52 protein-coding genes and 1 pseudogene (2 of these 53 running past the window's edge) are annotated in these 57671 nt (G+C 56.9%); 28 read left to right on the forward strand and 25 right to left on the reverse strand.

What is annotated here, in order from left to right; translation table 11 throughout:
- The 4 genes and pseudogenes from L0664_RS04480 to L0664_RS04495 all read right to left on the reverse strand — a co-directional run.
- On the reverse strand, positions 1–738 hold the 5' portion of the coding sequence (locus tag L0664_RS04480; RefSeq protein ID WP_235224419.1) for a phage terminase large subunit family protein. Its footprint begins 1023 nt before the window's first position; 738 of the gene's 1761 nt are visible here — the first part of the coding sequence; it begins with the start codon at positions 736–738; its stop codon lies off the left edge, out of view.
- Positions 731–1267, reverse strand: a complete 537-nt coding sequence (locus L0664_RS04485; protein WP_235224420.1) for a terminase small subunit, Nu1 — start codon at positions 1265–1267, stop codon at positions 731–733. The genes L0664_RS04480 and L0664_RS04485 overlap by 8 nt, the downstream gene beginning before the upstream one ends.
- Positions 1268–1591: 324 nt before the next feature.
- Positions 1592–3655: an AAA family ATPase gene (locus L0664_RS04490; RefSeq protein ID WP_235224421.1), complete on the reverse strand. Its 2064-nt coding sequence runs from the start codon at positions 3653–3655 to the stop codon at positions 1592–1594.
- 360 nt (positions 3656–4015) lie between these two features.
- Positions 4016–4481: pseudogene (locus L0664_RS04495) on the reverse strand (aldehyde dehydrogenase family protein); the annotation flags it as partial.
- Between the two features lie 231 nt (positions 4482–4712).
- Here L0664_RS04495 and L0664_RS04500 point away from each other — a divergent pair.
- Positions 4713–6869, forward strand: a complete 2157-nt coding sequence (locus L0664_RS04500; RefSeq protein WP_235224422.1) for a metallophosphoesterase — start codon at positions 4713–4715, stop codon at positions 6867–6869.
- A gap of 66 nt (positions 6870–6935) precedes the next feature.
- Here L0664_RS04500 and L0664_RS04505 read toward each other — a convergent pair whose 3' ends face one another.
- Positions 6936–7235 (reverse strand): hypothetical protein, encoded by a 300-nt coding sequence (locus L0664_RS04505; RefSeq protein ID WP_336247090.1) that lies wholly within the window; start codon positions 7233–7235, stop codon positions 6936–6938.
- A gap of 84 nt (positions 7236–7319) precedes the next feature.
- Between L0664_RS04505 and L0664_RS04510 the strand changes: the two genes are divergently transcribed.
- From L0664_RS04510 to L0664_RS04535, 6 genes are all read left to right on the forward strand, one after another.
- Positions 7320–7700, forward strand: coding sequence for a carboxymuconolactone decarboxylase family protein (locus tag L0664_RS04510; RefSeq protein WP_235224424.1), 381 nt, complete (start codon positions 7320–7322; stop codon positions 7698–7700).
- A gap of 155 nt (positions 7701–7855) precedes the next feature.
- Positions 7856–9577 carry a sensor histidine kinase gene (locus tag L0664_RS04515; RefSeq protein WP_235224425.1) on the forward strand — a complete coding sequence of 574 codons (1722 nt, stop codon included), beginning with the start codon at positions 7856–7858 and terminating at the stop codon, positions 9575–9577.
- A complete protein-coding gene (locus tag L0664_RS04520; RefSeq protein WP_235224426.1) occupies positions 9570–10862 on the forward strand; it encodes a sigma-54-dependent transcriptional regulator in 1293 nt (430 codons plus the stop codon). The genes L0664_RS04515 and L0664_RS04520 overlap by 8 nt, the downstream gene beginning before the upstream one ends.
- 111 nt (positions 10863–10973) lie before the next feature.
- Positions 10974–11984, forward strand: a complete 1011-nt coding sequence (gene dctP / locus L0664_RS04525; RefSeq protein WP_235224427.1) for a TRAP transporter substrate-binding protein DctP — start codon at positions 10974–10976, stop codon at positions 11982–11984.
- 74 nt (positions 11985–12058) lie between these two features.
- On the forward strand, positions 12059–12682 hold the full coding sequence (locus L0664_RS04530) for a TRAP transporter small permease subunit (protein WP_235224428.1): 624 nt from the start codon (positions 12059–12061) through the stop codon (positions 12680–12682).
- Positions 12682–14082 carry a TRAP transporter large permease gene (locus tag L0664_RS04535; protein WP_235224429.1) on the forward strand — a complete coding sequence of 467 codons (1401 nt, stop codon included), beginning with the start codon at positions 12682–12684 and terminating at the stop codon, positions 14080–14082. Before L0664_RS04530 ends, L0664_RS04535 begins: the two co-directional genes overlap by 1 nt.
- Positions 14083–14263: 181 nt before the next feature.
- Here L0664_RS04535 and L0664_RS04540 read toward each other — a convergent pair whose 3' ends face one another.
- From L0664_RS04540 to L0664_RS04550, 3 genes are read right to left on the reverse strand one after another with little or no spacing between them, the layout of a single operon-like run.
- Positions 14264–14416 (reverse strand): hypothetical protein, encoded by a 153-nt coding sequence (locus L0664_RS04540; protein WP_235224430.1) that lies wholly within the window; start codon positions 14414–14416, stop codon positions 14264–14266.
- Positions 14417–14426: 10 nt separating this feature from the next.
- Positions 14427–14699 (reverse strand): DUF6525 family protein, encoded by a 273-nt coding sequence (locus tag L0664_RS04545; protein WP_235224431.1) that lies wholly within the window; start codon positions 14697–14699, stop codon positions 14427–14429.
- Positions 14696–14824, reverse strand: a complete 129-nt coding sequence (locus tag L0664_RS04550; RefSeq protein WP_418888010.1) for a GTP-binding protein — start codon at positions 14822–14824, stop codon at positions 14696–14698. Before L0664_RS04550 ends, L0664_RS04545 begins: the two co-directional genes overlap by 4 nt.
- Before the next feature lie 103 nt (positions 14825–14927).
- Between L0664_RS04550 and L0664_RS04555 the strand changes: the two genes are divergently transcribed.
- Both L0664_RS04555 and L0664_RS04560 read left to right on the forward strand, forming a co-directional pair.
- On the forward strand, positions 14928–15326 hold the full coding sequence (locus tag L0664_RS04555) for an RrF2 family transcriptional regulator (protein WP_235224432.1): 399 nt from the start codon (positions 14928–14930) through the stop codon (positions 15324–15326).
- A gap of 386 nt (positions 15327–15712) precedes the next feature.
- The gene (locus L0664_RS04560; protein ID WP_235224433.1) at positions 15713–16750 is read left to right on the forward strand and encodes a calcium-binding protein; all 1038 of its coding nucleotides are present in this window, start codon (positions 15713–15715) and stop codon (positions 16748–16750) included.
- Between the two features lie 47 nt (positions 16751–16797).
- Here L0664_RS04560 and L0664_RS04565 read toward each other — a convergent pair whose 3' ends face one another.
- The 11 genes from L0664_RS04565 to L0664_RS04615 all read right to left on the reverse strand — a co-directional run bounded on the left by L0664_RS04565 (position 16798) and on the right by L0664_RS04615 (position 30846).
- Positions 16798–18129, reverse strand: coding sequence for a sensor histidine kinase (locus L0664_RS04565; RefSeq protein ID WP_235224434.1), 1332 nt, complete (start codon positions 18127–18129; stop codon positions 16798–16800).
- Positions 18126–18785: a response regulator transcription factor gene (locus L0664_RS04570; RefSeq protein ID WP_235224435.1), complete on the reverse strand. Its 660-nt coding sequence runs from the start codon at positions 18783–18785 to the stop codon at positions 18126–18128. Before L0664_RS04570 ends, L0664_RS04565 begins: the two co-directional genes overlap by 4 nt.
- Before the next feature lie 885 nt (positions 18786–19670).
- Positions 19671–20183: a DUF3299 domain-containing protein gene (locus tag L0664_RS04575; protein ID WP_235224436.1), complete on the reverse strand. Its 513-nt coding sequence runs from the start codon at positions 20181–20183 to the stop codon at positions 19671–19673.
- Positions 20177–20677, reverse strand: coding sequence for a DUF3299 domain-containing protein (locus L0664_RS04580; RefSeq protein WP_235224437.1), 501 nt, complete (start codon positions 20675–20677; stop codon positions 20177–20179). The genes L0664_RS04575 and L0664_RS04580 overlap by 7 nt, the downstream gene beginning before the upstream one ends.
- A 22-nt stretch (positions 20678–20699) precedes the next feature.
- Complete coding sequence (locus L0664_RS04585) at positions 20700–21950, reverse strand: ABC transporter permease (protein ID WP_235224438.1); 1251 nt, start codon at positions 21948–21950, stop codon at positions 20700–20702.
- Positions 21947–22642 carry an ABC transporter ATP-binding protein gene (locus L0664_RS04590; protein ID WP_235224439.1) on the reverse strand — a complete coding sequence of 232 codons (696 nt, stop codon included), beginning with the start codon at positions 22640–22642 and terminating at the stop codon, positions 21947–21949. The genes L0664_RS04585 and L0664_RS04590 overlap by 4 nt, the downstream gene beginning before the upstream one ends.
- Positions 22643–22651: 9 nt before the next feature.
- Positions 22652–23308, reverse strand: a complete 657-nt coding sequence (gene zrgA / locus L0664_RS04595; RefSeq protein WP_235224440.1) for a zinc uptake protein ZrgA — start codon at positions 23306–23308, stop codon at positions 22652–22654.
- A 30-nt stretch (positions 23309–23338) separates the two neighbouring features.
- Positions 23339–23725 carry a Fur family transcriptional regulator gene (locus L0664_RS04600; protein WP_268821549.1) on the reverse strand — a complete coding sequence of 129 codons (387 nt, stop codon included), beginning with the start codon at positions 23723–23725 and terminating at the stop codon, positions 23339–23341.
- Positions 23726–23920: 195 nt separating this feature from the next.
- Positions 23921–28087 carry a hypothetical protein gene (locus tag L0664_RS04605; RefSeq protein ID WP_235224441.1) on the reverse strand — a complete coding sequence of 1389 codons (4167 nt, stop codon included), beginning with the start codon at positions 28085–28087 and terminating at the stop codon, positions 23921–23923.
- A 135-nt stretch (positions 28088–28222) separates the two neighbouring features.
- On the reverse strand, positions 28223–29590 hold the full coding sequence (locus L0664_RS04610; protein WP_235224442.1) for a S41 family peptidase: 1368 nt from the start codon (positions 29588–29590) through the stop codon (positions 28223–28225).
- A gap of 98 nt (positions 29591–29688) precedes the next feature.
- Positions 29689–30846 (reverse strand): helix-turn-helix domain-containing protein, encoded by a 1158-nt coding sequence (locus tag L0664_RS04615; protein WP_235224443.1) that lies wholly within the window; start codon positions 30844–30846, stop codon positions 29689–29691.
- Positions 30847–31003: 157 nt separating this feature from the next.
- On the opposite strand from L0664_RS04615, the gene L0664_RS04620 reads away from it, so the two are divergent.
- On the forward strand, positions 31004–31729 hold the full coding sequence (locus L0664_RS04620) for a MipA/OmpV family protein (RefSeq protein WP_235224444.1): 726 nt from the start codon (positions 31004–31006) through the stop codon (positions 31727–31729).
- A 39-nt stretch (positions 31730–31768) separates the two neighbouring features.
- Here L0664_RS04620 and L0664_RS04625 read toward each other — a convergent pair whose 3' ends face one another.
- Complete coding sequence (locus L0664_RS04625) at positions 31769–32656, reverse strand: LysR family transcriptional regulator (protein ID WP_235224445.1); 888 nt, start codon at positions 32654–32656, stop codon at positions 31769–31771.
- 94 nt (positions 32657–32750) lie between these two features.
- Here L0664_RS04625 and L0664_RS04630 point away from each other — a divergent pair, with 94 nt between their 5' ends.
- Complete coding sequence (locus tag L0664_RS04630; RefSeq protein ID WP_235224446.1) at positions 32751–33812, forward strand: sodium-dependent bicarbonate transport family permease; 1062 nt, start codon at positions 32751–32753, stop codon at positions 33810–33812.
- A 334-nt stretch (positions 33813–34146) separates the two neighbouring features.
- A complete protein-coding gene (locus L0664_RS04635) occupies positions 34147–34404 on the forward strand; it encodes a DUF6522 family protein (protein ID WP_235224447.1) in 258 nt (85 codons plus the stop codon).
- Between the two features lie 178 nt (positions 34405–34582).
- Here the strand turns inward: L0664_RS04635 and L0664_RS04640 are convergent, their stop codons facing one another.
- The 3 genes from L0664_RS04640 to L0664_RS04650 form a co-directional block, all read right to left on the reverse strand.
- A complete protein-coding gene (locus L0664_RS04640) occupies positions 34583–35539 on the reverse strand; it encodes a YHYH protein (RefSeq protein ID WP_235224448.1) in 957 nt (318 codons plus the stop codon).
- Between the two features lie 23 nt (positions 35540–35562).
- Entirely contained in the window at positions 35563–36201 is a 639-nt protein-coding gene (locus L0664_RS04645; protein WP_235224449.1) for a PEBP family protein, read from the reverse strand.
- A gap of 138 nt (positions 36202–36339) precedes the next feature.
- The gene (locus tag L0664_RS04650) at positions 36340–37326 is read right to left on the reverse strand and encodes a sterol desaturase family protein (RefSeq protein WP_235224450.1); all 987 of its coding nucleotides are present in this window, start codon (positions 37324–37326) and stop codon (positions 36340–36342) included.
- A gap of 102 nt (positions 37327–37428) precedes the next feature.
- Between L0664_RS04650 and L0664_RS04655 the strand changes: the two genes are divergently transcribed.
- Positions 37429–38352 carry a LysR substrate-binding domain-containing protein gene (locus tag L0664_RS04655; RefSeq protein ID WP_235224451.1) on the forward strand — a complete coding sequence of 308 codons (924 nt, stop codon included), beginning with the start codon at positions 37429–37431 and terminating at the stop codon, positions 38350–38352.
- Positions 38353–38545: 193 nt separating this feature from the next.
- On the forward strand, positions 38546–38881 hold the full coding sequence (locus L0664_RS04660) for a hypothetical protein (RefSeq protein ID WP_235224452.1): 336 nt from the start codon (positions 38546–38548) through the stop codon (positions 38879–38881).
- Positions 38882–38980: 99 nt separating this feature from the next.
- On the opposite strand, the gene L0664_RS04665 is transcribed toward L0664_RS04660, so the two are convergent.
- Both L0664_RS04665 and hemN read right to left on the reverse strand, forming a co-directional pair.
- Positions 38981–41170 carry an NADP-dependent isocitrate dehydrogenase gene (locus tag L0664_RS04665; protein ID WP_235224453.1) on the reverse strand — a complete coding sequence of 730 codons (2190 nt, stop codon included), beginning with the start codon at positions 41168–41170 and terminating at the stop codon, positions 38981–38983.
- A gap of 176 nt (positions 41171–41346) precedes the next feature.
- Positions 41347–42702 (reverse strand): oxygen-independent coproporphyrinogen III oxidase, encoded by a 1356-nt coding sequence (gene hemN, locus L0664_RS04670; protein WP_235224454.1) that lies wholly within the window; start codon positions 42700–42702, stop codon positions 41347–41349.
- Positions 42703–42754: 52 nt separating this feature from the next.
- On the opposite strand from hemN, the gene fnrL reads away from it, so the two are divergent.
- The 14 genes from fnrL to fdhF form a co-directional block, all read left to right on the forward strand.
- Positions 42755–43486, forward strand: coding sequence for a transcriptional regulator FnrL (fnrL, locus tag L0664_RS04675; protein ID WP_235224455.1), 732 nt, complete (start codon positions 42755–42757; stop codon positions 43484–43486).
- A gap of 112 nt (positions 43487–43598) precedes the next feature.
- Positions 43599–45215: a cytochrome-c oxidase, cbb3-type subunit I gene (gene ccoN / locus L0664_RS04680; protein ID WP_235224456.1), complete on the forward strand. Its 1617-nt coding sequence runs from the start codon at positions 43599–43601 to the stop codon at positions 45213–45215.
- 11 nt (positions 45216–45226) lie between these two features.
- Positions 45227–45952 (forward strand): cytochrome-c oxidase, cbb3-type subunit II, encoded by a 726-nt coding sequence (gene ccoO / locus L0664_RS04685; RefSeq protein WP_235224457.1) that lies wholly within the window; start codon positions 45227–45229, stop codon positions 45950–45952.
- 9 nt (positions 45953–45961) lie between these two features.
- A complete protein-coding gene (locus tag L0664_RS04690) occupies positions 45962–46198 on the forward strand; it encodes a cbb3-type cytochrome c oxidase subunit 3 (protein WP_235224458.1) in 237 nt (78 codons plus the stop codon).
- Positions 46191–47054 (forward strand): cytochrome-c oxidase, cbb3-type subunit III, encoded by an 864-nt coding sequence (gene ccoP, locus L0664_RS04695; RefSeq protein WP_235224459.1) that lies wholly within the window; start codon positions 46191–46193, stop codon positions 47052–47054. Before L0664_RS04690 ends, ccoP begins: the two co-directional genes overlap by 8 nt.
- A gap of 146 nt (positions 47055–47200) precedes the next feature.
- Positions 47201–48619 carry a cytochrome c oxidase accessory protein CcoG gene (ccoG, locus tag L0664_RS04700; RefSeq protein ID WP_235224460.1) on the forward strand — a complete coding sequence of 473 codons (1419 nt, stop codon included), beginning with the start codon at positions 47201–47203 and terminating at the stop codon, positions 48617–48619.
- Positions 48616–49068 carry a FixH family protein gene (locus tag L0664_RS04705; protein WP_235224461.1) on the forward strand — a complete coding sequence of 151 codons (453 nt, stop codon included), beginning with the start codon at positions 48616–48618 and terminating at the stop codon, positions 49066–49068. The genes ccoG and L0664_RS04705 overlap by 4 nt, the downstream gene beginning before the upstream one ends.
- The gene (locus L0664_RS04710; protein ID WP_235224462.1) at positions 49065–51182 is read left to right on the forward strand and encodes a heavy metal translocating P-type ATPase; all 2118 of its coding nucleotides are present in this window, start codon (positions 49065–49067) and stop codon (positions 51180–51182) included. The genes L0664_RS04705 and L0664_RS04710 overlap by 4 nt, the downstream gene beginning before the upstream one ends.
- Positions 51179–51319, forward strand: a complete 141-nt coding sequence (ccoS, locus tag L0664_RS04715) for a cbb3-type cytochrome oxidase assembly protein CcoS (protein WP_235224463.1) — start codon at positions 51179–51181, stop codon at positions 51317–51319. Before L0664_RS04710 ends, ccoS begins: the two co-directional genes overlap by 4 nt.
- Positions 51320–51378: 59 nt before the next feature.
- Entirely contained in the window at positions 51379–52980 is a 1602-nt protein-coding gene (locus tag L0664_RS04720) for a sulfatase-like hydrolase/transferase (protein WP_235224464.1), read from the forward strand.
- Positions 52981–53045: 65 nt separating this feature from the next.
- Complete coding sequence (locus tag L0664_RS04725) at positions 53046–53936, forward strand: LysR family transcriptional regulator (RefSeq protein WP_235224465.1); 891 nt, start codon at positions 53046–53048, stop codon at positions 53934–53936.
- A gap of 87 nt (positions 53937–54023) precedes the next feature.
- A complete protein-coding gene (locus L0664_RS04730) occupies positions 54024–54491 on the forward strand; it encodes a formate dehydrogenase subunit gamma (RefSeq protein WP_235224466.1) in 468 nt (155 codons plus the stop codon).
- Entirely contained in the window at positions 54488–56005 is a 1518-nt protein-coding gene (locus L0664_RS04735; RefSeq protein ID WP_235224467.1) for a formate dehydrogenase beta subunit, read from the forward strand. The genes L0664_RS04730 and L0664_RS04735 overlap by 4 nt, the downstream gene beginning before the upstream one ends.
- On the forward strand, positions 56002–57671 hold the 5' portion of the coding sequence (gene fdhF / locus L0664_RS04740) for a formate dehydrogenase subunit alpha (RefSeq protein WP_235224468.1). Its footprint extends 1228 nt past the window's final position; 1670 of the gene's 2898 nt are visible here — the first part of the coding sequence; the start codon lies at positions 56002–56004; its stop codon lies off the right edge, out of view. Before L0664_RS04735 ends, fdhF begins: the two co-directional genes overlap by 4 nt.

A 57671-nucleotide genomic window follows, 5' to 3' on the forward strand; every position in this document is an offset into this window, starting at 1 on the left:
GTCCCATCGGATATCGACCCATTTAATTTCGTGCGGGTCGTCGCAATGCGGACAAGGACACTCGTAAATCCGTTGATCCGATTTTTCATAGGCGCGGCAAACCCGGCTGGTTTCCTCGTCCACGGGGGTAGAACCCAAAACGATTTTACGGTTGCCGTAGGACAAGGTTCGCTTTTCGGCGAGGGCAACGGGGTCGCCTTCGCCGCGTGCGTCCACCTCAAAACCGTCTACCTCGTCCAGAAATAGAATCCGCGCGGTTCGGGCACGCAAATTGCGTGGGGCGTTGGCCGATACGATAGCAAGGCTACCGCCGGGAAAGTAACGACTCAGCATTGTGTCGCGTTCGGTGGTGTCCGCCTTAAGCGCCTGCCGTAGCGCCGGGGATTCCGCAAAGGTTGGTTCAATCGCGCCTGTCATAAGGTGACGGCAGTCAGCCTCCGCAGGCAGTACGCATAAAACAGGGCCAGGGTCGTTGACAGCGTAGTGCCCTAATGCCGCGACCAAAAGTTGGGTGTAGCCAATGCGTGCCGATTTCAAGACGCTGACGCGCTCTACGGCGGGGTCGCCGATGGAGTCCGCGATTGCCCTCTGGTGCGGCCACAGGCGCAGTGCTCCAGGCTGTGCGGCGATGCTAGACGGCAAGCGCACGTTTTCTTCTACCCAATCCGACAAGGGACGTTTGGCAGGGGGGCGCAATGCCTCAAAAGTCTGGCGGCGAATGTCTGTCAGGTTAGTCATTTGCGATGACCTCCAAAGCTGTGCGGACTTCCGCGTCGATTGCGGCGGTGGTGTCGCGGTCCAGACCAAGCTGCCCAGCGACACGTTCGGGGACCGCCAAAAGGGCGGCGCGTAGATCGGTCGTGACTGCAATCCACGCTTTGGCAACGGCCTGTGCCTCCAGTAGGTCGCCCCGGTTTCGCGCGGCCAAGGCTTCCGTCTTGTCAGCCTGGGCTTGCGTCAGTCGCAATTTGGCAGCGGCCAATTCGGGGTCGCTGGTTTTCACCGAACGGCTGCGCAGGTATTCGGTATAAGCACGCACGACGGCTTTCAGCGGGTAGCCCGTTCGGCCATGCGGCCCCGGCATATCGGATCGCGGCAGAACCCCGTCACGCGCAAGCTGACTGACACGGCTGGTCGTCAGGCCGATCCAATCGGCGACCTCGCCAGACGTGACCAAATCATCGGCAGGGTCGGTCGGGCTTTCACGGTGGCTGGGTTCGTCCACGGTCTCAGCATCGAAACCCAAAAAATCGTCAATATCGTTCATAGCTTAGATTCCAATTTTGCTTGAGTTGGGCAGGCCGATTCAATTTTCACTTGAGTCGGACACAAATCGCGCTCCGCGCTCCCCGCGTGCCGTAGATCGTAGGAGGGACCCGCAACCGTTGACCCTTCAACGTCCGCTTGAGTCTTCCCGAAGGTCCGGCTGCCTGGGCTTAGGTCTTCCAATTTGGGGGCATCTTGGCGACACGAAATGGCGACACCCCTAAGGGGGGTGTCGCCTATGTCGCCTGTCGCCTGCACTGATTTGCCCGGCGACACGAGGTTACATAGAGGCGACATGTCTCCAATGTCGCCAGTTGTCCGGTTATCATTCGGCATCATCGAACGCGTCCGCGAATGGATCGGGAATACGATATTGGCCTTCGGAAAACTCGATTTCGTCAGCCGCTAATAGAATCTTGACCTGCCTTCGGAAGGATTGCTGACGCGACTTGAGGATTTCGGAAGCCGATACTTGGCGGTCATCCGTGCAAGCGTCACGCCATTCTTCTTCCGGCACCCACTCGCCTAACCCCAACCCTAGGTCATCCAACGTGGTAAGCGCAGCGGCGGCGGCGGCAGGCAAGGCCTTGATCGGTGTGGATGCGCCGGGGTCGCACGGCTCACAATAGGGTGCGTAGATCGGCTCGCCGTCTATATCAGCGCCGACGTGGTGGGTGCCGATCCGAAACGCGATATCGAGGTCAGGCGGGCCATTGCGGTTCTTACGGACCACGCCACGAATAACGCCGCCTTGATCGGCTGCCTTCACCATTAAGGAAAAATCCAAAGCACCGTTGAATACGGAGTGGCCGCGCGGGGTGCTGCCTTCCGCCTTGGTCCCGTGGTGAATGAAAATGACGGCTGCACCGTAGCGGGCTAACAGCTTACCGATTTGGACCACGCGGTTCATCCCGTTGGCGTCGTTTTCCTCTACCCCTGGCATTGCCATTGCGAGGGTGTCGATAATGACCAGCTTAGGGCGCTGCGATTTGACCGCCTTGCGGATCGACTCCAGGTGCGGGCTGCCTTTGCCCTTTATGGTGCCGGGGCTGAATAGGTCGCTGACACCTTTGACCAGTTGGAAGTCATCGGCGCTGCCGTGTTCGGCGTAGAGCGCAGCCACGCGGCCTGCCATCCCGTCTTCATCCTCACAAGCGATATAGAACGCCGTGCCGGGTTTCGTGCGTAGACCGAAAAACTCGCTGCCTTGCGCTACGGCATAAGCGAGGGCAGGGGCGATAAGGGACTTGCCCGCGCCGGGTTCGCCGAAAATGCAGCCGACTTGACCGGGCGCTACTAGCCGCTTGACCAGATAGTCTCGGGGGGCCTGCGTTGCGCACTGCCCAGGGGTCAGGAACGTAAGACCCTCTGGCGACGGGTCGGGGACGTGGCCGTCCAAAAAGGCGTCGATGTCGTCCAGGTCGTCGGTGTCGTCGTCAAACGTGTCAGCGGCGCTGCCGGGGTCGAAAGGTTCGCGCGCGCCCGCTTGTAGCTGCGCGTTCAGAATCCGTTCAACCTCTGCCATGTCGCCGCCCGCGTGGTCGTCCACGTAGCCGTTCGCGACCATGGCAGGCAGCAAGGCATCGGCGACGTCCTCAGGAGTTAGCAGGGAGTTGGCGATTAGCCCGCCGATCAAGAAAGCCTCGCGGCACAATGCCTCGTTTCGGGCGGTCCCGGTGTCGGTAAGCCGTTGGGCTGCGGCCTTAAGCATGTCCACGGCTTTGCTGACGCGGAAAGGGTCGTCGGATAGATCGGCTGCGATATCAGGTTCGCCCCGATCCGGCGTAGCGCGACCGACTGCGCCCGCGTCCAAGTCGTCGGCCTGGTCCAGGTAGCGGCCCTCTACCAAACGCACGTCGGGCACGTCTTGGCTTTTAACCTGGCCGAAAGCGAACGACTGCGCGGACGTAAAGGACTCCGCGCTCAGGGTGCCGCCTAGCGCGCCGTTGACCCGTGCCAACAAGTCTGTCCGATGTTCGGGTGTCGTGTTGACGCTCAGGGGGCACAGAACGCGCCAGCGATGACCTTTGCCGGATTGAAGGTGCGACGGCGTGGTGTAGATCATTGCGGCCACGTCGGCTGCCTTGAGGGCCGCCGCAGCCTCGTCCACAGTCATCGTGCCCTCGTCATAGTCGCCTTCAATCCCAGACACCTCCAGGTGTGCTGCGTTGTGGCGGTAGGATCGGCGCGGCGTGGTCTCGCCAGAAAACTTGCCTAGTTTGATATGACCCATCGAGTCCTTGGACCGGGCAACAGGATTTTCGGTCGCCAGTTCGCGTAAAGACACTTGGCGGTCGTCCATCTTGAGGGCCTTGCGGTCCGCGAAAAAGGCGACTGTCAAAGGACGGTCGAGCGGGGATTCCGCTTGGGTGATTTTGGTGTGTTTCATAGGGACCTCTCCAGGGCAGGGCGAATCGACCAAAGGGCCAAGAGTCGCCCCCCGCGTTGGAAGGTCGGTTCAAAGTTGATAAACGGGGCGGGGAAACGTGGATCGGCGAGAAATAAATCGCCCGCGCCACGGTCTGTTGTATTCACTGTTGTATCCGGCTTGGTTATGTCCGGTAAGTAATTGATAATTATATGGTTAAAATGCCGTGTGGGGGCACCATTTAACCACCATAAAACCATACATTTTAACTATTTTAGGGGCAGGTCTGATTTTTTTGGCCATCAATTTGGTTACCGTAGCCAATTGCATTGGCAGTTTGGTTTGCGGTCATTTGCGACGCGTTCGCAATACCGATAGCCTCTTACCTCCAAGCTCAAGCGATGTGGATGCGAGGTTTTCAGCCCAATTGCGCACAATCTGACGCGCTGTTTCGGCCCCACCTGTGAAGGCGATGTGTGCCACCTTTGGATGGCGGGTCAGAACAGCACCACGTTCTTTATCGAAGCCTGTGATCACATTCAGAACACCGGGTGGGAAACCTGCCTGATCAAAGATGCGTGCGAATTCCAGCATTGCGGCGGGGCCGTCTTCGGATGTTTTCAACACAACGGTGCACCCCGCGTCGCGCGCTGGACCAATCTTGACTGCGGACAGGAAAAGCTGCGAATTTCAGGGCACGATTGCTGCCACCACACCAAAGGGGTTCGCGTCGCAGCCAAACATCCATGTCAGGCTTGTCGATGGGACGATGTGCGCCTTCGATCTTATCCGCCAAACCAGCGTAGTGGCGGTAATACTCCGTGACATAGGTAATCTGTGTTGGGGTTTTGCGCGTGCTCTTTGTCCTGTGTCGTCTCGTGGCGTTTGATGTGGCTCCCCCAGTTTTAGGGGGTGGAGGTTGAGTCGGGACGGTAATACGCTCATCGTGCCATTGTCAGATATTCAAGTTCGCACCCCAATGCCCCCAGAACAGGCGTATGTCGCATTGTCAGCAGATCGCCTCGGCCGGGGCTGAATACGGCCATCGTAAGTTTGTTTACTGGATAGCGGAGGTCCAATGGCCCACATCAACCAACCACCCCGACTGCAATTGGGAGACGCCCCTCTCACGGGCTACCTTGGGTCAGAGACGGATCAGATCGTAATTCTTTGGCAAACGGTTGGGCTGATCGGTTCTGACGCTTTCACCATTGAATACCGGGAGGTGGGTGCAGCCGATTGGGTTGCGGTGAACACACGGACCACAAATGACCTCAACCTAGATGGCCGCATTGTTCATGAGGTGGAGATCGACGGGCTGTTGTATGGTTCAGATTATGAGTATCAGGTGACCCACTTTGACGCGGACACCGGTGTGACGAACTCATTTTCGGATGTTTTTCAGACGCGATTGGCGCCCGGCGACGATCAATCCTTCTCTTTTGCGGCGTATGGCGATTCCGCATATTACGCCAATTCGCAACCGTTCTTCGACGTGCAGGGCCGCATTACCGAAATGGACCCGGACTTTGCGTTACTGTTGGGCGATAACGCGTACAATGACGGAACCCATAATAACTTTGATATCCGGCTGGATGGGGATGATGCATCGGCCGCGACACTTGATTGGATTGCGGGGCACATCGACTACGTCGCGTTTGGCAATCATGACCTGTCCTCTGGCGGAGACGGCCACCTTGACAGTTACAGCGCCCCGATACCTGTTTCCGGCGTTTCAGCCCCGGTTGATGCACCCAGCTTCAGCGTAGAAGAATTGAATTACTCGTTTGATTACGGGAATTCGCATTTTGTCACCTTTGATTCGAACCAGTTGAAAAATGCAGCGAACCTGACGTCGCTTGTGGACTACGTCGTGGCCGACCTCCAAGCGTCTGATGCGCAATGGAAAATCGTTTTCGCACATCACCCTGTTGGCGGGGCCCCTGACAAATCAGAGGGGCCGGAGGACAACTATTGGAGCGAACTCGTCGAGCGTATCTATTCTGCGGGCGCAGATTTACTTTTGGTGGGGCACACCCACACCTACAGCTGGACCTATCCTTTGACGGGCAATGCGAACGATCAAGCCATGTTCATCGAAGACACTGACAAAGTCTACGAGCAGGGGGCTGGGGTTGTTCAGGTTGCGTCTGGCGTTGGGGGGCGGAGTTTGCGTGTGGGCGATTTCACGCAATACGATTTCGTCGCAGAAGGTTATAGCACCACGACGGACGTTCAATCAAAATACGGGTTCGCGAATGTGTCCGTATCCAGCACGGAACTTGTCGTCGATTACGTCGCGGCGGATGACGGGCTTATCATCGACAGCTTCAAAATTATTGCTGCCAGCGAGCTCGGTGTTGTTTCCGGAACGTCTGGTGATGATTTCATTGATGCCGACTATCTGGATGACCCTCACACCGAAAAAACGACAAACGAGGCCGACCTTATCAGAGCAAACGGGGGTAACGACACCATCCACGCCGGGGAGGGTGACGACACTGCGTATGGCGGCAGTGGCGACGACACGATTTACGGTGGCGATGACAAAGACCGGATTTATGGCGGCAGTGGGCACGACAGCTTACATGGCGGTGACGGTGATGATTATCTTCGCGGGCAAAGCGGCACGGATCACTACTTTGGCGGGGCTGGGGTTGATACTGTGTCCTATCTTGGGTCGCTGCTGGGCGTCAGGATTGATCTTTTGGGAAACAGCGCATCCAGCGGTGACGCCATGGGCGAAAGTTGGGATAGCGTTGAGAATTTGATCGGATCACGCACCGCCAACGACAACCTTTTGGGGGACTCAGCGGCGAACATGCTGAGCGGTTCAGGCGGTGACGACGTTGTCTATGGGAGGAACGGTGCTGACCTGCTTCGTGGTGGCGACGGGCAAGACAGGCTGCATGGCAATTACGGAAACGATTCCCTTTCGGGTGGTGAAGGTGCCGATGTGCTTTATGGCGGGCATGACGACGATCAACTATCCGGTGGCAGCGATGCCGACACGTTTTACTTCAAACCGGGCGAGGGAAATGACGTCATCACGGATTTTGAAAACAACATCGATACGCTCAATTTCGAACACTATGGGTTCAATCGCAGCGATGACGCTTTGGCGTTTGCCGAAAACGTATCAGGCTTGGGCGTCCTGTTCGATTTTGGCGACGGCAACACGATCCAAGTTGTCGGAAGCTGGGTTGGCCACCTGCGTGACGACCTAGACCTATAACTGGGGCCATCAGCGGTAGTCACGGCATGTCCGTCGAGTGGTCACAGGTGCCCAATCGAAGCGGTTTCAACGCACGGGTTTAAGCGTCAATTCTGGCCAATGGGTTATCACGCCACTTAGATCTGCGTTCTCGCTTTGATGTCTGATGGCGTATTTCCAAACCAGCGCCCATAGAATGCCGCGCGACATTGACGGCGCCAACGCCCAGAGCCTGAACAACGCCGTGAAACCACGTGACGAATTCTGGCAGCTGGCTGCCTCTAGCACCATTTCGGTTGGCAATGCGCCCAATTCGGGGGCACAGTCCTGAATGGCAGCGGCCAAATTATCAACAAACCCTTGTCCCGCCCAAGGGTTACGTATCACTGCAATAGCCGCGATCAATTTGAGAGGGGTGGGCGCAACCTTGCCGCCTTCGATAAGCGCATAAATCCGTTGAAAGGAACACCTATGGATACCTTTGATGAAGACCTGTTCTTAAAGGGGCTGGAGCAACGCAAGGCCACATTGGGCGCGGAGTATGTAGAACGTAATCTTGCCGCTGCTGACGATTTCACGCGGCCCTTCCAAGAAGCCATGACCGCGTGGTGCTGGGGCTTTGGGTGGGGCGACGATGTGATCGACGCGAAAACCCGATCCATGATGAACCTGTCGATGATCGGCGCGTTGGGAAAGATGACCGAGTGGGAGTTGCACTGCCGCGGGGCGATCAACAACGGTGTTTCAAAAGAAGAAATCAGAGCCATCATTCATGTGATCGCCATTTATTGCGGCGTACCGCAGGGGCTGGAATGTTTTCGGGCAGCGCGAAAAGTGTTCGAGGAAAATTAAACACGGCTGACCCAATAAACAGCTGCGCAATTTGGGATTTTGGGCACAAACCAGAAATCTAGCGTTCATGACCGATGTAAATGTGGACAGCCCGACAGCGGCCCGGCGCGCGACAAGACGAGGTTGATTTTATCACATCTTGCCGCCACTCATAGATGATGCGTTTTACAAAATTTCTTTCGACGGCATTTATTCTGGCTCTTGCGGTGGGGCTGTATTGGGCGTCGTTCAGTTTTTTCAAATCGCAAGAAGTTGAAAAAGCGCAGGCGCGGCTGACGTTGTATCGCAGCACGCTTGAATCCGAGTTGCGCCATTTTGCACATCTGCCGTTCTTGTTGTCGCTTGACCCTGTCGTGACGGCCACGTTGGCAGGAGGGGAGACCGAACCGTTAGATTACCGGTTGGCGCGGTTTGCGCAGAGTGCCGGCCTTGATGCGATTTATCTGATGGACGGCGAGGGCAACACGATTTCTGCATCCAATGCGAAAAGCCCCGTCAGTTTTAAGGGCCAGAATTATGCGTTCCGCCCGTATTTTCAGGCAGCCCAAAATGGGGAACTGGGCGAGTTTTACGGGATCGGCGCGACGACCGGTATTCCGGGGTATTTTTATGCCATGCCTGTCTGGCCTGCGGACACGAATTCGAATGGGGTCATTGCGATCAAGGTCGATCTTTCGGGGGTGCAGGAGACATGGCAAGCCTCTGGCGAAAGGATCATTCTGGCCAATGACGATGGTGTTGTTTTGCTCGCGTCCGATCCTGACTGGCGTTACAAAACCATGTCACCGCTATCGCCCGAACAGCGCGGCAGTATTCTGGCGTCTCGTCAGTTTGGGTCCGAACAATTGGCCCCGCTGGATTGGTCTTTTGATACGGCTCGTCAGACGGCGAATGTGGGCGATGAACGCTTGTTGTACCTGCATACATCCGATTTACCCAATGGCTGGACGTTGCACTTTTTCGTTCCCAGCGATCAGGCCGTGGCGCGGGCGTGGTTGGTGACGGGCGGTTTTTTGACCCTTACTTTGCTGGCCTTTAGCCTGTTTCAGGTCAACCGGTTGCGCCGCGTACGGTCCGCGCTGATCAGATCTGAACGCGAAGAAACGGAGCTGCGATCCGCGAATGCGCAATTGGCGGTGGAGATTGAAGAACGGCGCGCGGCGGAACATACGTTGAAGAAAACCCAAGCAGAGCTTGAACGGGCAGGGCGTTTGGCGGCACTCGGGCAGTTGGCATCGTCGGTCACGCATGAGTTGGGGCAGCCGATTGCGGCGATGAAGAACCAGCTTGCTGCATCCGAAATGACCGTGGGTACAACCAAGTTGAGCGACAAAATGCATGGCCTTGTGGAACGGATGGAAAGCATTACGCGCCAGTTGAAGTTTTTTTCGCGCAAAGGGCGCGACAGTTTCGAGACATTCGATTTGGGCGAGGCAATGAACGACGCGCTTGAGCTGTTGGAGCCCAGCATTTCAGACCGGCAAGCCACCGTCAGGTTCGCGCAACCGAACATGGCCACCATGGTGAACGCCAACCGGCTGCGCATTGAACAGGTGATGACAAACATCATTCGCAACGCCCTTGATGCGGTGCAGGACACAAAGATGCGCCAAATTGATATCGCCATGGGCGCAGCAGAGGATCACACGTGGTTTACTGTATCTGACACAGGCCATGGTTTGCGCGGTAAGACACTGGATGATTTGCAAGAACCCTTTGCCACCACCCGTGAAAGTGGCGAAGGTATGGGGCTTGGATTGACGATCACCGCAGGTGTTGTCACAGACCACGGCGGCACGATAGAGGCCCATGACCGATCAACGGGGGGCACAACATTTCGTGTGACGCTTCCAAACAAGGGACAGACGGGTGGCTGACCAACGGGTACTGATCATTGATGACGACCGCCTGATGCGCAATTCGCTGGTCGATCTGGCAGAGGCTGCCGGTTGGGTCACCAAAGCATTGGCGCGAGCCACTGACGCAGAGCGATGGATCGATCAGTTCCAACCGGACGTTATTTTATCAGATGTCAGGATGCCGGATGTTACGGGGCTCGATTTGCTGAAATCACTCGTTGTGGCGCCGCCAATGGTGTTGATTTCCGCCCATGGCGATATCCCCACTGCCGTAGAAGCGATGAGACACGGCGCATATAGCTTTGTCGAAAAACCGTTCGATCCCAAGCGGTTGTTGCTTATTCTTTCGCACGCGGCGCAGGCGCACCAGATGCAGCAACGTAATGTGCGCCTTAAGGAACGGCTGCGTGAATTGTCGGGTGTGGACCGTGTTTTGCTGGGGCAAACGCCGCAAATGCAACGGCTGCGCGACACCATCGCGATGGTCGCTGGCGCAGACAGCACCGTATTGCTGCAAGGTGAAACAGGCACAGGCAAAGACCTCGTGGCGCGGTTGATCCATGATCTGTCGGCGCGCTGTGATGGCCCTTATATCGCGGTAAATGCAGCACAGATCAGCGCGGCCCATTTGCCCTATATCGCCCGCGAGGCATCCGGTGGCACGTTGCTGCTGGATGAAATCGGCGCATGCCCACCGGACGTTCAACCGCTTTTGTTGCGCATGATTGACGCCGGCGAGACCCTGGCCCCCGACACAGGCCTGCCCGAAAAAGTAGACTTGCGGATTATCGCGGCCACGAACGAAGACACAGACGCTTCGGTCAAAGCAGGGGGATTGAGAGCGGATTTGATGTTCCGCCTGAACGGGTTTGCCATCAATCTTCCGCCATTGCGGGATCGACGTGATGACATTTCGCTATTGGCCATGCGGTTCAGTCAGGAATTTGCGTCTTTGTACGATAGCGATCCGCCCGCGTTGCGTGATGATGAACTCAGCACTTTGATGGCCCATGAATGGCCCGGCAATGTGCGCGAATTGCGCAACCTGATGGACCGGCGCGTGATGATGGCGCGTCATGGGATAACATCATTGCACGACGCGATGTCTGCACATGATACAGAGGGTGCGCACAAATCCGGCCTGCGCGAAGCGGTCGCGGCGTTTGAACGTCAGATGATCGCCAAAGCCATCCAAACCCACGCTGGCCGCATGGAGGATGTGGCCCGCGAATTGGGGATTGGGCGGCGGACCTTGAACGAGAAGATCGTGAAGCTGGGCCTCGATAAAACCGCGCTGTTGTAGCTATGCGGAAATCCGCAGGGCAGGGCGCAAAACCCGCGCATTTTTCTTCATAAGTCCTCTCGTTGGAATCGTGTTCAATATCCGAACAGATTTTCTTGGGAGGAAAATGAAATGAAAAACATCATGACAACTGCTGCCGTTGCAGCGCTTACACTTGGCTTTGCAGCATCTGCGCAGGCCGAAGAATGGAACGTATCCTTGTGGGGCAAACAGCGCGCCTTCACAGAGCATGTGGAAAAACTGGCCGAACTGGTGTCTGAAAAGACAAATGGCGAATTCACGCTGAATATCAGCTACGGCGGTCTGTCCAACAACCGCGAAAACCTTGATGGGATTTCCATCGGCGCATTTGAAATGGCTCAGTTCTGCGCAGGGTATCACCGCGACAAGAACCCTTCGATCACTGTGCTCGAGCTTCCGTTTTTGGGTGTGTCTTCGCTTGAGCAGGAAATCGCGCTGTCGATGGCTGTTTATCAGCACCCCGCCACTGTCGCTGATCTGGCCCGCTGGAACGCGACATTGCTGATGCCGTCGCCGCTGCCGCAATACAACATTGTCGGTGTTGGTGATGCGCCAACGACTCTTGCTGATTTTGATGGCCTGAGCGTGCGCGCGACGGGTGGTATCGGCGCGGCAATGGAAACTGTCGGCGCTGTGCCAACATCCATGTCCGCATCCGAAGTCCGTCAGGCGATGGATTCCGGTGTTGTCAAAGCCGTGGCCTTCGCACCGCACGCCCACATGTCATTCGGCACGATCGAAAACGCAACGTGGTGGACAGAAAACTTGAACCCCGGCACGGTGAATTGCCCTGTTGTTGTGAACTCAGAGGCACTGGACGGTCTGTCTGATGCCCACCGTGAGGCATTGTTGGGCTCTGTTGAGGACGCGCTGGATCACTACGTCACCAACTACAACGGTGCGACAATGGACGCATGGGGCCCCGCATTGGAAGAACGCGGCATTAATGTCGTGTCCTTTTCTGACGCGGAAATCGAAGGTTTCAAAGACGCCGCCGCAGCCCCGTCTGCTGCCGCATGGATCGAACAGAACAACGCTGCGGGCCTTCCTGCACAAGAGCTGTACGATCTTGTAACCGGTATGATCGCAGACGCGAACTAATCGACACTTGGCCCCGCACCACATAGGCGCGGGGCTTTTCCTATTTTTCGATACAATTTGCGGGGGCCAGTATAATGGCAACAGCGTCACTCGTCCTGTCGGACGACAGTATTCTGAGCAAATGCGACCGACGGCTACTGCGTCTGGAACGTGTGTTTGCACTGATAAGCGGGATCAGCGTTTTCGTGTTGATGGTTTTGGCTGTGGTGTCGGTCACGGGGCGTAACGCGATGAATGCGCCGTTGCCCGGCTACGTAGACTGGATCGAACAGGCCATGCCGTTGATCGCTTTTATGGGGATTTCTTATGTCATGCGCGAAGGCGGCCATATCCGCATGGATATCGTTGTTGGCAAGCTGCGCGGGCGTCTTCTTTATGGTGTTGAAATGATCACCACCCTCGCGGTGCTGTTGTTGATGGTGCTGCTGGTCTGGGGCACATGGGCCCATTTTGATCGCAGCTTTGATTTTGCCGCCCCCATGTGGAGCCGTGACAGCTCAATGGATATCGCTCTCCCGATATGGCCTGCGAAACTTCTCGCGCCGGTGGCGTTCAGCGTCTTGTGCTTGCGCCTGTGCCTTCAGGTCTGGGCCTATGCCCGTGCCTTTGTGACAGGCCACGCCATTGCCGTGCCACTTGTGGCTGACGCCGCAACCCAAGCCCGCATGGAAGCGGATCAACTGGAAGGGCAAGACTGATGGAACCCATTGAAATCGGCCTTTGGGTGACGGGCGGCATGTTGGTGCTGGTCGTCCTTGGTATGCGTGTTGCTTTTGCTGCGGGTCTTGCGGGTATGATCGGCCTGATCTGGATTTTCTGGGCCAAGAAAGATTTCGGCTTTGATGAATTTGGCTGGGCGCTGGGCGTGGCTGTCAAAACCGCGGGCCAAGTCCCGCATTCCAAAGTTTCCAGCCAAGCGTTGTCGCTGATCCCGACCTTCATCCTGATCGGCTACCTTGCCTATTACGCGGGCCTGACCAAAGCTTTGTTCGAGGCCGCGAAACGCTGGATTGCATGGGTGCCGGGTGGTCTGGCTGTTTCAACCGTGTTTGCGACCGCTGGCTTTGCCGCTGTGTCAGGGGCGTCGGTCGCCACATCGGCCGTCTTTGCGCGCATCGCGATCCCCGAGATGTTAAAGATCGGCTACAACAAACAATTCGCGGCGGGCGTCGTGGCGGCGGGTGGTACTCTTGCATCGCTCATCCCACCCTCGGCGATCCTCGTGATTTATGCGATCATCGTGGAACAGGACGTGGGCAAACTTTTGCTGGCCGGCTTTATCCCCGGCGCATTTTCGGCCCTTGTCTATGCGGGCCTGATCATCGGCATCGCGGTCGTCTTCAAGAACGTCGGCCCGCCCGTGCGCGGGTTCACATGGAAGGAACGCTTTGCGTCCCTGCCGCCCGCATTGCCGATTGTCTTTGTGGTCGTGACGATCATCTGCTTTGTCTACAACCCGTTCGGCGGCGATGCGTGGGGCACCCCCACCGAAGGCGGCGCCATCGGGGCCTTCGTCGTGTTCCTCATGGCGCTTTACCAAGGGATGCGGTGGGCGCAATTGCGCGACGCACTTCTGGAAACTGCAAAACTCAGCGTGATGATCTTTACGATCATCTGGGGCGTTCTGATCTACGTGCGCTTCCTTGGCTTTGCAGGCCTGCCAAGCGCGTTTTCCGACTGGATCACATCGCTGACCATGGCGCCCATGATGATCCTGATTTGTATTCTGCTGGCTTATGCGGTGCTGGGGATGTTCATGGACGCAATCGGGATGCTGCTGCTGACCCTTCCGGTGGTTTATCCGGCGGTCATGGCCCTGAATGGCGGTGAAACCGTCGCGGCAGCCGACAGCGCGTTTGGAATGTCAGGCCCCATGTGCGCGATCTGGTTCGGCATCCTTGTGGTGAAAATGGCGGAGTTCTGTCTGATCACGCCGCCTATTGGGCTCAACTGTTTTGTGGTTGCTGGCGTGCGCGATGATTTGTCGGTGCAGGATGTTTTTAAGGGTGTCACACCATTTTTCATCGCAGACGCGGTGACGATCGGGCTTTTGGTTGCCTTTCCCGGGATCGTGCTGTGGCTGCCAAGCTTGGCCTGAACATGCCTCCACTGTGTGAAGTGCGGCATTTTTCGCGATGGCAACTGGACCATCTGCGCTGACGAAGGCCGGTGCACCACGTCGCAAGACGAGGATTTGCCGGTCTAGATCAACATTGCAAACGCACGTTGCGAAATCGGCTTCTCCAGAAAGGCTATTTGGAAGGGAAGTGCGTCTGGAGTCATCGGTTTACCAATGTCCGCTGCTCCAGTGCCGCCTCGGCGGTTTCAATCGAGGGGCAAACAACCGTTTCATACCCCAAACCCGACAACGCGGGTGCCGTCGCTTGGCGATCCTTCGGGTTGTCATCCAAAATGAGGACAGTGAATGACATGAGAAGTTCCTTATTCAGTTGCAGGGATTGATTGACGGATCGCCAGTTTATCTCGGGCGAGGGTTTGGGCCTCTGAGCGGCACAGCAAGGCAAGCGCGTCATCGGCGCTGAGGCCTTTCGCTTGCGCGCGCGCCCAGATTTTACGGGCAGACACCGGTGACCATGGCAAAGCCGCCTGTGAAAGCCATTGGCGCAGCGGTGTCGGCAAGGAATCGTAGGCGTGCATCGGATCGACAGATCTACGTTTCCTGCACAGCGATGTTTCACCTAGGTTTCGGTTCATGTCGCCGCGCGCCTCACCGTGATGCAGCGGCCTTCGAGATTGTTCAAAACACCGTTCAAGAGCATATTTTTTCCAGCGCCGGGAAAGCCGGAAAGAACCGTGACGGGACGGCGGGTATCTGACATGGTCGACTCCATTAATGCCCTGCAAGTCAGGTAACTTAGGTAGTTACTAGATTAACGCAACAGCAAAAGTTACATTAGCCTCCACTTAGGGGAATACCTGCCTATGAAACGCAATTCGCGCCTGTCTCTTGCTCTGCATACACTTGGTCATATGGCGGGTGATCCGGATCGCATGCGGACATCTGCTGATATCGCCAAGCATGCGGGGACCAACCCAGTTGTCGTGCGCCGCGTGTTGGGAAAGCTGCGCGAGGCGGGCCTGCTGACGTCTGAAAAAGGCCACGCAGGGGGATGGCGTCTTGCACGCGCGCCGGACGCGATCACATTGGCCGATGTGTACCTCGCGCTTGATGAAAGCCTTGTGGCTACTGCTGAACAGGAGGCGGCTTCTGCTTGTTCGGTAGAAAACATCTTACAGAAGAAAGTGGCGTCGGTCTTGGAAGACATTGAACGTAGTTTGGTGGAACGACTGGCCGCAACCACAATCGCGGAAGTGCGATAGACAGGTAGCGTCGCGCTTGGCCGGTCCGAAAGGGTGCCCAATGCTGTATTGGTCCTGAACGATCCCCCGCGCGTTTAAGGTTTTTCAAAGGCCTGGTTTCGGGGCCCATTCAATATCGAATAGCGAAATCCTTGTCCGCAGAATGCGATATTCAGCGGGGCAAAAGCATCCAACACAGTTATCTGAGCCGCGTTGTGTGGGCGGCCTGCCGCGCATGTGGGCAAAGCTGAACGGTGGCTGAATGCTGTGTTCAGGGCCGCTTCATGGCGTGGATGGCATAGATCAGGACGCTCGCAAACCAGCGGTGCGATTGGCTGAATGCACCTAACCCGCTTCGCGCGGGGGGGCAACAGACATCAGTCTCACAAGCAGAAAGGATCTATCCAATGCAAGACAACAACACACAGAAAAACGACTCACAGAAGGACGGCTCAAACGATGACGAGCGCGGCGGTAACAATGGCACAGGGCAGGGCGGCAAAGGGAACAACGACACGATCGATCTGACTGACATTGCCGGGGCTGACGATGTCGATCTTGATCTTGGCGCCGCGCAAGATGGTGTCGTGATTGCGCAAATCGACAATAACGGTGATGACACAGTTGATGAAACCGTCGAAATTGACGTGGACGAAGACGATGACATCACTGTCATTGGCACGGACGGCGACAACGTTTTTGCAGGTGGGGCTGGCGACGATGTGATCGTGGGTTCGGCGGGTGATGACGCGGTCACTGGCGGGGACGGTGACGACACCATCGATTACTCCGATCTGAATGCGGGTGTCACGATCAGCTCAGCCGGGGTTATCGACAAAGGGGATCTGGGCACGGACACCGTCGGTGAATTCGATGTCGAAGCAGGCACAATCGAAGTCGTCGAAACCGTGGTCGCCAATGAAGACCAAACCAACGTGGTTGATTCGACCTCTGTTCAGGGGGCGGTGGCCATTGATATCGATCTGGACGAGGGAACCTTCATCGGTAACATCGTTGAGAACGCAGGTGATTTTCAGGCGGGCGAGTTTTTCGCGGTGACGCTTGAGAATTTCGACGATGTGTTGGGCAGTGACAACGATGACCAGATCACGGGCGACGGACAGGCCAATCTTCTCACAGGGGCGGCGGGCACGGACATCATCAACGGGGCCAGTGGCAACGACACAATCAATGGCGGTACGGGGAGTGATACCCTGACCGGTGGGGACGGCGAAGACACCTTTGTCTTCGCTCTCGCAGATGGTGCGGACACGATCACCGACTTTGACGTCGGCGCAGATGTGCTGGAGTTTGCGGATTTCGCGGCCTCGGATGTGACCACATCGACCGAAGGGGGCGATACAACGCTCAGTTACGGCGACAGTGAACTTGTGCTGGAAGGTGTCGTCGAGGAAGATCTGAGCGGGCTTCTTATGATCGCCTGACCACAAATCATCACGGGCCAGCAGCCACCATCCGGTTGCTGGCCCGGTTAATTCAATCCGTGAGAGAGAGGCAGCGTCAGTGTCGCGCGCAATCCACCACCCGGGGGGGCGGTTTCCAGTTCAATCGTTCCGCCGTACAGGCCCGCAACGTCACGTGCGATCGTGAGGCCCAGACCCGAGCCGGACGTCGCCCGATCAAGGCGAACCCCGCGTTCGAACACGTGTTCATATTCGCAAACAGGCAGGCCGGGGCCATTGTCCTCTATCATAAGGGTCACCGTTTCCCGTGTTTTAGAGACAATCGTTTGCACACGACCGCACGACCATTGGGCGGCGTTTTCGATCAGATTACCAAGCATTTCGTGAAAATCCGGAACCGTCACGGCAAGATAGATTGCGTCGGGACCTTGTGTGCTGAAAACGACGTCCCGGTGCAGGCGTTCAAGCGCACCGGTCAGATCGCGCAGCACCCCCATGATCTCAATGCGCTCACCTGGCAGGATTGCTTCGGGGCCGGTGACAGCATGATCGAGGTGAAGCGCCGTCGCCTCTTGTAGGCGGACAAGCGCGTCCTGTGCGGCGGCAAGATCAAGGTCGCGGCCACGCGCGACGCGTTGGATTTCCCCGGCCAGTATCGTCGTCGGGGTTTTCAGGGCATGGGCAAGACCCGCAGCCTGCAAACATCCGCGATCGCGTTGGCGGCGGTTGCGTTCAATCAGCCGATCAAGATCGCGCACAAGCGGCGCAACCTCGGACGGAAAGGTATCCGGGTTGGGCCGCGAGGCAGCGCTGCCAAGAACAACAACGGCATCATGCAGGTATCGCAACGGTCTTAGGGCCGCGTTCAGCATAAGGGTCGCGGCGACCACCAACGTCAGGCCAAGTGCGATGAGGCCAAGCAACAGATTATTTTGAAAATTCTCCATGGTGGTTTCAATAGACGCAAGGTCCGCCGCCACACCAAGGTGCCAGCGTCGCCCATCCGGAACACGCACGCTTTGCGCCAAAAGCCTCAGGTTTTGCATTTCGGGACCAGTGGTAACGTGCCATTCCGGCAACGCACTCGGCGCACCAAGGGGCAGTTCACGTTCCCAAAGCGAACGTGATGTGACGGTGTGATTGCTGGTCTCTGCCTGAAAATACAGCCCCGAATACACACGCGAGAACGAGGGCGAGGTCATGCGCCCTGCAATGTCTTGCGGTTCTGTTGCAACTGCGACGCGCAAAACGGCCAGCTCCTCGCTCAGCCGTTGATCGAATTGTCTAAGGGCGGCGTTTTCAAACACGGCAAGGATGGCGTATCCGCCAAAAACCAAAGACAGCGTGATCCAGAGGGTTGCGCCAATCAGGACGCGCAGACGAAGCGAACGCAGTCTCATCCTTGACCAATGCGATAGCCTGATCCGCGCACTGTTTCTATTGCCGCCGTGCCAAGTTTGCGGCGCAACCGTGCGACAAAGACTTCAATCGTGTTGCTGTCGCGATCATTGTGCAGGCCGTAGACGATTTCGGCCAGATCCCCTTTTGCATGCACCTTGTCTGGCGCTTGAACAAGCGTCGCGAACACTTTGTATTCGTGCGCCGTCAGGGGGACAGTGCGTCCGTCCCGTGTGACGCGCTGTGCGCGTAGATCAACCGATATCGCGCCAATACAGCTAACTGGTGCAGCTTCGCCACCCGCACGCCGGATAAGCGCATTCAGACGTGCGATCAGTTCTTCCATCTGAAAAGGCTTGCCCAAATAATCATCGCCGCCAGCGTTCAGCCCCTCAACCCGATCTTCCCAACGATTGCGCGCAGTCAGAACAAGGACTGGCGTCTGAAGCCCCCCAGAGCGCCAAGAATGCAATACGGACACGCCATCAAGCCGCGGCAATGACAGATCAAGCACAATGGCATGGTAAATCTCGTTTGCACCAAGATGATGGCCATCCTCACCGTCCATGGCGACATCGACGGTGAAGTTTTCAACCTCGAGAGCCTCCACAATCTGTGCAGCAACGCGATCTTCATCCTCAACAACGAGCAAACGCATGCTAGGGCCTCCCGCGGTGAAAATATCCACCACCCAGCGTGTCGTTCCCGCATGTTATTGATCTGTTCACGCTGTCACCTCTGCCTTTCGTGCGGCGGTCGGTCGGGGCGTGGTGATTGGCGTGGTTTAGGGGGCGGCCTGCGCGTGTTCACACGTGGCGGGGGCCTAGTGTCTGGACCCGCTCGATCAGGTCTAACATCGCTTGGTCGGACAACCCGCGCATTTTCGGCATCAACGTATACGGCATACAGCGCACCGTCCGTAGCCATGAGCAGGATTTCATAGAAATTGCGGTCACCGCGGGACAGAAGCCTTGCATCAATCATGGTGCTTTGGGGCACAACTTCGCCTGCCGCGGCAACGGCAGCATCAAATGCACCATCATTGGTCAAGTCCTGAGCGGCACAGGGTGCGCTTTTGGCAACGCCGACTGCGGTCGCAAAGAGCGGAAGGAAAATCGCGGTGGCGCGGCGCATTTGATGACCTTTGTAACGGGGTATCGGGCTGCTTTGGCGGTGTGTCCTAGGTTCTAAGACTTCGTCGAAATCTTCCAACCCTTGGCCGGCCAGCCGCGATGAATCGGCGACAGACCGCCCCCGAGGCCAAAAGCAAACACACTGGGGCAACGCGAAACCCGACCTATGTTCGCGGTACTTTATCACCGTGCGTAATGGGTGCGCACCAAGGCTAATTTTTGGACACTTTGCAGTGGGTGCGAGGCACTGACATCCGCAAGTTTGGTTCGGGGTGTTAGGGTGCTCGGACAGTTGGCCTGCCCGAGTTTTTTATCCGTGACATCAGCCATCTGACGTCGGACTCAACCCAAGCTTGGCGGCCTTGGGTTTGGTTCTTTTGACATTCCATTCCCGCGTGCGGGCCGATGCATCAGCTGCGGTAGGGCTCGATTTCGTCTGCCGACAACGCGTAGCCGATTTCGGCCAGTTGGGTGGACATCGACGAAACGCCGAACATTCCGGTCACATAGACAGGTTCGAACAGACCATTGCTTTCGTAGGGCGTTGGTGCGGTCACAAACACCAGCTGGTTGGCTGGCGGAGGAGGAACATGCACACACGCGCCGACGTAGGGCACCAAGATAAAGGCCGTGACGCCGCTGCCGCTGTAATCAATCGGAACAATGAAGCCCGGAAGGCGGACAACCAGCCCGTTCCAATCCCCCCGCACACCCGTAGATGCAGGCTGTTGGCTGGACAGGGGCGCGGTTTCATCGTGCGGTAGCAATCCCCGCAGCGCATTTGGGACTGTTGTTTGGCCATCCGGCAACAATTCTTCCCATGTCAGATCGATGTAGTCTTCGGCCCGCACGGCGCTGGGCACAAGCGCTGCGGCCGCCATGCCCGTCAGAACCGTGCGACGCGGCACATTACGAATTACCATACATAAACCTCAAGCGTGTCACCGGCGATGGAATATCCCGTTTGGCCTAGGTCGGTGTCTTGCAATTGTGTGCGCATCTGCCCTGTCACCCAAACGGCATCCCAGAGTTGTTCACTGGGCCACGGTTCGGCGGACGTGACCATCACAAGCTGGTTTGCGGGGGGCGGGGGCGTGTGAAGGCAAGCGCCGATGTAGGGCACCAGCATGAATTCGGTCACCCCCGCCGCTGTAATCTCAAACGGGATGATGAAACCGGGCATCTTGATATAGGCCCCGTTGAGGTTTTCGTTCAGCTTTGTGGCGTTGGCGTCATAAATGGGACGCCAGATGTCATTGGCCTCGTCCATCTCACCCTCGCCGATGATCTGCGAATACGCGAGACCGGGGGGAAGCAGATCATCCCATGTTATTTCTGTGGGGGAGGCTGCAAACGCGGTGTGTGGTGTGACGGCGGCACCGCTCATGAAGGTCAGGGCTGTTCGTCGATTGATCATCTGAAGGTCCACGATTCTAGCGTTATGTTTTGACCATCATACCATCGGCCACTGACATCCGGTAAGCCCGTATCGCAGGGATCATGCTCACAATTGCGCCAGCGGCCACAACGGCGAGAATGACCCAGACTTCGCGCAGGGTCGGTGCCTCGATCGGGAGCCAGAGGCCAAAGGTGGTATCAAGGATCGGTTGCGCCACCATGAGCCCGATGTAGAGCAGTGCCAAACCAAGCAACGCGCCGATGGCGGCCATCAGCATGGCTTCAAGGATCAGCATGGTCAGGATGGTCAAGGGACGCGCGCCCATGGCCCGAAAGATTGCCATTTCACGGCGCCGTTCGTTCAGGCTGGAAAAGATTGTGGCCATCATCCCGATCAGGGCGGTGACGACAACCATGGCAGACACGGCCAGCAGCGCGGTTTCGGCGATGCCGACGATCCCCCAAAGTTCCTGCAAGGCCACACCGGGCAGAATGGCCAACAGGGGTTCTTCGGGATAATTGTTGATGGCCCGCTGCAGGGCAAAGGTCTGTAGCGGGCTTTGCACACCGATCAGCGCCGCTGTGATCGCCACCGGAGTGAGTTCCATATCGCGGATCACATCAGCGGGTGTGGATTGGCCGGGGATTTGTGCGCCGTTTTGCCAATCCACATGGATGGCTTCAATTGCTTCCATGCTGACAATCACGGTGCGATCTACAGGGGTTCCGGTTTTTCCCAGAATGCCGGAGACGCGGAAAGGCTGGTCTTTATGTTCGGTGAACGACGCAAGCCCGTGGGCGACAATGATCGGGTCGCCAACGGTATATCCAAGTGTCGCCGCCACATCCGCGCCGATCACCGTATCAAACAGATCGTCCATGATCGCGCCGTCAGCGACCGCGAGTGATCTGCCTTGGCGGTATTTGTAGTGATCAAAAAAGGCCTGTGTCGTGCCCATGACGCGGAACTGGCGGTGGCTGTCGCCCAATGAAATCGGAACAATCCAGTCCACCTCTGGCCGGGCGGCGATGTCTTGGTAACTTTCCCACGTGACATTGTTGGTCGCATTGCCAATCCGGAATACGGAATACAGCAACAACTGAACCGAACCCGACCGCGCCCCGACAATCAGATCGGTGCCCGAAATCGTGTCCGCAAAACTGGCTTTGGCACCTGTGCGGACTTTTTCAACGCCAAGGAACAGCGCCACGGACAGGGCAATCGCCAGAATGGTCATGCCGACGGTCAACGCACGTGCGAACAGGGATGCTATGGACAGGCGCAGGATCATGCCGTCGCTCTTTCGATCTGTGCAACGTCTTCCATGCGGATCACACGATCAAACCGTTCGCCCAACCTCGGGTCATGACTGACCATCAAAAGCGATGTGTCGTGGGACGCCATTTGCGCAAACAGCAAATCAAGAAAGGCCGCCTGGCTGTCGGCATCCAGCGCCGATGTGGGTTCATCTGCGATGATCAGGGGCGGATGCCCGATCAGTGCGCGGGCCACTGCGACGCGTTGTTGTTGTCCGACGCTGAGGGCGGTGGCTTTGGCGTCCATTGTGCCCGCGGGCAGGCCGAGTGCGGAACACAGGTTTGTTGCTGCATCGGCGGCGTCGCCTGCGCGCTTTCTGCGCTTGGGTGCGAAGCGTAAGGGCAACAGGATGTTGTCGGCGACGGACCCAAAAGGCAGCAGGTTAAACTGCTGGAATATAACGCCAATCTGTTCTGCGCGAAACCGATCGCGCGCGCCACCGCCCATCGCGGAGATGTTGGTTCCCGCGATGGACACCGTGCCAGTGTCCGGCAGGATCGTGCCACAGATCAGCGACAATAGCGTCGATTTGCCGGAGCCGCTTTCGCCAAGCAGCAAGACGGATTCGCCTTTTGCAATCGTCAGGTCCGCGACGGCCACCGAAAACGCAGAGCGTCCGGACCATTGATATGCAAGGTCGCAGATTTGGAGGACGGGATCAGCCACCAGAGATCATTAATCGAGGCTGAGAACGGGTGCATCTCGTTCGACCTCAAAGGCCTGTGCGCCGGTTGACGTGATGATCTGCACCTCGACCTCCAGTGCATTCGGGAAGGCGTCAAAATACGCGAATGAGATTTCGGTCAGTGCGTCGGGTGCTTCGCAGGTCAGTGTATAGGCGGCATGGAATTCAGTGTGACCGGCTTCTTCCGCGTGCTCATCGTGGTCGTGCTCGTCATGCTCATCTTCGGCGTGCTCATCGTGGTCGTGCTCGTCATGCTCATCTTCGGCGTGCTCATCGTGGTCGTCGTCGTCATGGTCATCCTCGCCGTGATCATCATGATCGTCGTGCTCATCCTCTCCGCTTTCCAGCTCTGCGTTGGCGTCAATCAGCGAACACCCCGCGGCTTGGGGCAGAACAAACAATTCAAGCGGCGCTGCCAATGTCGCAAGCGCCGTTTCAATCGCGGCAAGGTCTTCATCGCTTTGCGCGGCGTATTCAAAACCGACAATGTCCGCGCCGGGTGCTTCAAATTCCATTGCGACGGACGTGCCATCCATTGCGATGTTCAGCGTACCAACGCCGTGTTCATGGGCATCAAGTTCGCGGGTGTCTTCGGCGAATGCCGGAACGGCGGCAATGAGAGCAATGAGTGATATGGTCTGTTTCATGATGCATCCTATGCAAAGTGAGGAGAGGGGTCAGGCTACGCAGTCGACGCAATGCCCATGTATTTCAACGATGTGTCGATTTGCCCGAAAAGCGTTTTGATCAGTCAGCGCATTGAAGGTCGCCAATAGATCGCTGCCGTCGTGTTCTTCGACGGACCCGCAATCCTCACAGATGGCGAGGATCGGGACACTTTCGGCGTGATTGCAGCGACAGGGAACAAAGGCTTTGATCGATTCGAGCCGATGTGCGTGGCCTTGATTGGTTAAGGCAGACAGTGTGCGATATACTGTGGGCGGCGCGATGTCTGGCTCACTGAGTTGAAGTTGCTCAAGAATTTGATAGGCGGTCATGGGGCGTTGCGACGCCTTGAGCACTGTTAAAATGTCCGTTTGTCGTACAGCAGCGCGCTTTCTCATGGGGTGCCTTCCTTCTTTTATGAATATTTATTTTATAAAGTAACAATTCGCAAGACGGCAGCCTGAGGTTGATCCGTCAGGCCAAACACTTCAGCAATGACAGCAAATATAGGAAAAGGTTGGACGCCTTCAGCACGCGCCGTTTTTCAATCGCGCAGTCGGGCGGGATGACCCCGCCCTTTGCCACTTTGTGAACTACATCGCGCCGTCGTAGAACGTGTAGTGGTCGCCATTTCTGTTATTGATCATCGCAGACGGCAATTGGACCAATTCGACTGAACCGACCAGCATTTCATAGGCAAATATTTCTTCGACCTCGCCCCAGTCTTTGCTGCGATAGTCGGCGCAAACACGGCGATACAGTTTGATGCCTCTGACCTGAAAATGATCCGTCCAGACCGGCAGGAGGAGTTTGGTGAAGCAGTATTTGACAGGCCTAATGGTGAGCCATGGGCTCAGGTTCGTTTCCGTTCCGTCCCTTGCGACGAATGAATAGGCATAGCCCAAACCATGGTGCGGATTCCAGACAGGTTCATGTTTGGTAATGATATGCCTTTTCAGCGCAACCATGAGGTTGAACGCGCCCTGATCCCAATCCAGTGGTTCTGAGGGGGGCGGCAAGACACGCGCCACTTCCACCATTTTAACACGCGCCTCTTCCGCCATTTTAGGATGGAACACTTCGCTTCGTCGAAGTTTGACATCCCATGTGTCGCCGGTGGGGGCACGACCATCGATCGTGACTATTTCACGGTGCTCTAGAAGGTCAGGCTTGAGCGTTACCTTCGTGTCGGGATCCCCGAGGATCAACGCCGGTGTTGTGAAATTTTCCTCTTGGCCATCTTCGCGCGTGATCGTTACGGGCCATTCGCTGTCATCCGTGACCCGCAGATCAATGCCACAGGTGTTGTGCGTGGCCACCACGGAATCAAGGTGGACTTCGATCACGAGCTTATCAATCTGCGCCCAACGTGCCGCGTCGCCTTGTGCTGTGATCATCAGTTCTGTCCACGCGGGCAGCGATCTGAGGAATGTGCTTGCCTCAAGGCGTGAATGGTCTTGTGTTAATGCGCCCAAGATTGACTGGATAAGGCCCTCAGCCTCCTCGGCGTAGCCGCCGCCTACGGTGACGTCTTTGGAGTGTTCGTCATAGGAAAACTGCCATTTCGCAGCGGGGGCAAAGACCTCTTGATCGGCTGTTTCCGATTGCAGGCTTTCAAGCGGGGTTTTGCCGTAACGCACTGCAAAAAGTGTGTTGTCATGCTTTAGGATGCCATTTCCAAAATGCTGTACAACGACGCTGGCGCTGCGATTGCCTGTGTCGGTCGTATCGGCGCCCGGTCGTTCTGACACCACGCAATCGCGCACCGTGATTGATCGAATGACAACCTTGTCGTGATCGAACGGGAAATAGGAATTGCTGCCCAAGTTTACAGACACAGTCCTTGGCCATGCGTTCCGGTCTTCGTCGGGGTCTGTGTCCCATGGGCCTTTCTGACCTTCGTTCAGAATGGCCAATTGATCCGGGGAAAGTTCGATGGTGATGGGGGCCGCAGTGTGGGATGGCAACATTGATTGGCTGGCTTCGCCCTCCAACTTTTCAACAATGGATCGCGCAATCGAATTGCTGAATTCGGCAAGATAGCCTTTCAGGGCCTCAAGGCTGGTTTCCCAGATGCGGCGGCTGTCCTCGGCGTTTTCGGCGTAGACTTGTTGGGTGGTGACGGTTTTTTCGAATTGATCCACCAGCCAATTCACACCGAATTCATCGGCACCTTGCGGGATAGGGCAAGGTTCCAAAAAGAGGGCTTCGTAGGCTTTGACCAGTTTGTAGCGCTGCTGAACAAGCCAGTTTAACGCGTGGGTCTTCATCTGATCTGCCGCGCCCAAAAGCGCCGTGTTGACCCGCCCATATGAGGCGTCGGCCAAGGCATCGATGAATATCCCTTCGAGATGGTGGGTCATTGCGATGTCGCTGGCGATTGCGGCAAGTTCAACATGTGCGCTGATGATCTGGCCGACCACTTGGGTTTTGCGAAGATTGAGGTCTTCGATTTCTTTAGAAAACTGGATGAAGGCGGGGTCTTTGGCCTCAAGCTTTTTCAACAATTTCTTGGCGGCGTCTTCGGGGGCGGCCAAAACACTGAGATCGGCGTAGATATCTTTCGCGGCATCTGCGAAATTGTCCGATACGGCAGACCATTGCGCGGCGCGTGCTTTGGGCACTTTCGCGGCCTCGCGCGCTTCTTCGGCTTCTTCGGCTTGGCTTGTGTCAAAGGCGACTTGATCATCGCCTTTATACTTGTCCCAGTATTTCGCACCTTCGGCCGTGGTCGCCTTTTTCTCAAGCTTTTCAGCCTGTTTTTTGAAATGGTCGGACCGTTTCGCGATACCCTTTTTGCCAAGCGTTTTTCCTTGATCGAGGATATCGTTCAGGATGTGGTCCGCGCTTGGATCACGCCCTTTGATGTATTCGCTTGAGCTTTTGACGGCTTTGCCGACCATCCCAAGGGCGGGTTGGCCATAAGGGACAATCGTCATCACGCTTCCGATGATATCAACGGCCGCAGCCAACATGACGCGGTCTTTTGCCTGCGCTGTCAGTTCCTTAACAACCACATCCAGGCGCGATTTTGTGGTTTCGATATCCAGCTTTAAACGTTCGGATTTGCTGGCAAGGCTTGCCAACGAGGAATTAACCTTGGCTTGGCGCCCGAAATCAAGGTGGCGCCGCTTGCGGACCTCAAGAATGGCCTGCCAGTGTGCTTCAATCATGGTTTCAATTTTGTCAGAGGCCGACGACAGCCATTGTGACACATAAAGCGCGCGCACTGCGTTTTCGCCCGCACCCCGTTCAAGATCCATTTCGGCGGCGATGGATAGATTAGGCGCCCAACCTGCCGGGTTTCCGTAGTGATCCAGCCCACGGGTGGCTTTGTCTTTCATTGCGGCAATCTGGTTTTGCAAGTTCAACAAGGGTGCATAGGCGTCTTGGTCTTCTTGGCGAAGGATATCGTCTGAGCAGCCTTTGATCGCGTCAAATGCCTGCTGGAAATCGCTTTGGGACTCGTCGTCATCAAATTCAACATCTGGCAGGACGCGGCGGTAGGATGCGCGGATGGGGGCCAAAGCCTCGGCCATGGACTCAAGGGCAGTCGCCAGTTGATCGGCGTAACCGCCGCGCGACAATTCAGTCAGATATGCGCTGAAGACGACCGTATGAAGCGGGTGAAACCAGTGTGCGATGCGATTGTATACTTGAATGGCTTTGAAGGCGTTTGGCATCGCGGGGGCGGCTTCACCGTACATGGTTTCGCCCTCTTGGGGGTACAAAACTCGGGTCCGAACTTCCGGAACCGGCTCTACGAAACGAAATTTTTCATCGTGCTCAACGGTGAGTGCAACCGCTTTGACAGGTGTTTCCTTTTTTTTGTCGTCCGGTTTGTAGGCCGTGCCTGGTGCGCCACCTTCAACCGATCGGGGCTCAGCGTTTTTACCCGGCTCCATCGAATAGGCGCCACGATCATCCAGCATTATAGCCGTTTGAGACGACGCTGTGATGTACGCGCCGACAGATCCCTGACCCGCAATACCGGGCAGCTTTTCGGACGCCAGACCATTTAGGATAGGAACGGGACTGGGGACTGAAATATCCTTGTCATCGGCAAGCGAAGCTATGAGAGAGACGGAAACGACCGTGGCGTCACCTTCGTTGATGTTCAGCCCCTTGTCCTTGATGCTGAGCCACTGACGGTGAGTGTTTACCGCGGTTTGGATGGCTTCCCCTTCCGCGGCTTCGAAATTTATGCCGAACAGGGCAGGGCCGTTCGTTCCGGGCTGGCCGGGTCCGCCTATGGTGCCATCAGTGCCATCCGTGACAATGACCGGATGGTCCGTGTCATTTTCATCAATGTTCAGGGTTCCGACAAAAAGCTCAACAGGGCCGCTAAATCGCCCGGTCCGTCCGTTCGCACCAACGTCAGATGGAATGTCTTCGTTTGTATACGGATTGGCCTGTGTGCTGATCTGTGCGCCTTTTGCAAAGTCCAACACGCGTGCCTGAATCCGCACGCGTATGCCGGGCACGTGGATCATACCTTCGACGCGAACGGCATCGGCCACAATCAAAAGCGAATTTTGCCTCTCAGAGCCAATGGCGCGCAGCATCGGCTGTAACAGATCGCCATCCGGATTGAGAGTGACATCCACCCCGGTTAGGGCCCAGTTGCCGTGTGACGATTGAAGTTTCGTGTGAACGCTGACGTCATATTCGCCGGGTTCGGGTTGTACAAACGTTTGAGACTGCGACAGCCCGACCGGGACTCTGCGAATTATGACGTTGTTGGGAATGTCGTTTTCCATATTAAGTCCTTGAAATAGAATAGATTTAAAAATTATTCAAAAAGACTACAGCTATTTCGACATTAAGCAACTGCGCACGCCCAGCCAATTCCGGCGCCAATCATCCCGCTATTGGAACCGTAAAATTTCAGGACTTCATCGGACCAAATTTGCGGCATACCCAATCGCGCCAAGGTGGGTTGCCAGCGGGTCTGATCCATCAAAGACCGCAACGCTGTGATCCGGCGTTATCCCGCGGCCTTCCCAGATGATGCCCTGATGATCGGTATAGATTTCGTTGGACAATTCGACGATCCAGCCGTTGGGCAGTGTCATTTCCAGAACGTCGGAAAAAGCACCGCGCGTTGCCTCACCGACGTGGGTGACTTGGGGCAGCGGGCGCAGGGCAAGTGTGAGGATTTCACCCGCGCTGACTGTCATGTCGCTGGTCAAAAGGGTCAGCGGCCCGGTGTAGGTTTGGCGTGCGGACGGAACGACAATGCGGCGCAGTGTGATCGGATCATCGGCATCCGCCGGATATTCAGAATAGGCAAAAACAGGTTCAGCCGCGAAACGGTTGGCGATCGTCAGGGCGACATCGTCGTAGCCACCAAAATTCAGCGACAGATCAAGAATAACATTGGTCACGCCCGCCTGCTCAAAGCCCTCGATCGCATCATCCAGAATGTCGTTCACCGCGTCGATGTCGCCCGCCAGATCGCCGATGTCACCAGTGGCAAACGCGGCCATCGTCAGAAAATTGATGTAGCCGACTTTCGGGGACACAAAGCCATATTGGACAAATCCGTTGCCTGCCGTGGTGCCGCGCCCGTTCAGGATGGTCTGGGGGATGTGGACGTGGCGATAGTGGTTGCGAAAATCCAGCTCGGCAGTTTGCGGATTTTGCCCCGCTGTGCGCGCTTGGGCCTGGATGCGTGCAAACAGCGCGCCGGGGTTTGGTTCAAACAACTGGCGTGTCCCGTTGATGTTTGCCTTTAACCCGATATGACCATCGGGCAGGGGGGCGATTGCATTGACCATGACGGCAAACAGGTCGGCGTCTGTCGTCGCATCACTGACCTGCGCGCGGGCTGCGGCCGATTGTTCGTCCCAATCGACGTCGTAAAGATCAAAAAACGCATAGTGCGAGGCGTAGATATCCAGAAATGCCTCAAGGTTTGCGGTTGGCGTGTTTGCGGGGGGATGGGTGCAGTGATCGGGCAGGGCCGCGACACGGTTAAACTGGATCGCCTGTATCGTGTTTTGCTGGCGCAAAAGAAACGCGCGATTGTCGGGGCTGATTTCGATGTCGAACACCTGAAACAATCCCCAAAGCGGATCGCGCCCTTCGCTGATACAGGTGCGATCAGATATCATAAAAGTCTCGACCGAACGGCCATCAATCATGGCGGCAATGCCGTACCCGTCCGACACCCACGCACCCTGTAATTGGTCGGCTTCGGGGGGCAGGGCGCAGGCCATGCAGACTAGCGGTGTCAAAAGGAAAAGCGGTTTTCGGGTCATGGTGGGGCATCCTGTGGCTGACGTTATTACATCAGTCCACCAGAATAAGGCGCGCGCGTCGTCCTGCGTGACAGGGCCGGACATTGGGTGGTGTCCGATCAGGTTGGCGCGGACACAGACCCGCGATAGGCCGTTGGTGTTTGCCGCGTGACCTTTTTGAAAGCGGTGTAAAACGAAGAACGGGAATTGAAACCAACGTCGTAGGTAATCTCGAGGACGGTTTGATCCGTGTCGCGCAGCAGGGCCTGTGCATCGCTGATCCGGTAGCTGTTTACGAAATCGAAAAAGCTGTCGCCGATGTTTTCATTAAGGGTTTGCGAAATATAGTTCGGCGATGCCCCGATGTGACGGGCGAGCGACCATAGCGACAGATTGGGATCGCGGTGCAATTTGTCATCGCCCATCGCCGCGCGCAGTTTGCGTGTAATCCTGTCTGCCATTGCGGGTGTCAGGGCAGATTTTTCGTATTTTGTGGCGCTGTCGGGCAGGGTTGCTGCACCCGGGGCCAGACTGGGCCGTTGTCGCAATCCGAACAACAAAAGAATGACCAAAAGGCCGAGACCAAACACCGCATCGATCCAAGCCGGGACAGTGGCAGTCAGGGGTGTCACATCTGCGGCCACATCAATGGCACCGACACCCCAATAGGCGGAATAGATGACGATAATCGTCCCGATCCACTTTAATTCATTGTGCTCAACACTGGCGACGTAGCTGCGCAATCTTTTGCGGTAGTGATGCAGGCGGCGGATGATCGCGACCACATATGCGCCCCATTGCACGATGGCCAACAGGACCAACATTTCACCTGCCATGCCAACGGCCAAGGGCCACCCTGTTGGCAAAGGATGCGTGTCAGTGAACAGGCCCAGCCGCGCGTGTTGCGGCATGAACAGCACCGCAGCCCCAAGGATCAAAGCTATTGTTGGCAAAAGGGCGTGCACCCATATGCGGGGCGGCAAGCGGGGCGTGACGGATGTGATGACGCGAACATAGCCCCAAAACAGCGGCGCTGCGGCCATCAACCCGATGAGCCAGATCACGGCGGCAAAGATATCGAACCGGATGGCGCTGTCTGGGTTTGCGATTGGCCAAGGCACATCCCCCAAAGTTGTCGCGCAGCTTGCAAGCAAAACCGCCGCCAATGCGCGAAAAGGCCAGACATCGCGGGTTTGCAAACAACATAAAACCGCCCCGAACAGCCCAAGGCTGAACGTCGCGGTCGCAATAATATCAAGGATAGGTTGCGTCATCATACCGTGTTGTGGCGCAAACTGGCGCAGTTTGGCCAGTGTCGCGCGTCCGAATGAACAGGATCGGACAGGTCTTGCTGTCCGTTACATCAAGACCGGACGACAGCACAGACCGCGGCGCGCTTTGATGATCCGGACATTCATCAAAAGGAAAACTGCTATGAAATTTACGATCCCGTTTTTGGTTGCCACCAGTGTAACAGCCGCCACGCCTGTTTTTGCCGAAGGCGACTGGATCGTTGGCCTGCTTTTAGACGGCAGCCAAAGCCCGTTTGTGGGCGGTCAAGACAGCGTGCAAGCGCTGCCCTATATCGCCTATGAAACCGGGCGCCTGCATATCGGGATCGATGAAATCAGTTACGCGCTTGTGGATTCGGGGCGTTTTGATCTTTCGGTGATGTTGGACCCGCGCTTTGCCGCTGATTTACCCGACACAGCGCTTTTTGACGGATTGAAACGCGACGATGCGTTCGAGGCCGGATTTGCGGCCAGCTATGCCTTTGGGGATGCGTCGGCAAATTTGTCTGTGCAGCATGATGTGTCCGGTGTTCATGATGGTTTGGCCGCAAAACTCTCCCTCAGCCACGAGGCACAGTTGGGCGCGGTTGGCCTTGATTTTACAGCGGGCGTGAAGTTTCAGGACTCGGATTTGAACAACTATTTACACGGTGTCGCAACCGCAGACGTGACCGCCGATCGCGCTGCGTTTGAAATGGACAACACGATCAATGCCTTCGCACAGATGAACGCGCTGATGCCCATTTCCGACAATGCTTTTTTGTTGGGCGAAGTCACCTACACCGATCTTGGCGAGGCGGCGGACAGCCCCTTGGTCAACCGCGATCACATAGCCGATGTCACGCTTGGGCTGTTGTTCCAGTTCTAACGGGGGCGATGGGCACCAAGCCCTCGGCAGTGCTGAATTTCATCCGGCGTGCACAGAGGATTGCCCCGCCAGTAGGCTTTTGAGGGCGGGGTGCGGGAACTTTCGCGGCAGCGTCACGGCAAAGAACGGTTCAGAAATGCCCAGATCGAAGGGCGCCGTTTGCAGGATGCCGCTTGCGATTTCTTCGGCGACGACAACGGTGGGGGTGATCGCCACCCCCACATCCGCCCGCGCAAGCAAGCGCACCATTGCCATGTCATCCACACTGGCCGCGATATGCGGTTTGACCCCGAGCGTTGCGATCAAGTTTTCAAATCCGGCGCGAATGATGCTTTCGGTGGGCACGATCAGCGGTTCATTGGCCAGCAGCGACGCCAGCGTTTTGTGGCGCAGCCTGTGGGGCGTGGCGTGCAGATACACTGGCTGTTCCGCGATCCGCTGTGCGCCGTATTGAAATGTCGTACCCGTTTGCGGAACTTCGGTGGTCAGAACAACATCAAGCGCGAGGGTTTCCAGATCAGCGAGCAGCGTATCGGTATTCCCTGATTTCAGAGAAAACGGATAGTCATCAATCGCGAGCAACGGCTGCAAAAACTGAAGCTGGAAATTGCGCGACAAGGTTGAAAGTGCGCCGATCCGCAGGGGCGGTTTTACGTCACTGTTTTGGTGCAACGTCGCAAGAAGTTCGTCCCCAGCACTAAAGATCCGGTCAGCGTGATCCAATGCGATACGGCCTGCTTCTGTCAGGACCAACGTGCGCCCGACGCGGTCAAACAGCTCAAAACCGAGGCGGTCTTCGAGTTGGCGGATTTGAACGGACAACGCCGATTGCGCGACGTTCAACCGTTCGGCCGCGCGCCCCAGATGGCCCTCTGTCGCGACTTCGCGAAAGTAGCGCAGATGATGATAGTTCAAACGAGAATTCATTCTTTTTTATAGAATGAAATGGACAGAAAGATATATTTTTATTCATTACATCGATTGCGTATTCCCGCCGGACACCCCCAGCAGGAGCGACACCATGGATATCCTTTTCACAATCGGCGCTACCCTAATTGAACAGCTCCAGAAACCGACGCTTGCGTTTTTGATCGCGGGAATGATGCTCGCCGCGCTGGGCAGTAAATTCGAAATCCCTGAACCGGTTTATAAATTCATCGTTATTCTGCTTTTGTTGAAGGTCGGTATGGGGGCGGGCATTTCGATCCGCGATGCTGATTTCGTGTCGCTGATGGTGCCCGCGCTGGGGGCCGGGATGCTTGGTATTCTGATTGTCTTTCTGGGCAGCAAAACTCTGGTGCGGATGCGCGGTGTGGCTGAGGTTGACGCGCTTGCGACGGTGGGGATGTTCGGCGCGGTGTCGGCGTCCACATTGGCGGCGGGTATGGCGATGCTGAATGACAGCGCCATCCCGTATGAGGGATATATTGGCGCGCTGTATCCCTTCATGGACATCGCGGCCTTGGTGACAGCGATCGTTTTGGCGAAGCTGAGCACGGCGCGGCGCACGGCATCCAATGTGACGATCACCGCAGGCGGCGCTGCGGCATTGGGCGGGCAGCCCGGCAGGACAAGCGGTGAAGACACCAGACAGATGGTGCAGGGTATTCTGGTCGATACCTTCCGCAGTCCCGCGATTTCAGCATTGGTTGCGGGCCTGTGTCTGGGCATTCTGGCAAAGCCCGACACCGTGTTCGATAGCTTTTATGAACCGCTGTTTCGCGGGTTGTTGTCAATCTTGATGCTGATCATGGGCATGGAAGCATGGTCACGGTTTGGCGAACTGCGCAAAGTGGCCCATTCATACATCCTGTATGGGATTACCGCCCCGATCATCCACGGCCTGCTTGGGTTTGGTGTCGGAATGATTGCCCATCAGCTTACGGGGTTTTCAGAAGGTGGGGTCATTTTGCTGGCGGTCATGGCGGCGTCCAGTTCCGATATTTCCGGCCCGCCGACAATACGCGCGGCACTGCCAGAGGCCAATTCATCCGCCTATGTTGGCACATCGACAGGGCTGGGCACACCTGTGGCGATCCTGAGCATTCCACTGTTCATGGCCCTTGCAGAGATCATGATTTGAAAGGTTTAGCCGCGCCACCCGAAGGGCTGAAATGGCACACCAGCCGCATACAAAGACGCGGGGGTGGTGTGCCGACAGCGCAGTCAGTGCGCACTGGATCGCGCAAAATCCAAGTTTCCATGCCCGTCGGTGGGTGCGTCACTGAACGAGCATTCCCAAACGATGTTGCCGTGGCCAGTCTGCCAAGTTCACAGGTTGGGGCGTGAACGTCGATGTTGTGTTCCGTCATGCTGGACACAGGGTCGCTCGACGGGCAAAATCGCGGCGGTCAACGTGGTATTGTGCCCGCAATATCCGCCGCCCGTTTTGCCCCCACAGACGAAAGCCCCACCGCATGAAAATACAGATAGAAAATGACCAGCCGGTGATTGATGCGCAGGATCTTGGCCCGCTACTGGGGCTGCATCCCGCCGAGGTTCAGGCGAAAATGCGCAGCGGTCACATCACCAGCACTTACGAAGTCGGGCAGGGCGAGGATGCGGGCCGTTTTCGTTTGACGTTCTTTCACGCGGGAAAACGGGTGCGGTTGACGTGTAATGAAGACGGCGACGTCATCAGCAAGATCAGGACAGATACGGGGACACGGACATAGTACCGTCCAGCGGCGCAGGCCTACTGGGACGGTGCGGCATTGCCGTGTTTGGTTTGAACATCTCGGTGCGGGTGTTGCTGACAGCTGTGCCCAACAAGTCGGGGTGTGGGCCGATTATGGGCTGAGGGCGTGGCCAGACCTGATCAGAGGACGGCCAGTGTCACCCTGCGCCGGATTGTCATCTGCAGAATTCGCCTTCCATGATAGTGCCGCCGTTGGTGACGGTGCTGGTGGTGTAATCATAACAATTGGCAGAACCGGACGGGGCGTATCGGATGTAATAATCTTGCCCTTGATAGGTGTAGTCCATGCTTCGGCTGCCATCATCATTCTGTGTGAACACGAGGTTTTCAACGCCGCCACGGGGCGGGCGGCCCGGCTCTGTGCCGCCGCCACCGCCTGCGGCAGTCAGGGGGCGGACACGTGGCAGTTGATCGAAATTTTCAACCACACCCATCAGGCATTGAACGATATAGGGGGCATCGCTTGAGGTGTGATAGCGATAGCCGAATGTGGCATCGGCCTGACCGTTGCACACATCCAGTGCATCCGCGCTGATGGCGGTTCCATCCGGATTCACATCCCCGTAAATCGGGTATCCGTCGAACGCCCAGCCGATGATCGCATCCGGTCCGGCGTTTTCCATTTGATCAATCATGCAGGTCGGCGTGACATGATAATGGTAATCATCCCCGCGCCCCGCATGGCCGCCACACAGGTCGAGCTGACCGGTTTGTAAAGTGTCGTGCTGGGCCTGATGATGCGCGAGGTCTGCCACGTTCATTTCGCCGCCGCCGGTGTAGTCGTAGATGGGCACGCCGTTCACGGCCACGCCAAGTGCGGCATCGCGCGTGAGGGGGGTGCCACTGAACTGCGGTGCCAGGATGATTGGCGCTGCATATTGCGCGGGAACGGGGATCTGTTCATTGGTTCCGCTTATTCCGGTCATCATATCGTGGTCAGGATAGGTGTCAGATGTCAGCGTGGCGTGACTGTCCGTGCAGGTGACGGTGACGCTGTCGCTAAATCCGGCGTCATCCACAGACGCGGCAACGGCGGCGCAACGTTCTTCGTGTGCGAATGCAGGGGCTGCAATCAGGCAAAGAAGCGGCGCGAGCGCGAGGCGGCGTATCATCGGTGCAGTCTTGCCCAAGTGGATCATTGGACAGTCAGGCGGCACAACACCGTGTTGCTTTGTTCAAGGTCGGGGCCCCAGATTAGCTGGGCATCGTCCACCCAATCGACGCGGTCGTATCCGTCCTTCGGGCGGACGTCGTTGGCAGAGTACACATCTGCGGCGGGCCAGTCAGATGCATCAAAGGCGGCGCTGTCCCAATCGGCGGGTTCATCTTCGGCGTCAAACCCGCAGGCCCCTTCGCCTGCCACGGGATTGGATGCGGATTCACAAGATTTATCAAGCGGGGCGGTGTGGATCACGTAGCATTGCCATGTGTTGTCGCTGACGGCGGCCACAGCGCCCGCTTCGTCCATGATTTGTACGATCACACCACCATCGCCCATTTGTTGGCGACCCGATCCGATGTATTCCAGACCCGTATCGTTTTCTTTGAAGTCCTTGGCGATCAGGCCGATTGTGAAAGGGCGTTCTGCCTCAAAGGTAAAGCTTTCCGCGTTAAACGATCTTTCTGTGGTGATGGGCACGCTGTCTTGTGCCACTTGTACGCCGTTGATGCGCATTTCAAACCAGTTGTCTGCCCATACATCTGCAGAAAAGGTTTCGGCAGTGGCGGTTGTTGTCATGGCCATTAGGGCGATTGTCGGGAGGAAACGGATCATACTACTGTCCTGCGTTGGGGTATTTTGTATTTTACGCGCAGCCCCCGGGCTTCCGTCGCACATCGTGCCATATTTTCAAATGTGGTCTGACACCGTTGCGCCTGTGCCCGTTCGACCCTGTAAGCTTTGGCGTTTGAATTACTTCGCCCCGTTGGTGAATGCCTTGCGCCGTTCGCGGATCTTGGCATCGGATTCAGGGGTGCCATCATGAAATGATCCGAACCATTTGTCCCACGGCAGTTCGAGAGAGCCATAGTTACATTCAAAATAGCGGTGGTGCATTTGGTGGTGAAACGTGCCGAGCTTTAGGCGGTTTTTGTCTTTGATAACCATCCCTTCAAACCCGGTGTGCGTCGTCGCCGCTGTCAGCGCGTAATATTGCAGATGGAACAGGATATGGACGGGGTGAGCGGCCACGACAAAGTGGATCAGAACCGACCCGAGGAAGATCAGATGTTCCACCGGATGCATCGCCATACCCGACCAAGGTCCGACGTTGATGTTGCGGTGGTGCAGGGCGTGCACGTGTTTGTAAAAGAATGGAATGTGCAGGAAACGGTGTATCCAGTAGAAATAAAAGCTTTCCCAAACGGGGATCAGCAGGAATAGCGCGATGAACCACACGAGGTTGGCGGCCCATGTCAGCATTGGTGCATATCCGTTGGCCATGGCCCAGAACATCAGCACCTCATAGGCGGTCCAGACGGTCACACCGCTGGCAATCGTCCAGAACATATTGTCACGGATTTGGCCGCCCAACGTGAATTGGCGCCCGTTTTTCATCAACGGACGTGGATCATATTTTAACTCCTGCCCCTGTTTGGTGAAGGTGTAAAAATACAGATGCAGCCCGCCCGCCACGAGGGTCATGAGGATCACGTTGCGCACAAACATTTCTGCGATCCAGCCAAACGCGAACGTCTGTGTCACCTCAAGCGGGGGCTGGAACCAATAAAACGAAATGCAGGCAATCGCGACGACGATCAGGCGTTCCGTGATGAAGAACCACGAATTCCACAGCCACACCAGAATGGCCATCGGGCGTGGGGGCCAGCTGAACAGCGGTGAAACCTGTAATGGAACGTCGGGTGTATGGTTCCAGCCTTTGAGGGGTGCGTCAGACATGGGCGGCCTCTTGATGTTGGCGATAGTATCTGTGTCGCACAGATGGCTTCACAGGAAAAATAGTATTAATGTATAAACAACATCAGAAAATCAGAGGTATCGATGGCGCTTACCCTTAAGGCGATGACCTATTTCACCACCGCGTTGCGCCACGGCAATATCGCCAAGGCCGCGGCTGAGCTAAATATCGCGGCTTCAGCAATTTCAGCGGCGATAGATCAAGTGGAGGCCGAATTCGACCTGACCCTTGTAACCCGCCAGCGGGCGCGGGGAATTCAGGCCAATGCCAGCGGCCGCGCCGTTGCCCGCAAATGTATCCGGTTGCTGGATGACTATCAGTCATTGTTGTCGGAAGGGGGCGAGTTAAAGCAATCCCTGAGCGGGACCTTGCGGATCGGATATTACGCCCCGATCGCGCCTGCCTTTCTACCGCAGATTTTCGACGCCTTCCTGCCCGAGGGCACCAACGTCACGCTAGAATTGGAAGAATGCGACAACGATCAGGCCCAAGACGGATTGATGAACGGAAAATACGACGCGATCCTGTTTGTTGCCGAAGATGCCCGTCCTGCCATTGCATACGATCCCTTGATTGAAGCGCACCCCTATTGCCTGCTGCCCGTCGCGCACCCTTTGGCGCGCCAATCCGTGGTCTCGATGGCTGATTTAGCGCAGGAACCTTTGGTGGTGTTGAACCGCCCCGTTGCTGCGGCCTACTACGATGGCTTGTTTCGCACGGGGGCGCGCGATGCTCCGGTGGCGGCCTATGCGACTTCAACCGAAATGGTCCGCAGCCTTGTCGCGGCAGGGCGCGGGTGCGCCATTTTGAACATGTGCCCGCGCACGAGCGAGACCTACAGCGGTGAAAAGGTCGTTGCGCGCCCGATTTCTGACGATCTGGCGCCGCTGACCTTGGCCGTCGGATACGACAAGACCCGCCCACGGCGCAGTGTCCAGGATTTTGTAAATGCCTGCCGTAGCCATTTTGCCAAATCTGGCCCTGCACGATGTGTCGTGGGGCGCTGATCCCCCGATTACGTGATCGCCGAACCCTTATTAGCGAGCCCCGATCACGGCCCAGGTTCGTCGCATCGCATCTTATTGAAATGCCACAATCCGCCGCACCAAACACTGCCCCCAAAACGACGGAGCACACCATGTCGCCCCGTATAAGAGGCATTAACCATCGTCCTCAATCGGAGCAGAAAAGGATAATATCATGTTTAAAACACTCGCAATCGCCGCCGCAGCCCTCGCCGCTTGCGCAACTTGCGCAACTTTCGCATCTGCTGACAGCTACATCTCAAACTTCGCGGGGAAGCAGGAAAATCCGCAGCAGGTCGAACTGGGCACGGTGCGTGCTGATGGTAATGGGGTCGTCGAAGTTTACACGTTCCACAAAGGTGAAATCGGCGCGTTGATCGGGTCTGAACCTGTGCGGGCGGGCGCGAACCTAGACGTCAGCGTGGACATTAACCGCGCCAACACCGACGCCATCGCGATCTTGAAGATCAACGGTGAGATCGTGGACACGCAGGAGCTTGAGTTCAACTAAGACACCAAAAAATCCTCCCTCTCCAAGAACGGGCCGCCCCGAAAAAGGGGCGGCCCGTTTGTGTATGCGGTAGGGGCGTTTGTCGTTTTTTGGTTCAGCTTACCCGATGATGGCGTTCAACGTCGTTGACGGGCGCATCACAGCAGCTGTTTTGGCGGCATCGGTTTTGTAGTAGCCGCCCAGATCGACAGCAGGGCCCTGCACGGCTGCAAGTTCTGCCAAAATCGCGGCTTCGCCCTCTGCGAGTGCCGTTGCGATGGGGGCAAAGTGTGCGGCAAGGGCCGCATCATCGCTTTGTGCGGCCAAGGCTTCGGCCCAATAGCGCGCGAACCAGTAGTGGCTGTTGCGGTTGTCAGGTTCACCCACTTTGCGCGACGGGGAATGCCCGTTGTCCAAGATACCTTGCGTCGCGGCGTCCACTGCTTGGCCCAACACACGTGCCTGTTCGTTGTTCTTGGTTTCTGCCAGGAACATCAGGCTTTCCCCCAGCGCACAGAATTCGCCGAGGCTGTCCCAGCGCAGGTGGTTTTCTTCGTTCAGCTGCTGGACGTGCTTTGGCGCAGATCCGCCCGCACCGGTTTCAAACAAACCACCACCGTTCATCAGTTTCACGATGGACAGCATTTTGGCGGATGTCGCCAGTTCGAGGATCGGGAACAGGTCGGTGAGGTAATCGCGCAGCACGTTGCCAGTAATGGCGATGGTGTTTTCACCCTTTGTGATGGTTTCCAGCGATGCGCGGGTGGCTTCGCGCGGGGCCATGATTTCAAACTTGTCGGCCACCCCTTTGGCCTCAAGGATGGGTTTGACGTATGCGATCAGTTCGGCATCGTGGGCGCGGTTTGCATCCAGCCAGAAAATTGCGCGGCAGCCTTCAAGGCGCTGACGATCAATCGCGAGGTTCACCCAGTCTTCAATCGGGGCTTTGCGCGCAGACGCAGACCGCCAGATGTCGTTGGCCTCGACGTTATGTTCATGCAACACCGTGCCGTCATCGAGGATCATTTTGACGGTGCCCGCTGCCGGAATTTCGAACGTGGTCGGGTGGCTACCGTATTCCTCGGCCTTTTGCGCCATTAGACCAATGTTCTGGACGGTGCCCGCAGTTGCCGGGTTGAGTTTGCCGTTCTCTTTGAAGAACTTAATGCTTTCGTCATACACAGGCGCATAGGAATTGTCGGGGATGACGCAATTGGCGTCGTGTTCTTTGCCATCCGGCCCCCAGCCTTTGCCGCCAGCGCGGATCAGGGCGGGCATGGACGCATCAATGATCACATCCGAAGACACGTGCAGGTTCGTGATGCCTTTGTCGCTGTCCACCATATACATCGGTGGGCGGTCAGCCATGCAGGCATCAATATCAGCGAGGATTGAAGCGTCGTCTTTCACGCGTGCCAGCAAATCGCCAAGGCCCGCGTTCGGGTTCACCCCAAGGTCTGCCATAGCAGACCCATGCTTTTCGAACACAGGCGCCAAGAACGTACGTACAGCGTGGCCAAAGATGATCGGGTCGGACACCTTCATCATCGTTGCCTTCATGTGCAATGAAAACAATGTGCCGTCTTCTTTGGTCTTTTCGATCTGTGTATCAAGGAAAGACGTGAGGGCAGCGGCGCTCATGAATGTGGCATCAACCACGGTGCCGGCAGGGTAGGTGACGTCGTCCTTCAGAACGGTTTCACCGGCGTCGGTCGTCAGCACGATTTTGGCTGTCGTTTCGTTTGCCAGTGTGGCGGACACCTCGTTGGAAAAGAAATCACCACCCGACATAGACGACACTTCGGTCTTGCTGTTCGCGCTCCAGTCACCCATCCGGTGGGGGTTTTTCTGAGCAAAGCTTTTGACAGCCTTGGCGGCGCGGCGGTCTGAATTGCCTTCGCGCAGGACAGGGTTCACAGCCGATCCCTTCATGCCGTCATAGCGAGCTTGCACATCTTTTTGTGCCCCCGACGTCGGCGCGTCAGGATAATCAGGAACATCAAATCCCTGCTGCTGGAGTTCTGCAATCGCGGCCTTCAGCTGCGGAACAGATGCTGAAATGTTCGGGAGTTTGATGACATTGGCATCTGCGGTTTTCACCAGACGGCCCAGTTCGGCCAGATCATCTGACTGGCGCTGATCGGCGGTCAGGTTTTCAGGGAAAGTCGCAAGGATGCGCCCCGTAAGGCTGATGTCCATTGTGTCGACGGAAACGCCCGCGGCGGCGGCGAATTTCTGGATGATCGGCAGGAACGACGCAGAGGCGAGTTCGGGTGCTTCGTCAACTTTGGTGTAAATGATATCGGCCATGGGAATCTCCTATGTGGGTAATTTGGGGTTCTCATAGTCGATGAATATGGTGGCGTCGATAGTATACCGTTGTATACGGCATAAGGGGTGACAATTCGCCCTGCTGCTTTGCCCTGATTTTCAAATCTCGTCGCTCAGCCCGGTCTTGCAGACCTTTAGGGCGCACCGGCCGGGCCCTAGATCGCCGCAGAGTGGCCCGTATTTGTGCGCGAAAAGGTATCAACGGAGCTTGCGATAATGCGCACCAGCGGTTTGGCCCAATCTCGCATTTGCAGATCGTCTTTGCCGACTGAAAACAGATCAGGGTATTGGCGCACAAGCATAAGGCTACAGGCGTTTACTGCGGCAGATTGCGCCGGAAATTGCGCGTGCAGTTTGGCTGTGTTCAGCTTAAAGCGGCACAACAAATCTTCGATAATCTGCGACATGATCGTATCGTCGCCGCGCATCGCATAGCCCTTGTGCCCGGCCAGTTGGGTGTTGTCGATCCGGTCCTGATAGGCCGATGTCGCGACGGCGTTTTGCACATACCCATCGGGAAAACGAGAGATGGCAGAGGCCCCGATCCCGATCAGCGTATCTGATTGATCATCGGTATAGCCCTGGAAATTGCGCCGAACCTCGTCGTTTTGCTGCGCAATAAACAATGCATCTGACGGCTTGGCGAAATGATCTATCCCAATCGTGCGATAGCCGTGGGCGTTCATCACAACCTGCGCCATTGTCGCCAGTTCGAACCGCGCCTCGTTGCTAGGCAGGTCTTCGTCCTTGATCATAATCTGGCGTTTGGACATCCATGGGACATGGGCGTAGCCATAAATCGCAAGCCGATCGGGCGCCATTGCGATCACGTGATCAAGGGTCTGGCGAAAACTTTCTGGTGTTTGGTGGGGCAATCCGTATAGCAAATCAAGGTTCAGGGCTGTCACGCCGTTGTCGCGCAAAAATGTGATCACGGACCGTGTCTGATCTAATGATTGGGGCCTCCCGATGGCTTTTTGCACTTTCGGGGCGAAATCCTGAACCCCGAGGCTCGCGCGATTTAGACCATAGCCGACCAGCGTTTGAAGCAAGGCATCGCTGGCCTCTGTCGGGTCAATTTCAACCGAGAATTCAAATGCCGGGGCTGTCGCGAAGGCATCAAACACATCATCCAGAAGCCGCGCCATCGTGGCAGGTGACAGAATTGTCGGAGTACCACCGCCCAAGTGCAGCCGCGCCATGCGAATGCCGCGGGGCAGGGTGGCGCGCACCGTTTTGATTTCGCGGCGCAGGTATTCGACATAGGCATCAACAGGGCGCATGGTCTTCGTGCCTTGCGTGCGACAGGCGCAAAACCAGCACAGGCGTTTGCAAAACGGGATGTGGATATAAACGGAAATATCAGACCCGTCCGGCACGGCGCGCAGCCAGTCTTTCTGGAATTGCTGCCCGACACCGTTTTCAAAATGGTTGGCGGGTGGATAGCTGGTGTAACGCGGTACTTTTGCGTCAAATAGTCCCAGTTCACGAAGGCTGTCGATCTTTTTCATGGGCATAGGTAAGCTGGATTATGACAACCATGCCTTGATGTAGATCAACTAGATGAATGTAATTCTGAAAAGCCATATAAAATGCAACCAATGCCCGATCCGTCACCGCGCGATCTGTTCGCGGTGTGACGAAGATGAAATGGCAATGCTGGAAAGCATGAAGTCCTACCGGACTTATGCCTCTGGTGATGTGATTTTGTGGCGCGGTGAACCTCTCGAATTTGTCGCCTCCGTCGTGAGCGGTGTTGCGACCCTGACCAAGACGATGGAAGACGGGCGCACCCAGATGGTGGGGCTGATGCTGCCGTCCGCATTTATCGGCAGACCGGGGCGCAAGGTTATTGATTTTGACGTCACCGCGACGGATGACGTGACATTGTGCTGCTTTGACCGCGTCAAGTTTGAGAAACTGATCGATGACACGCCCCATGTGGCGCAGCGCCTTATGGAACTTGCGCTGGACGAGTTGGATGCCGCACGCGACTGGATGGTTTTGTTGGGCCGCAAAACCGCGCGCGAAAAAATCGCCACGTTCATCGAACTGTTGTCGCGCCATTCAAGCATGAACAACGATGATCACACCAAGAACATTGATCTGCACATGACGCGCGATCAAATCTCGGATTATCTTGGTTTGACGCTTGAGACGGTGAGCCGTCAGTTCACCGCGTTGAAGAAAGACGGCATCATTGATTTTTCCGACCGTCGCCATTTCGTCGTTAAGGATTTGGCCGCCCTGCATGATGAAACGGGCGACGACGCAGATGGCGGAATTGTCGCCTAAGGGCGTGAATTTCCGTAAGTTGATTTAGATCAAAGTGCGCGTCCGGCCCACGATCTAGAAGTCCCCAAAGACCCGAAGCGTTTTCGCTTCGTGTTGCTGTAAGGGGACCTCCATGAACTATGCAAAATTGATAATTCTCGGGCTGGTCGCGCTGTTTGCCGCGATTGCCACAAATTGGGGCCATGATCTTGCGTACCGCGTGCACGCGTTTCTGATTCTGGTCATTGCATCGGGTTTGTTTATCTGGACGCTGCGGCGCACGGACGAACCACCAAGCGCACCAATCAACGGCGATATCTACTTTGACGGGGTGATCCGCGCAGGCGTGATCGCAACCGCATTTTGGGGCATCGCCGGTTTTTTGGTCGGCACGTTCATCGCCTTTCAGCTTGCCTTTCCGGCGCTGAATTTTGACTGGGGGCAACCATTTACCAACTTCGGCCGCCTGCGCCCGCTGCACACCTCAGCGGTGATTTTTGCGTTTGGTGGCAACGCGCTGATCGCGACATCCCTTTATGTTGTGCAACGCACCAGTGCGGCGCGTCTTTGGGGCGGCAACACGGCGTGGTTCGTGTTTTGGGGCTATCAGTTGTTCATCGTGTTGGCGGCAACCGGATACCTTCTGGGTGCCACGCAATCCAAAGAATATGCAGAACCTGAATGGTACGTCGATATCTGGCTGACAATCGTCTGGCTGGCCTATCTCGCGGTCTTTTTGGGCACGATCTTCAAGCGCCGTGAAAAACACATCTACGTTGCAAACTGGTTCTTCTTAAGCTTCATCATCACCGTGGCGATGCTCCACCTTGTTAATAACATCTCAATCCCAGTGTCGATCTGGGGCAGCAAATCTGTGCAAATCTTTTCGGGTGTGCAGGATGCGATGACGCAGTGGTGGTATGGCCACAACGCGGTTGGCTTTTTCCTCACTGCCGGTTTCCTTGGCATGATGTACTACTTCGTGCCCAAGCAGGCGGGCCGTCCGGTTTATTCCTATAAACTGTCGATCATCCACTTCTGGGCGCTGATCTTTTTGTACATCTGGGCGGGTCCGCACCACTTGCACTACACCGCGCTGCCGGATTGGGCATCGACCCTTGGCATGGTGTTTTCGATCATCCTGTGGATGCCCAGCTGGGGCGGTATGATCAACGGTCTGATGACACTGCAAGGCGCGTGGGACAAATTGCGCACCGATCCGATCATGCGGATGTTCGTTCTGTCCCTTGGCTTTTACGGCATGTCCACATTCGAGGGTCCGATGATGTCGATCCGCGCGGTGAACAGCCTGTCACACTATACAGACTGGACCATCGGGCACGTGCATTCCGGCGCACTTGGTTGGAACGGCATGATCACATTCGCCTGCATCTACTTCCTCACACCCAAACTGTGGGGGCGCGCGAAAATGTATTCTGAATCAGCGATCAACTGGCACTTCTGGCTCGCGACGCTCGGTATCGTTTTGTACGCCGCGTCCATGTGGGTCACCGGCATCATGGAAGGTTTGATGTGGCGCGAGGTCGATGACCAGGGCTTCTTGGTCAACTCCTTTGCAGACACCGTGAGCGCGAAGTTCCCGATGTATGTCGTGCGCGGCCTTGGGGGTGTTTTGTTCCTCAGCGGTGCTTTGATCATGTGCTGGAACATGTGGATGACCATTCGCGGGGCCAAACCCGCGAATGCGCCACTGCCCGCCCGTAACCCCAACGCCGTTCCGGCTGAATAAGGAACCGACCCATGGGTATTTTAGACAAACACGCCATCCTCGAAAAAAGCCCGACCTTGCTTTTGACCTTCTCGTTGTTGGTCGTCACGGTCGGGGGGATTGTGGAAATCGCGCCGCTTTTCTGGCTCGAAAACACCATCGAAGAGGTCGAAGGGGTGCGCCCCTACAGTCCGCTGGAACTGACGGGCCGTGACATTTACATCCGCGAAGGGTGCTATGTGTGTCACAGCCAAATGATCCGCCCCATGCGCGACGAAGTCGAACGTTACGGGCATTATTCACTGGCCGCGGAATCGATGTATGACCACCCGCACCAGTGGGGGTCCAAACGCACAGGGCCTGATCTGGCCCGCGTGGGTGGGCGGTATTCGGATGCGTGGCACGTGGATCACCTGATGGATCCACAATCCGTCGTTCCCGAAAGCATCATGCCGAAATATGCATTTTTGGCGGATGTAGAGATTGAGGGCGAACAGATCGAAGCATTGCTGGCGACGCACCGTTTTGTCGGCGTTCCTTACTCGGACGAACAGATCGAACAGGCCTCGTCAGATTTCATGGTGCAGGCCGACCCGGATGCGGACTGGGACGGGATGCTTGAACGGTACCCCGGTGCGGCTGTGTCCAACTTTGATGGCCAGCCAGAGCTGACGGAAATGGACGCGCTGATCGCGTATCTGCAGATCCTTGGCACGATGGTTGATTTTTCAACCTTCACCCCAGACGCAAGCCGATAGGAGGCATCAATGGAAACCTATTCCCTTTTGCGTGAATTCGCGGACAGCTGGGTGTTGCTGGCGATGTTCGGCTTCTTTCTGGGGGCTGCGATCTGGGCTTTTCTACCCAGCCAAAACAGCGCCCGCGAAGACGCAAGCCAGATTCCGTTTCGAAATGATATTCCCCCATCCAAATGCGCGGGCACTTGCGCAGATTGCGCAAGCAAAGCGGTGGACGACAAGATGAAAGGCCTGCGCAATGTCTGATCGCAAAATTGATAAAGAAACCGGCGTAGAAACCACCGGTCACAGCTGGGACGGCATCGAAGAGCTGAACAACCCGCTGCCGCGTTGGTGGCTTTGGACGCTTTATGCCTGTGTGGTTTGGGGCATCGGATACAGCATCGCCTATCCGGCGTGGCCAATGATTTCAGGCGCAACCAAGGGTCTGCTTGAATATTCGACCCGTGGCCAAGTCGCCAGTGACATCGCCGCACACAACGCCCAGAACGAAGGCCTTGTGGCGGAACTTCTGGCCGCTGATCTGACGACACTGGCACCGACAAGCGATTTGCACCGCTATGCCAACGCGCGCGGCAGTGCGGTGTTCAAGGCGCAGTGCAGCCAGTGTCACGGGGCAGGGGCGGCGGGCGCTGTCGGCTATCCCAATTTGTTGGACAACGATTGGCTTTGGGGCGGTGACATTGAAAACATCGTCTACACTGTCAATCACGGCATCCGAAACGATACCGACTTTGACTCCCGCTATTCTGAAATGCCCGCCTACGATGACATCTTTGAAAACGATGAAATCGCAGCGGTGGTGGAATATGTGATCAGCCTGTCGTCCACAGAATTTGATGCCGATCTGGCAGAGGCGGGCGTTGATCTATTCATGGACAATTGCGCGGCCTGTCACGGCGACGAAGGTTTGGGCAATCGTGACCTTGGCGCGCCGAACCTGGCGGATGCGATCTGGCTTTATGGCGGTTCGCGACAGACGGTCGAATACACCGTGCGCAATGCCCGCTACGGGGTCATGCCAGCCTGGGGCCAACGCCTAAGCGATGAAGACGTGCGCGCTGTGTCGATCTATGTCCACGCGCTTGGCGGCGGTGAATAACCCGCGCGCCTGACCAATCCCTAGCCCCAAAAGTCGGGGGGTACTCCCCACCGGTGCAAAACGACGCATCGGTGGTTTTTTTGATCGAGATCAAAGCCCGTACCAGTGCCGCTGGTTAGAACAAAGCATACCAAGGGACCCCGTGTATGACCCAATCGACCCTTTATGCGCCGCAAGAACCGGTCTTTCCCCGCAAAGTATCGGGCCGTTTTCGCAATCTGAAATGGTGGATCATGGCGATCACCTTGGGGATTTACTACATCACCCCTTGGATCAGATGGGACCGAGGCGCGAACCTACCCGATCAAGCCGTGCTGGTCGATATGGCGAACCGCCGCTTCTATTTCTTCTGGATCGAAATCTGGCCCCACGAATTCTATTTTGTGGCGGGACTGCTGATCATGGCGGGGCTTGGCCTGTTCTTGTTCACATCTGCCATGGGCCGGGTGTGGTGTGGCTATACTTGCCCGCAAACGGTTTGGACCGACCTGTTTATTCTGGTTGAACGCTGGATTGAGGGAGACCGCAACGCGCGGGTGCGCCTGTACAATGCCAGGTGGGATCTCAAGAAATGGCGCCTGCGGCTGTTCAAATGGGGCATCTGGTTGGTCATCGCGGTCGCGACAGGTGGCGCGTGGGTGTTCTATTTTACGGACGCCCCCACTTTGTTGACTAACTTGCTGAACTTTTCGGCGCATCCGGCCGCCTACATCACCATCGCCATTCTAACAGCGACCACGTTTCTGTTTGGCGGCTTTGCGCGCGAACAAATCTGTATTTATGCCTGCCCATGGCCGCGCATTCAGGCTGCGATGATGGACCCTGACACCATCACCGTCGCTTACCGCGAATGGCGCGGCGAACCACGCCGCCATTCCGCCGAGGTCAAAGACGGTGCCGAGCAGGGCGATTGCATCGATTGCATGGCCTGCGTGAATGTCTGCCCTGTGGGGATCGACATCCGCGATGGTCAGCAAATGGAATGTATCACCTGCGCGCTGTGCATTGATGCCTGCGATGATGTGATGGAAAAGATCGGCAAACCGCGCGGCTTGATCGATTATATCGCGCTGTCAGACGAGCCGGCAGAACGTGCGGGCCAACCACCCACACTCGTCTGGAAACATATACTGCGCCCACGCACGATCTTTTACACCGCCATTTGGGGCGCGATCGGTGTCGGTTTGATGTATGCCTTGTTCATCCGCACGGATGTCGAACTGACGGTCAGCCCCGTGCGCAATCCGACCTATGTGCTGCAGTCTGACGGGGCTGTACGCAACATTTATGACGTGCGTTTGCGCAATAAAACGGGCGATGATCGCACATTCCATCTGAGCCTGACGAGCGATGAAATCCTGCGGATCGATCTTGAAGGGGCGGATGGTCTTCGCACCGTTCAGATCCCCGCCGACACCACGATTTTGCAACGCGTTTACGTGACAGCCCGCGCCAATGATCCGGCGGCCACCATCGCCATGACAGATTTGCGTCTTTGGGTTGAAGACATCGACACAAACGAACGCGCCAGCCGCAACACCACTTTCAACGGGAGAGACCAATGATAACCGAAATCAAAGGATGGCACGTTTTAACAGGCTTCATCATGGCGTTTGGCGTCATCATCTCGGTCAATCTGACACTGGCCTACAACGCCGTGCGCACGTTTCCGGGGTTGGAGGTCGCCAATTCCTACGTCGCCAGTCAGGCGTTTGATGAAAACCGCACAGCACAGCTTGCGCTGGGGTGGGACGTGTCCGCGCAGCTCAGCGGAAACATACTTTCGTTAATCATTCTTGAGGATGGCGCAGCGATTGCCCCCCAGATCGAACGCGCGACATTCGGGCGGGCCACCCATGTGGGGCAAGACCAGACGCCTGTGTTTGAATTTGATGGCACAGCCCTGCGGGCCACGATTGATGGTGGTGAGGGCAACTGGAACCTGCGATTGCGCGCCCGCGCAGCTGACGGAACCCTGTTTGAACAGCGGGTGATCGTTGAGGTCGCGGGATGATATCGGCCTGTCCCGCCTGTAGCGCCGCCCCCTTGGCCGAGGACATAGCGACCGGCCCCGGCCTGCAATTTTCGCTGCCCACGATCCATTGCGCGGCCTGCATCGGTAAGATCGAACGCGGCCTTGCGGCGGTGCCCGGCGTGCAGTCAGTGCGTGTTAATCTGTCACTGAAACGCCTGACCGTGGAAGGGCCCGTTGACCCCTCCGTGATTGAGGCGAACCTGACGAATTTAGGGTTTGAGGCCTACCCCCTCGACCTCGAAGCGCTGAGCGCGGCGCGTGATGATCAGGGCCGCGTGTTGCTGTTGCGCATGGCCGTTGCTGGTTTTGCAATGATGAATGTCATGTTGTTGTCCGTTGCCGTGTGGTCCGGCGCTGTGGATGCGACCCGTGATCTGTTCCACCTGATTTCAGCCATGATCGCGCTGCCCGTGGTCGCCTATTCCGGCCAGCCGTTTTTCCAGAATGCGTGGTCGGCCTTGCGCGTGCGTCGCCTGAATATGGATGTGCCGATTTCGCTGGCCATCATCCTTGCCGCTGGCATGTCACTGTTTGAAACGCTGAACGGTGGCGAACACGCCTATTTCGATGCGGCCCTGTCGTTGACGTTTTTCCTGCTGATCGGGCGGTACATGGACCACCAGACGCGCAGTGCCGCGCGCTCTGCCGCGAAAGAACTCACCGCGCTTGAGGTTCAGACGGCCCAGCGGTTGACGGCCAATGGCGTGCAGACGGTCAATGCCGCAGTCCTTCAAATTGGCGATGTGGTGCTGGTGGCGTCGGGCGCGCGCGTACCTGTTGACGGTGTTCTGGAAACCGAAGGGGCAGTTATGGACCGCGCCTTGCTGACAGGCGAAAGCGCGGCCGTTTCTGTCGACCGTGGGGATGCGTTGCAGATGGGCGAAGTGAACCTTGGCGCGCCGCTGCACATTCGCGCGACAGCCGTGGGCGAAGACACATCCCTGCGCCGCATGGCCGCGATGATCGAAACGGCGGAAAACGGGCGCAACAGCTATACGGCACTGGCGGACCGCGCTGCGCAAATCTATGCGCCCGCCGTTCACCTGCTGGCCTTGGTCGCCTTTCTGGGCTGGGTCGTGGCGACGGGTGATGTGCGCCATTCCCTTAACATCGCAATCGCGGTGTTGATCATCACGTGTCCCTGCGCCCTTGGCCTTGCTGTGCCTGCGGTTTCTACAGCCGCCATAAGCCGGTTGTTTTCTGCGGGGTATCTGGTGAAACACGCAACCGCGCTTGAACGGCTGGCGGACGTTGATCACATCGTGTTCGACAAGACCGGAACCCTGACACTGCCCGCGATTTCCCTATCTTCGCACTTCAATGACCGCGACAAAGCCATCGCAAAGGCGCTCGCGCAGGCATCAAACCACCCCCTGTCCAAGGCTTTGGTTGAGGAGGTCGGTGAGGTCGTTCCAGCCACGCTGCACGATATCGAAGAAATCGCAGGGCAGGGTGTTCAGGGCCGTCATGCGGGCCAGATTGTGCGCCTTGGCCGGGGTGCGTGGCTTGGTGCAGATTTCGCAGGGCTTGGGCTGAAGCTCGGTGATGGCGCCGCCCATGAAATCGAAGCATCCGAAACGTTGCGCCGCGGGATCAAGGACGCGCTGACCCACCTGAAACTGCCCGCCGAAATCCTGACGGGGGACGCGATTGGCCCTGCCCAAACCATTGCCAATCAGATCGGGTTGCCCGTTACGGCGCAGGCGCGCCCACAAGACAAACTGGATCGTCTGGATGCATTGGCAGCGCAGGGCCACGCTGTTTTGATGGTCGGGGACGGGTTGAATGACACCGCCGCATTGGCCAGCGCGCATGCGTCCATCGCCCCGTCCACAGCGCTTGAGGCGTCGCGCAACGCAGCCGATGTTGTCGCGCTGAAGGAAAGCTTTGTGGATCTGCCGCTTGTGCTGGCCGTCGCTGCGGCCAGCCGCAGCCTGTCGCAACAAAACTTTGCCATCGCGGCGGTCTATAACCTGATCGCTGTGCCCATCGCCCTGGCCGGATTTGCGACACCGCTGGCCGCGGCCCTTGCGATGTCGCTGTCATCTATTACCGTGCTTATGAATTCCCAACGGATGAGGTTTGTGAAATGAATGTTCTGGTTATTTTGATACCTGTTTCGCTTTTCCTTGGCGGTGTGGGTTTGGCGGCGTTTTTGTGGACGGTACGGTCGGATCAGTACGACGACGACAAAGGCAATGCAGCGCGCATTTTGCTGGACGACGATTAGGCATTTCGCCCATTGTAAATGTGATCCCGTAAGGGTGCACACGACAGCAGGGCAGGCGGATGACCAAGAACGTTCTTTTCATCATGTGCGACCAGTTGCGCGCCGATTATCTGGGCTGCGGCGGCCACCCGACCATTCGCACCCCCAACATTGACGCCCTTGCGGCGCGCGGCGTGCAGTTTAGCCAATCCTACGTCCAAAGCCCGATCTGCGGCCCCAGCCGGATGAGCACGTATACGGGGCGCTACGTCCGCAGCCACGGGTCTGATTACAATCAGGTGCCGTTGCGGGTCGGCGAATGGACGCTGGGCGATCACCTGAACAAGTTTGGTGCGCGCGCCGTGCTGTGCGGTAAGACCCATATGCGCGCTGACGTGGACGGTATGGCGCGCCTTGGCATTGATCCTGACAGTCCCAAAGGACGTCACATTGCAGAATGCGGTTTTGACGTTTGGGACCGTCTTGATGGCCTGCACCCAACGGGCGGGCGCGCGCCAAGCCATTACAACGACTATTTGCGACGCCACGGATTTGATGGTGAAAACCCGTGGGAAGAATGGGCGGCATCAGTCGTCGACATAGACGGGAAGGTGAAAAACGGCTGGTTGAACGAAAATGCGCATCTGCCGGCGCGCATCCCCGAAGAACATTCCGAAACCGCCTATTCCACAACTCGCGCGATTGAATTCATGCAGCAGGCGGACGGCGATCCTTGGTGCCTTCACCTCAGCTACATCAAGCCCCATTGGCCCATGGCTGCACCTGCGCCCTACCATGACATGTATGGGCCCGATGACATCGTGGCACCCGTGCGCGCCGGCCATGAAAAGACCGACGCGCATCCGGTGTATCGCCACAATCAAGACGTTCGCCATTCACAAATCTACAACCGCGACGGCGCGCGTGAAAAGGTCATCGCAAGCTACATGGGTCTGATCACCCAGATCGATGATCATATCGGCAGGCTAATTACCTTTATGGAAGACACAGGCCGGATGATGGACACGATGATTGTGTTCACGTCTGACCACGGCGATTATCTGGGCGATCATTGGATGGGTGAAAAGCTGTATTTTCATGACCAATCCGTGCGGGTGCCGATGATTATTTATGATCCGTCACCGCAGGCAGACGCCACACGCGGCACCACCGATCCACGCTTAAGCGAAGCCATCGATCTGGCCCCGACCATCGTGGATTTCATGGGCGGCGATGTTCAATCGCATATCCTAGAAGGGCGATCCTTGCTGCCATTGATCCGCGGGGAGGAGACCGACTGGCGGACCTGTGCGTTTTCGCAGGCCGATTTCAGTCACATTTCCACGCGCGCCGCCCTTGGCCATCCGGCCGAGGATTGCGGGATGGTCATGGCCTTTGATGGGCGCTGGAAATACGTCTACGCCAAGGGGCTTCCGGCGATGCTGTTTGATCTTGAAACCGATCCGCAGGAATTCAACGACCTTGGCGGCGATCCGGCCTTTGCGGATGAATGCGGCCGCATGCAGGCCCATGTTCTGGACTGGGCCTTGGGCGGTAAAACGCGGGTCACGCAAACGCAGGCCGAAATCGAAAACGCCAAACCCGCATCAGCAAGCGGTATCCTGATCGGGTTCTGGGATGAGGCCGAACACCGCGCCGCGCAGGCGCGCAACAACAGCTAAACGACAGGGTTGCATCAATTGTTGCTGGGGTATTTGATAGGCATATCCTATCGAAAGGCCGCGCCATGATCGACAAATTGGAAATGTTCATTGCCCTTGCACGCGAAGAACACTTTGGCCGGGCTGCTGCGGCGCAGGGCGTTACCCAACCGACGTTATCAGCGGCAATCAAACAGCTTGAGGATCAACTGGGCGTGATGCTGGTGTGGCGTGGGTCACGCTATCAAGGGCTGACCCCTGAAGGACAGCGCGCGCTGGATTGGGCACGCCGGATCGTCGGGGACGCGCGGTCTTTGCGCCAGGAAATGCGCGTCGCCCGCGAAGGCCTGTCAGGCGATCTGCGCCTTGCGGTGATCCCGACAGCCCTTACCGTGGTCAGCGACCTGACAGCAGGGTTTGGCGCCGCCCACCCGAATGTTCGGTTTTCGGTACAGTCCAAAACCTCTGCCGAAATTCTTTCGATGCTCGAAAACCTCGAAATTGATGCGGGGCTGACCTACCTTGATAACGAACCGCTGGGCCGTGTGACGACGGTGCCTTTGTACGCGGAACGCTATGTTTTGGTCGCCAAATCTGGCCATCCATTGCTGAACGGACCTGTGAAATGGTCTGATCTTGCCGATGTCCAGCTGTGTCTCTTGACGCCAGACATGCAAAACCGCCGCATTATCAACCAGCACCTCAGCGAAGCAGGGGTTGAGGTCGCGCCGCAAATCGAAAGCACCTCGGTCGTGGTGCTGGTCAGCCATGTAGTTCGCTCCAACTGGGCTACGATTCTGCCCGTGCGTGCGGCTGAAATTTTCCTCAAGGGGGATGATATTGGATCGGTGCCCTTGATCGAACCAGACGCGAGCCATGTTGTCGGCCTCGTTGCGCCGCACCGCGAACCGTTCACCCCTGTGCTCGCGGCGCTTTTGGAACGCGCCAGGTCGCTATCCGAGCTCAAGGGATATTGATAGGAGTCTTCTATCAATAAACGGAACAGCGATATTGATTGCCCGCGCAAAAACAGCGATAATTCCTGTAATTAAAGGAGTTGCCATATGGCTGACGCGCAGACCACCGAAACCATGACCGCGATCCTCGCCCAGAATTCCGGGCTTGAGGGACCGCTATTGCCTATTTTACATAGCGTTCAGGCCGAATTCGGGTTCATTCCGGGCGACGTTGTTCAGATCATCGCGGATCATCTGAACATCACCCGCGCAGAGGTTCATGGCGTCATTACATTTTACCACGATTTCCGCGATGCCCCTGCGGGCAAGCATGTCGTGAAAATTTGCCGCGCCGAGGCATGTCAGTCTGTTGGTGCGAACGCATTGTCTGAACGTGCTTTCGAAAAATTGGGCGTTGAATGGCATGGCACAACAGCGAACGGGAACGTGACGCTGGAACCTGTGTATTGCCTTGGTCTGTGTGCCTGCGGGCCGGCCGCGATGGTGGATGGTAAGGTTGTGGGCCGTGTGGATCACGCAAAGCTCGACAAGATTTTGGCGGAGGCCGGCGCATGAAAATTTACGTCCCCCTCGACTCGGCAGCATTGTCCCTTGGCGCGAATGATGTGGCGGATGCCATTGTTGCGCAGGCAGCGACGCGCGGCTTGGACGTCACGGTTGTGCGCAACGGCACACGCGGCATGATCTGGCTCGAACCGTTGGTAGAAGTCGAAACCGACGCGGGCCGTATTGGCTACGGTGCGGTTGACGTGTCCGATGTGCCCGCTTTGCTGGACGGCAAATTGACCAGCCTCGGTCTGGTTGAACAACTGGACTGGATGAAGGGCCAAACGCGCCTGACGTTCCAGCGCTGCGGTGTGATCGACCCGCTTGATCTGGCGGATTACGAGGCGCACGGCGGTCTGGCCGGATTGCGCAATGCGATTGCCATGACGCCAGCGGATGTTGTCGAAGAAGTCACAACCTCCGGTCTGCGCGGCCGTGGTGGTGCGGGCTTCCCGACGGGCATCAAATGGAACACGGTTCTGGGGGCGCAAGCCGACCAGAAATATATCGTCTGCAACGCGGATGAGGGCGACAGCGGCACATTTGCCGACCGCATGATCATGGAGGGCGACCCCTTCACCTTGATCGAGGGCATGATCATCGCCGGTTTGGCCGTTGAGGCCACGAAGGGCTATGTTTATTTGCGGTCTGAATACCCTGACGCGATTGATATCATGGAAAAGGCTGTGGTTTTGGCGCGAAATGCCGGGGTGCTTGGCGCGGATGTCCTCGGCTCTGGTCGCAGCTTTGATATGGAAATCCGCGTTGGTGCGGGGGCTTATGTGTGCGGCGAAGAGACGTCTTTGCTGAACTCGCTTGAAGGCAAGCGCGGCGTCGTGCGGGCCAAGCCACCGCTGCCCGCCCTCGAGGGGTTCTTGGGCAAACCAACCGTTGTGAACAACGTGATTTCATTGGCGACGGTTCCGGTGATCCTTGAAAAAGGCGCGCAGCATTATGCGGACTTTGGCCTTGGTCGGTCAAAGGGCACGATTCCGATCCAGATCGCGGGCAACGTGAAATTTGGCGGGCTGTATGAAACGGCCTTCGGCATGCCGCTGGGTGAATTGGTCGACACGGTTGCGGGCGGCACATTGTCCGGCGCGCCGGTTAAGGCCGTGCAGGTCGGCGGGCCGCTGGGCGCGTATATGCCGCGCGACAAGTTCGACACGCCGTTTGGTTACGAAGAATTTGACGGGCAGGGCGGGCTGATCGGCCACGCTGGCCTTGTTGTGTTCGACGACACGGCCAACATGCTGGGTATGGCGCGGTTCGCGATGGAATTTTGTGCCGTTGAAAGCTGCGGCAAATGTACGCCGTGCCGCATCGGTGCCGTGCGCGGTGTTGAAACGATTGACCGTATCGGCAAGGGCGACGCGGATGCGATCCCGCTGCTCGAAGACCTGTGTGAGACGATGAAAGACGGCTCACTTTGCGCGCTTGGCGGGTTCACACCTTACCCTGTTTTGTCCGCTCTCCATAATTTCCCAGACGATTTTGCGACCCAGAAGGAAGCTGCCGAATGAAAGATTTCATCCTCCCCACCCGCATGGCGAATGGCGACATCGATATGGGCACGCCGCGATCAAAATCGACTACGATGGTAACGCTAAAGATCGATGGCTTCGATGTGACGGTGCCCGAAGGCACATCCGTCATGCGCGCCTCTGCGGAAGCGGGCATTCAGGTGCCAAAGCTCTGTGCGTCCGACAACCTTGAGGCCTTTGGATCCTGCCGTTTGTGCGTTGTTGAAATCGAGGGCCGCCGCGGCACGCCCGCGTCCTGCACGACCCCTGTGATGGACGGCATGATTGTGAAAACGCAATCTTCCAAGGTCAAAAAGATACGTAAAGGCGTGATGGAATTGTACATTTCCGATCACCCGCTGGATTGTCTGACTTGCGCGGCCAACGGTGATTGTGAATTGCAAGACATGGCCGGAATGGTCGGTCTGCGCGATGTGCGCTATGAGGCCGTCGCAAACCATTTCGAGGCGCGCAATTCATCTGGCGACGTGAATACCCAATTCATCCCCAAAGACGACAGCAATCCCTATTTCACTTATGATCCCGCCAAGTGCATTGTGTGTAGCCGTTGCGTGCGCGCCTGCGAAGAAGTGCAGGGCACATTCGCATTGACCATCACGGGGTCCGGTTTTGATAGCCGCGTGTCTGCGGGTGCTGGCGGCGATGATTTCATGTCGTCTGATTGTGTGTCTTGTGGTGCCTGCGTGCAGGCCTGCCCGACGGCGACGTTGCAGGAAAAATCCGTGATCGAAATGGGCACGCCGGAACGCTCCGTGATTACAACTTGCGCCTATTGCGGCGTCGGCTGTTCGTTCAAGGCTGAACTGAACGGCGACGAACTCGTTCGCATGACGCCTTACAAACACGGCGAAGCCAACCGTGGCCATTCCTGCGTGAAGGGCCGCTTTGCATGGGGCTATGCCAACCACAACGACCGTATCCTGAACCCGATGATCCGCGACAAGATCACGGACCCATGGCGCGAAGTCAGCTGGGACGAGGCGATCAACTACACCGCCACCAAACTGCGCGATCTGCAATCCAAACACGGCGTCAAATCCATCGGCGGCATCACATCCAGCCGTTGCACGAACGAGGAAACATACCTCGTCCAGAAGATGATCCGCTCGACCTTTGGCAACAACAACACCGACACCTGCGCGCGGGTCTGCCATTCACCTACCGGGTACGGTTTGAAGACGACGTTCGGTACGTCCGCTGGTACGCAGAACTTTGATTCCGTTGAAGAAACTGACGTCGTTATCATCATCGGTGCGAACCCGACGGACGGTCACCCTGTGTTTGCATCCCGCCTGAAAAAACGTCTGCGGGCAGGGGCTAAGCTGATCGTAATTGACCCGCGCCGCACCGACATCGTGAAATCCGCGCACATCGAAGCACAGCATCACCTGCCGCTGCTTCCGGGCACGAACGTGGCTGTTTTGTCATCCATCGCCCATGTGATCGTCACCGAGGGGCTGATGGACGAGGATTTCATCCGCACCCGCTGTGACTGGGACGAATTTGCGCATTATGCTGAATTTATCTCCGACCCGCGCCATTCCCCCGAAGCGACAGCGATGTTGACAGGCGTGGATGCCACAGAACTGCGCGCGGCGGCCAAATTGTTCGCCACAGGCGGCAATGGGTCGATCTATTACGGTTT

It is taken from the genome of Octadecabacter dasysiphoniae (assembly GCF_021532615.1).
GTDB classification, from domain to species: domain Bacteria; phylum Pseudomonadota; class Alphaproteobacteria; order Rhodobacterales; family Rhodobacteraceae; genus Octadecabacter; species Octadecabacter dasysiphoniae.

What these genes read in the sequence shown, in the direction of transcription:
- L0664_RS04580 (WP_235224437.1), bottom strand. Translation starts at nt 20,677, where the DNA reads ATGATCAATCGACGAACAGCCCTGACCTTCATGAGCGGTGCCGCCGTC.
- L0664_RS04640 (WP_235224448.1), bottom strand. Translation starts at nt 35,539, where the DNA reads ATGATACGCCGCCTCGCGCTCGCGCCGCTTCTTTGCCTGATTGCAGCC.
- L0664_RS04635 (WP_235224447.1), top strand. Translation starts at nt 34,147, where the DNA reads ATGAAAATACAGATAGAAAATGACCAGCCGGTGATTGATGCGCAGGAT.
- L0664_RS04545 (WP_235224431.1), bottom strand. Translation starts at nt 14,699, where the DNA reads ATGAACCGAAACCTAGGTGAAACATCGCTGTGCAGGAAACGTAGATCT.
- ccoN (WP_235224456.1), top strand. Translation starts at nt 43,599, where the DNA reads ATGAACTATGCAAAATTGATAATTCTCGGGCTGGTCGCGCTGTTTGCC.
- L0664_RS04610 (WP_235224442.1), bottom strand. Translation starts at nt 29,590, where the DNA reads ATGACCCGAAAACCGCTTTTCCTTTTGACACCGCTAGTCTGCATGGCC.
- L0664_RS04730 (WP_235224466.1), top strand. Translation starts at nt 54,024, where the DNA reads ATGGCTGACGCGCAGACCACCGAAACCATGACCGCGATCCTCGCCCAG.
- L0664_RS04530 (WP_235224428.1), top strand. Translation starts at nt 12,059, where the DNA reads ATGGCAACAGCGTCACTCGTCCTGTCGGACGACAGTATTCTGAGCAAA.
- L0664_RS04485 (WP_235224420.1), bottom strand. Translation starts at nt 1,267, where the DNA reads ATGAACGATATTGACGATTTTTTGGGTTTCGATGCTGAGACCGTGGAC.
- L0664_RS04630 (WP_235224446.1), top strand. Translation starts at nt 32,751, where the DNA reads ATGGATATCCTTTTCACAATCGGCGCTACCCTAATTGAACAGCTCCAG.
- L0664_RS04515 (WP_235224425.1), top strand. Translation starts at nt 7,856, where the DNA reads ATGATGCGTTTTACAAAATTTCTTTCGACGGCATTTATTCTGGCTCTT.
- L0664_RS04710 (WP_235224462.1), top strand. Translation starts at nt 49,065, where the DNA reads ATGATATCGGCCTGTCCCGCCTGTAGCGCCGCCCCCTTGGCCGAGGAC.
- L0664_RS04555 (WP_235224432.1), top strand. Translation starts at nt 14,928, where the DNA reads ATGAAACGCAATTCGCGCCTGTCTCTTGCTCTGCATACACTTGGTCAT.
- L0664_RS04560 (WP_235224433.1), top strand. Translation starts at nt 15,713, where the DNA reads ATGCAAGACAACAACACACAGAAAAACGACTCACAGAAGGACGGCTCA.
- L0664_RS04725 (WP_235224465.1), top strand. Translation starts at nt 53,046, where the DNA reads ATGATCGACAAATTGGAAATGTTCATTGCCCTTGCACGCGAAGAACAC.
- ccoG (WP_235224460.1), top strand. Translation starts at nt 47,201, where the DNA reads ATGACCCAATCGACCCTTTATGCGCCGCAAGAACCGGTCTTTCCCCGC.
- hemN (WP_235224454.1), bottom strand. Translation starts at nt 42,702, where the DNA reads ATGAAAAAGATCGACAGCCTTCGTGAACTGGGACTATTTGACGCAAAA.
- L0664_RS04625 (WP_235224445.1), bottom strand. Translation starts at nt 32,656, where the DNA reads ATGAATTCTCGTTTGAACTATCATCATCTGCGCTACTTTCGCGAAGTC.
- L0664_RS04690 (WP_235224458.1), top strand. Translation starts at nt 45,962, where the DNA reads ATGGAAACCTATTCCCTTTTGCGTGAATTCGCGGACAGCTGGGTGTTG.
- ccoS (WP_235224463.1), top strand. Translation starts at nt 51,179, where the DNA reads ATGAATGTTCTGGTTATTTTGATACCTGTTTCGCTTTTCCTTGGCGGT.
- L0664_RS04565 (WP_235224434.1), bottom strand. Translation starts at nt 18,129, where the DNA reads ATGAGACTGCGTTCGCTTCGTCTGCGCGTCCTGATTGGCGCAACCCTC.
- L0664_RS04540 (WP_235224430.1), bottom strand. Translation starts at nt 14,416, where the DNA reads ATGTCATTCACTGTCCTCATTTTGGATGACAACCCGAAGGATCGCCAA.
- L0664_RS04585 (WP_235224438.1), bottom strand. Translation starts at nt 21,950, where the DNA reads ATGATCCTGCGCCTGTCCATAGCATCCCTGTTCGCACGTGCGTTGACC.
- L0664_RS04575 (WP_235224436.1), bottom strand. Translation starts at nt 20,183, where the DNA reads ATGGTAATTCGTAATGTGCCGCGTCGCACGGTTCTGACGGGCATGGCG.
- L0664_RS04615 (WP_235224443.1), bottom strand. Translation starts at nt 30,846, where the DNA reads ATGATGACGCAACCTATCCTTGATATTATTGCGACCGCGACGTTCAGC.
- ccoP (WP_235224459.1), top strand. Translation starts at nt 46,191, where the DNA reads ATGTCTGATCGCAAAATTGATAAAGAAACCGGCGTAGAAACCACCGGT.
- L0664_RS04550 (WP_418888010.1), bottom strand. Translation starts at nt 14,824, where the DNA reads ATGTCAGATACCCGCCGTCCCGTCACGGTTCTTTCCGGCTTTCCCGGC.
- zrgA (WP_235224440.1), bottom strand. Translation starts at nt 23,308, where the DNA reads ATGAAACAGACCATATCACTCATTGCTCTCATTGCCGCCGTTCCGGCA.
- L0664_RS04650 (WP_235224450.1), bottom strand. Translation starts at nt 37,326, where the DNA reads ATGTCTGACGCACCCCTCAAAGGCTGGAACCATACACCCGACGTTCCA.
- L0664_RS04490 (WP_235224421.1), bottom strand. Translation starts at nt 3,655, where the DNA reads ATGAAACACACCAAAATCACCCAAGCGGAATCCCCGCTCGACCGTCCT.
- L0664_RS04510 (WP_235224424.1), top strand. Translation starts at nt 7,320, where the DNA reads ATGGATACCTTTGATGAAGACCTGTTCTTAAAGGGGCTGGAGCAACGC.
- L0664_RS04535 (WP_235224429.1), top strand. Translation starts at nt 12,682, where the DNA reads ATGGAACCCATTGAAATCGGCCTTTGGGTGACGGGCGGCATGTTGGTG.
- L0664_RS04705 (WP_235224461.1), top strand. Translation starts at nt 48,616, where the DNA reads ATGATAACCGAAATCAAAGGATGGCACGTTTTAACAGGCTTCATCATG.
- L0664_RS04660 (WP_235224452.1), top strand. Translation starts at nt 38,546, where the DNA reads ATGTTTAAAACACTCGCAATCGCCGCCGCAGCCCTCGCCGCTTGCGCA.
- L0664_RS04500 (WP_235224422.1), top strand. Translation starts at nt 4,713, where the DNA reads ATGGCCCACATCAACCAACCACCCCGACTGCAATTGGGAGACGCCCCT.
- L0664_RS04665 (WP_235224453.1), bottom strand. Translation starts at nt 41,170, where the DNA reads ATGGCCGATATCATTTACACCAAAGTTGACGAAGCACCCGAACTCGCC.
- L0664_RS04600 (WP_268821549.1), bottom strand. Translation starts at nt 23,725, where the DNA reads ATGAGAAAGCGCGCTGCTGTACGACAAACGGACATTTTAACAGTGCTC.
- fnrL (WP_235224455.1), top strand. Translation starts at nt 42,755, where the DNA reads ATGAATGTAATTCTGAAAAGCCATATAAAATGCAACCAATGCCCGATC.
- L0664_RS04720 (WP_235224464.1), top strand. Translation starts at nt 51,379, where the DNA reads ATGACCAAGAACGTTCTTTTCATCATGTGCGACCAGTTGCGCGCCGAT.
- L0664_RS04570 (WP_235224435.1), bottom strand. Translation starts at nt 18,785, where the DNA reads ATGCGTTTGCTCGTTGTTGAGGATGAAGATCGCGTTGCTGCACAGATT.
- L0664_RS04620 (WP_235224444.1), top strand. Translation starts at nt 31,004, where the DNA reads ATGAAATTTACGATCCCGTTTTTGGTTGCCACCAGTGTAACAGCCGCC.
- dctP (WP_235224427.1), top strand. Translation starts at nt 10,974, where the DNA reads ATGAAAAACATCATGACAACTGCTGCCGTTGCAGCGCTTACACTTGGC.
- L0664_RS04605 (WP_235224441.1), bottom strand. Translation starts at nt 28,087, where the DNA reads ATGGAAAACGACATTCCCAACAACGTCATAATTCGCAGAGTCCCGGTC.
- ccoO (WP_235224457.1), top strand. Translation starts at nt 45,227, where the DNA reads ATGGGTATTTTAGACAAACACGCCATCCTCGAAAAAAGCCCGACCTTG.
- L0664_RS04645 (WP_235224449.1), bottom strand. Translation starts at nt 36,201, where the DNA reads ATGATCCGTTTCCTCCCGACAATCGCCCTAATGGCCATGACAACAACC.
- L0664_RS04655 (WP_235224451.1), top strand. Translation starts at nt 37,429, where the DNA reads ATGGCGCTTACCCTTAAGGCGATGACCTATTTCACCACCGCGTTGCGC.
- L0664_RS04735 (WP_235224467.1), top strand. Translation starts at nt 54,488, where the DNA reads ATGAAAATTTACGTCCCCCTCGACTCGGCAGCATTGTCCCTTGGCGCG.